The sequence below is a fragment of the Echinicola soli genome, assembly GCF_006575665.1.
GTDB lineage: Bacteria > Bacteroidota > Bacteroidia > Cytophagales > Cyclobacteriaceae > Echinicola > Echinicola soli.
On sequence record NZ_CP041253.1, the window covers coordinates 1,970,660 to 2,028,330 of the forward strand.

The 57,671-nt window shown below is 46.5% G+C and carries 37 protein-coding genes (2 of these 37 running past the window's edge); 33 read left to right on the top strand and 4 right to left on the bottom strand.

Features of this window, described 5'->3' with window-relative positions:
- The 12 genes from FKX85_RS08000 to FKX85_RS08050 all read left to right on the top strand — a co-directional run.
- Nucleotides 1-580 carry the 3' end of a right-handed parallel beta-helix repeat-containing protein gene (locus FKX85_RS08000; protein ID WP_141614235.1) on the top strand. It extends 1,301 nt beyond the left edge of the window, so the window shows 580 of its 1,881 coding nt (coding positions 1,302-1,881); the start codon falls outside the window, past its left edge; the stop codon is at nt 578-580.
- Nucleotides 581-872: 292 nt separating this feature from the next.
- Nucleotides 873-3,122: a glycoside hydrolase family 31 protein gene (locus tag FKX85_RS08005; protein WP_141614236.1), complete on the top strand. Its 2,250-nt coding sequence runs from the start codon at nt 873-875 to the stop codon at nt 3,120-3,122.
- A 369-nt stretch (nt 3,123-3,491) separates the two neighbouring features.
- Complete coding sequence (locus tag FKX85_RS08010) at nt 3,492-4,586, top strand: Gfo/Idh/MocA family protein (RefSeq protein WP_141614237.1); 1,095 nt, start codon at nt 3,492-3,494, stop codon at nt 4,584-4,586.
- A 324-nt stretch (nt 4,587-4,910) separates the two neighbouring features.
- A complete protein-coding gene (locus FKX85_RS08015; protein ID WP_141614238.1) occupies nt 4,911-5,663 on the top strand; it encodes a phytanoyl-CoA dioxygenase family protein in 753 nt (250 codons plus the stop codon).
- A gap of 123 nt (nt 5,664-5,786) precedes the next feature.
- Nucleotides 5,787-7,373 (top strand): sodium:solute symporter family transporter, encoded by a 1,587-nt coding sequence (locus FKX85_RS08020; RefSeq protein ID WP_141614239.1) that lies wholly within the window; start codon nt 5,787-5,789, stop codon nt 7,371-7,373.
- A 302-nt stretch (nt 7,374-7,675) separates the two neighbouring features.
- On the top strand, nt 7,676-7,804 hold the full coding sequence (locus tag FKX85_RS21755; RefSeq protein WP_262711627.1) for a hypothetical protein: 129 nt from the start codon (nt 7,676-7,678) through the stop codon (nt 7,802-7,804).
- Entirely contained in the window at nt 7,801-10,017 is a 2,217-nt protein-coding gene (locus FKX85_RS08025) for an alpha-L-rhamnosidase-related protein (protein WP_229239798.1), read from the top strand. The genes FKX85_RS21755 and FKX85_RS08025 overlap by 4 nt, the downstream gene beginning before the upstream one ends.
- A 148-nt stretch (nt 10,018-10,165) precedes the next feature.
- A complete protein-coding gene (locus FKX85_RS08030) occupies nt 10,166-13,018 on the top strand; it encodes a glycoside hydrolase family 2 TIM barrel-domain containing protein (protein WP_141614240.1) in 2,853 nt (950 codons plus the stop codon).
- Between the two features lie 169 nt (nt 13,019-13,187).
- Nucleotides 13,188-14,075: a hypothetical protein gene (locus tag FKX85_RS08035; RefSeq protein WP_141614241.1), complete on the top strand. Its 888-nt coding sequence runs from the start codon at nt 13,188-13,190 to the stop codon at nt 14,073-14,075.
- Between the two features lie 328 nt (nt 14,076-14,403).
- Nucleotides 14,404-15,804 (top strand): AAA family ATPase, encoded by a 1,401-nt coding sequence (locus FKX85_RS08040; protein ID WP_141614242.1) that lies wholly within the window; start codon nt 14,404-14,406, stop codon nt 15,802-15,804.
- Nucleotides 15,773-16,192, top strand: coding sequence for a DUF4276 family protein (locus tag FKX85_RS08045; RefSeq protein WP_141614243.1), 420 nt, complete (start codon nt 15,773-15,775; stop codon nt 16,190-16,192). Before FKX85_RS08040 ends, FKX85_RS08045 begins: the two co-directional genes overlap by 32 nt.
- A gap of 60 nt (nt 16,193-16,252) precedes the next feature.
- Nucleotides 16,253-16,471, top strand: a complete 219-nt coding sequence (locus tag FKX85_RS08050) for a hypothetical protein (RefSeq protein ID WP_141614244.1) — start codon at nt 16,253-16,255, stop codon at nt 16,469-16,471.
- A 346-nt stretch (nt 16,472-16,817) separates the two neighbouring features.
- On the opposite strand, the gene FKX85_RS08060 is transcribed toward FKX85_RS08050, so the two are convergent.
- Nucleotides 16,818-17,009, bottom strand: coding sequence for a hypothetical protein (locus FKX85_RS08060; RefSeq protein WP_141614245.1), 192 nt, complete (start codon nt 17,007-17,009; stop codon nt 16,818-16,820).
- Between the two features lie 315 nt (nt 17,010-17,324).
- Here FKX85_RS08060 and tnpA point away from each other — a divergent pair, with 315 nt between their 5' ends.
- From tnpA to FKX85_RS08165, 21 genes are all read left to right on the top strand, one after another.
- Complete coding sequence (gene tnpA / locus FKX85_RS08065) at nt 17,325-17,612, top strand: IS66 family insertion sequence element accessory protein TnpA (protein ID WP_141614246.1); 288 nt, start codon at nt 17,325-17,327, stop codon at nt 17,610-17,612.
- Nucleotides 17,612-17,953 carry an IS66 family insertion sequence element accessory protein TnpB gene (tnpB, locus tag FKX85_RS08070; RefSeq protein WP_141613661.1) on the top strand — a complete coding sequence of 114 codons (342 nt, stop codon included), beginning with the start codon at nt 17,612-17,614 and terminating at the stop codon, nt 17,951-17,953. Before tnpA ends, tnpB begins: the two co-directional genes overlap by 1 nt.
- Before the next feature lie 168 nt (nt 17,954-18,121).
- Nucleotides 18,122-19,672 carry an IS66 family transposase gene (gene tnpC / locus FKX85_RS08075; RefSeq protein WP_141614247.1) on the top strand — a complete coding sequence of 517 codons (1,551 nt, stop codon included), beginning with the start codon at nt 18,122-18,124 and terminating at the stop codon, nt 19,670-19,672.
- A gap of 777 nt (nt 19,673-20,449) precedes the next feature.
- Nucleotides 20,450-20,896 carry a MaoC family dehydratase gene (locus tag FKX85_RS08080; RefSeq protein ID WP_141614248.1) on the top strand — a complete coding sequence of 149 codons (447 nt, stop codon included), beginning with the start codon at nt 20,450-20,452 and terminating at the stop codon, nt 20,894-20,896.
- A gap of 154 nt (nt 20,897-21,050) precedes the next feature.
- A complete protein-coding gene (locus FKX85_RS08085; protein WP_141614249.1) occupies nt 21,051-22,214 on the top strand; it encodes an ABC transporter substrate-binding protein in 1,164 nt (387 codons plus the stop codon).
- Nucleotides 22,168-23,367, top strand: a complete 1,200-nt coding sequence (locus FKX85_RS08090; RefSeq protein WP_229239799.1) for a CaiB/BaiF CoA transferase family protein — start codon at nt 22,168-22,170, stop codon at nt 23,365-23,367. The genes FKX85_RS08085 and FKX85_RS08090 overlap by 47 nt, the downstream gene beginning before the upstream one ends.
- A gap of 296 nt (nt 23,368-23,663) precedes the next feature.
- On the top strand, nt 23,664-24,815 hold the full coding sequence (locus tag FKX85_RS08095; protein WP_141614250.1) for a CaiB/BaiF CoA transferase family protein: 1,152 nt from the start codon (nt 23,664-23,666) through the stop codon (nt 24,813-24,815).
- Between the two features lie 404 nt (nt 24,816-25,219).
- Nucleotides 25,220-26,071, top strand: coding sequence for an amidohydrolase family protein (locus FKX85_RS08100; protein ID WP_141614251.1), 852 nt, complete (start codon nt 25,220-25,222; stop codon nt 26,069-26,071).
- A gap of 778 nt (nt 26,072-26,849) precedes the next feature.
- Nucleotides 26,850-27,884 (top strand): L-rhamnose/proton symporter RhaT, encoded by a 1,035-nt coding sequence (locus tag FKX85_RS08105; protein WP_141614252.1) that lies wholly within the window; start codon nt 26,850-26,852, stop codon nt 27,882-27,884.
- Nucleotides 27,885-28,094: 210 nt separating this feature from the next.
- A complete protein-coding gene (locus FKX85_RS08110) occupies nt 28,095-29,117 on the top strand; it encodes a Gfo/Idh/MocA family protein (RefSeq protein ID WP_141614253.1) in 1,023 nt (340 codons plus the stop codon).
- Between the two features lie 870 nt (nt 29,118-29,987).
- Nucleotides 29,988-31,235 carry a ribulose-bisphosphate carboxylase large subunit family protein gene (locus FKX85_RS08115; RefSeq protein WP_141614254.1) on the top strand — a complete coding sequence of 416 codons (1,248 nt, stop codon included), beginning with the start codon at nt 29,988-29,990 and terminating at the stop codon, nt 31,233-31,235.
- Entirely contained in the window at nt 31,235-32,620 is a 1,386-nt protein-coding gene (locus FKX85_RS08120) for a four-carbon acid sugar kinase family protein (RefSeq protein ID WP_141614255.1), read from the top strand. The genes FKX85_RS08115 and FKX85_RS08120 overlap by 1 nt, the downstream gene beginning before the upstream one ends.
- Nucleotides 32,621-32,844: 224 nt before the next feature.
- Nucleotides 32,845-33,501, top strand: coding sequence for an aspartate/glutamate racemase family protein (locus FKX85_RS08125; protein WP_141614256.1), 657 nt, complete (start codon nt 32,845-32,847; stop codon nt 33,499-33,501).
- 223 nt (nt 33,502-33,724) lie between these two features.
- Nucleotides 33,725-35,035, top strand: a complete 1,311-nt coding sequence (locus FKX85_RS08130) for a bile acid:sodium symporter family protein (RefSeq protein WP_141614257.1) — start codon at nt 33,725-33,727, stop codon at nt 35,033-35,035.
- Between the two features lie 622 nt (nt 35,036-35,657).
- Nucleotides 35,658-36,665, top strand: coding sequence for a transporter substrate-binding domain-containing protein (locus FKX85_RS08135; RefSeq protein WP_229239800.1), 1,008 nt, complete (start codon nt 35,658-35,660; stop codon nt 36,663-36,665).
- Nucleotides 36,666-37,240: 575 nt separating this feature from the next.
- Nucleotides 37,241-38,392, top strand: coding sequence for a glycoside hydrolase family protein (locus FKX85_RS08140; RefSeq protein ID WP_229239801.1), 1,152 nt, complete (start codon nt 37,241-37,243; stop codon nt 38,390-38,392).
- A 91-nt stretch (nt 38,393-38,483) separates the two neighbouring features.
- The gene (locus FKX85_RS08145) at nt 38,484-41,717 is read left to right on the top strand and encodes a glycoside hydrolase family 2 TIM barrel-domain containing protein (protein ID WP_141614259.1); all 3,234 of its coding nucleotides are present in this window, start codon (nt 38,484-38,486) and stop codon (nt 41,715-41,717) included.
- 323 nt (nt 41,718-42,040) lie between these two features.
- Nucleotides 42,041-45,481 carry a glycosyl hydrolase gene (locus FKX85_RS08150; RefSeq protein WP_141614260.1) on the top strand — a complete coding sequence of 1,147 codons (3,441 nt, stop codon included), beginning with the start codon at nt 42,041-42,043 and terminating at the stop codon, nt 45,479-45,481.
- 239 nt (nt 45,482-45,720) lie between these two features.
- A complete protein-coding gene (locus tag FKX85_RS08155; RefSeq protein WP_141614261.1) occupies nt 45,721-47,142 on the top strand; it encodes a sialate O-acetylesterase in 1,422 nt (473 codons plus the stop codon).
- 421 nt (nt 47,143-47,563) lie between these two features.
- A complete protein-coding gene (locus FKX85_RS08160; protein ID WP_141614262.1) occupies nt 47,564-49,906 on the top strand; it encodes a DUF5703 domain-containing protein in 2,343 nt (780 codons plus the stop codon).
- A gap of 104 nt (nt 49,907-50,010) precedes the next feature.
- Nucleotides 50,011-52,050: an aceric acid hydrolase gene (locus FKX85_RS08165; protein WP_141614263.1), complete on the top strand. Its 2,040-nt coding sequence runs from the start codon at nt 50,011-50,013 to the stop codon at nt 52,048-52,050.
- A gap of 1,018 nt (nt 52,051-53,068) precedes the next feature.
- Here the strand turns inward: FKX85_RS08165 and FKX85_RS08170 are convergent.
- From FKX85_RS08170 to FKX85_RS08180, 3 genes are all read right to left on the bottom strand, one after another.
- Complete coding sequence (locus FKX85_RS08170; RefSeq protein ID WP_141614264.1) at nt 53,069-53,803, bottom strand: hypothetical protein; 735 nt, start codon at nt 53,801-53,803, stop codon at nt 53,069-53,071.
- A 312-nt stretch (nt 53,804-54,115) separates the two neighbouring features.
- Nucleotides 54,116-57,142 carry an SbcC/MukB-like Walker B domain-containing protein gene (locus FKX85_RS08175; RefSeq protein WP_141614265.1) on the bottom strand — a complete coding sequence of 1,009 codons (3,027 nt, stop codon included), beginning with the start codon at nt 57,140-57,142 and terminating at the stop codon, nt 54,116-54,118.
- Between the two features lie 6 nt (nt 57,143-57,148).
- A protein-coding gene (locus tag FKX85_RS08180) for a metallophosphoesterase family protein (RefSeq protein WP_141614266.1) crosses the window boundary here: on the bottom strand, nt 57,149-57,671 show its 3' end. The gene runs 698 nt beyond the window's last position; 523 of the gene's 1,221 nt are visible here — the last part of the coding sequence; its start codon lies beyond the right edge, outside the window; the stop codon is at nt 57,149-57,151.

Genomic DNA, 57,671 nt, shown 5'->3' on the forward strand with positions numbered 1-57,671 from the left:
AGGACCTGACTTTGAATCGCACTTGCCTTATGATCCTGAAGATCCGAGGGAACTGGTGCACCACCTGGACATCAACAATAACTACATCACCAATGTGACCAATGAAGATTGGGGATGTGTCGGTATTAGTGTCGGATCCGCTCATGATGTCAATATTGAACACAACGAGGTAAGTGATATCAATTACTCAGGTATCTGTGTAGGCTGGTTCTGGACCAAGACCATTACGGCAGCCAAAAACAACCGCATCCACGCCAATCGCATTCACAACTTCGCAAAGCAGATGTATGACGTGGGAGGGGTGTATACCCTTTCTGCCCAGCCGAATACCGAAATCAGTGAAAATGCCATCTACGACCTTCAGGACGCTCCCTATGCCCACATGCCACACCATCATCAATACATTTATTTTGATGAAGGCTCTTCCTATATCCGTGCGACCAACAACTGGACGGAGCGGGACAAATTCTTTTCCAACAGCCCCGGACCGGGAAATTTATGGGAAAATAATGGGCCTGATGTAGATATAGCCATAAAAGAAAAGGCAGGCTTGGAGGAGGAATATAAAAGTATCAAGTAGCTAGTATCAAGTAGTGAGATATGACTATTGAGACATGAGCATAACGTCCCCGAAAGTATCGGGGCGAACGCAGAGCAACGGAGTGAAGCAATCTTCTTCTCTTGAGATGAGACTGCCGATGTAAACTTCGGAGTATAGCCCCAGCGGGGCTTAAGCTTCGTAACCACGGGTGGAGACCGTGGAAAAGAGGTTCCTTCCGATTATTAAAATATAGCTCCTCCCCGCCGCGGCGGGGAGGTTAGGTGGGGTAAATTGGAGCAAAAAGCCATTTGGTAATTATGATAAACAACTAATGAAACAAACAAACTACCAACTTTTTGATTTTTTGGATTTCGATCCTGAGCGGTTGGACGTTACTACTGATCGGTTGTGGCGTGCAGGAAGACCATTGGCAATCGAACAATGTGGCAAGGGGATCATTGTACATTTACCTTTTTACTGCCAAAAACCAACGGTGGATATCCAGCTTGATCCGGAGGTGGAGCCTCAGTCTTTTGAGCTGCATATCCGGGCTTATGGAGAGCGGATTTTACGGGTGACAGCAGAAATGGGACAAAAGATGCATGAAGAATCTCCAATGCTGGAAATGGCCAGTGATGTGAAAGAAATCCCTTTGTCCGTCGAGAAAACAGCCGAAGAATGGATTATCAGGGACGACAGGCAAGTGGTACGGGCGACCATAGATTTGTCAGCACCGACAATCGATTGGTGGAGCGACCTGCTTCCTGTTCCCGAGCCGACGTTTCAGGCTACCTTTTTTCCGGACGGAAAGAAAGCAGTGAAGATCAGTAGCCATGACCAGTTTTTCCCGGGAAGAGTGGATGCCATGGGACTGGCCATGATTTCCGTCGAGGAAAAACCGGCAAAGGCCACACTTTCATTTACAGCGCAGCCAGATGAGAAGTTTGCGGGTACCGGTGAGCGTTTTACCAAAATGGACCTGTCCGGTCGGACTTTTCAGCTGAAAAACCAAGACGGTCAAGGCGTCAATAACAGAAGGACTTATAAAAACGTCCCTTTTTACCTTTCGAGTGAAATGTACGGGATGTTTCTCCATACCTCGGCACATGGCAAGATATCCTTGGCCGACCATAGTACACGATCGGTACAGGTGCTAGTGGAAGAACCGCTGGCTGATGTATTTTTGCTGGGTGGGGAAAATCCAAATGAAATACTTCAACATTATCGACGGTTGACAGGTTTTCCTGCCATGCCGCCGTTGTGGAGTTTTGGGGTTTGGATGAGCCGGATGACCTACTTTTCTGCCAATGAGGTAGTGGAAATATGCAATCGCCTGCGTGCCGAAAAATTTCCCTGTGATGTGATCCATCTGGATACTGGTTGGTTTGAGACAGACTGGTTGTGCGAATGGAAATTCAATGCCGAGCGTTTTCCGGATCCGAAAGGATTTGTGCAAAAGCTGAAGCAGCAGGGGTACCGTGTGAGCCTTTGGCAAATGCCGTATATCGCCGCCAATGCCATCCAGCACGATGAGGCAAAAGCCAATAACTATATCGGCCCATTAAAAGAAAGTAAAGTCCAGGGAGGGTCCAATTTCAGTGCTTTGGACTATGCGGGTACAATAGATTTTACCTATCCGCCGGCAGTGAATTGGTACAAAGGCCTGCTTAGGGAGCTTCTCGAAATGGGCGTGACCTGTATCAAAACGGATTTTGGAGAAGAAATTCATTTGGATGCCGAGTATAAAAATATGCCAGCTGAGCTATTGAACAACCTATACGCTTTACTGTATCAAAAGGCGGCCTTTGAAGTGACCGAAGAGGTGGCTGGTGACGGTGTGGTGTGGGCGCGTGCCGGATGGGCAGGATGTCAGCGATATCCTATTCACTGGGGCGGTGATGCAGCTGCCAGCTGGGACGGCATGGCCGGATCGCTAAAAGGAGGATTACACCTTGGTTTATCGGGGTTTGGCTTTTGGAGCCATGATGTGCCGGGCTTTCACGGGGTGCCCAATTTTATGAATTCGGTAATCCCCGATGATTTGTATGTACGGTGGACACAGTTTGGTGTATTTACCTCCCATATTCGCTATCACGGCACTTCCAAAAGAGAGCCCTATCATTATCCCTCTATTGCGGATACAGTCCGGAAGTGGTGGGAGTTGCGATATCTGCTGCTCCCGTATATCCTGGAGCAAAGCCGCCAGTCTATCCAATCAGGAATGCCTGTTTTGAGGGCCATGCTGCTCCATTTTCCTGAAGATCCCATGTGCTGGCATTTGGATGATCAGTATTTCTTTGGATCAGACTTCCTGGTAGCCCCAGTGATGAACAGTGAAAATGCCCGGAGTGTCTATCTTCCTGAGGGAAATTGGGTGGACTTTTTCTCCGGAAAGGCCCAAAAAGGCCCACAATGGATAAAATTGGATAATATCCCTATGGAGGAGATGCCTGTATGGGTGAGGCAAGGTGCTTCTATCCCTGTTTATCCTGAAGAAGTTGCCTGTACGGATGAAATGGATATGGACAAAGCAAAAAGTTTGGTGATCGACAGAAAATTTAAAGGAATTTGGAACAATTGAAGAATGAAACGCAGACAGATGACGCGGATAAAGTGAATTCACTCCGAAAACCAGGTTTTGAATTGTGTGAAATTATGACTTTCCACGGTACCGCCGCAGGGAAGTATCCATCGCTACCGCCATTGCGACGACCAAAGGGAGGAAGCAATCTCGTATTGTAGAAACAAGATTGCCGCGTCGTTCCTCCTCGCAATGACGATTTCTCTTACATCATTGCGATGATCCCTGTGGGAGAGGAAGCAATCCCATCTCGGGACTGCCACGTCGTCCCCGATATCCATGTGAGGCAGGCTGTTTCTCCTCTTCGAAGTGACGGTTTCTCACCTCGAACTGGCAATAACATTTTGAATCTAAATATCTATAAAATAAATGACAAAAGAAGGAAAGCTAAGGTTAGGGATTTTGGGCCTAGGGGAAGGGCGGAGCACCATATCTGCAGCCCTGAACAGCCAAAAAATCCAGTTGGTACAGATCTGTGACCGCAACGAGGAACTGTGCAAGCAGCGGGCCAAGGAATTTGATTTTCCGCATTTCACTACACGGTATGAAGACATGCTGGAAAATCCCGAAATCGATGCGGTTGGGATATATACCCCGGACAAGTTGCACGCCACCCATATCAAAATGGCCATGGAGCATGGCAAACATGTGGTTTGTACCAAGCCTTTGCTGGATGATCTTAAAGACGCCAAAGCATTGATTGAGCTGCAAGCGAAAACCGGTAAGCGTCTTTTTGTAGGGCAAAGCAGTCGGTTTTTTGAGCCCATGAAGCGGCAGCGGGCAGATTTTAAGAAGGGTCTTATCGGTGAATTGATCACCGTGGAGGCGTATTACCATGCGGATCATCGCTGGTTTTTGGAAAAGCCTTGGGCTTTGGAACCGGCTTTTAAGTGGCTATACGGCGGGTTGAGCCACCCGGTGGACTTTATTCGATGGTATTTGCCGGAGATCGAGGAAGTGATGGGCTATGGCATGCTCAGTACCAATGGCCAACATGGAGGATTGAAAAATCCAGATACGATGCACTTTATCTATAAGGCCAAGGACGGCCGAATCGCAAGGGTATCGGGAGCCTATACTGGGCCTGTGCAGCCAGCATTGAGGGACAGTGAAATGAGCTGTATCCTGCGAGGCACCGAGGGCAGCAGCCAGGGAGATTACATGGAATTGCGTTATGCGATCACAGACAATACGGGTGAGGAGCAGGTAGTGACCTGGGAGCACAAGTCCAAGCACTATTTCCGCTTTGAGGGGAAAAGCCACCATGCCGGGGAATACAATAATTACCTGGAGCACTTTGCCGACAGCATCAACTATGACTTTGTGGCCTATCCAGATCTGACAGAAGGCATTGGCACCATCGCTCTGCTAAAAACCATGGAGAAAAGCCTGAACACTGGCAAACCTGAAAAAGTGGCCGATGTCATTGCTGAATTTGGTCTGGGAAAATACCTGAAGAAATAGGTGAGATGTTATTCCGAGGAATAGCCTGTCCCGATACATCGGGAAGGAATCTCCTTTTGATATCGTTTCAGCTTAATAAAGATGCTTCCTTTCGTCAGCATGGCATAACACCTGTCATCTCGCCGCGGTGAGGGAATCTCATACGGATTTACGGAAAAAGATCCTTTCGCCTGTGGCGAATGACAAGCGGTTTGGATGGATGAAACCGCTTCAAATAGTGAAGAAGTAAGCGTGAATAATGTCAACAAGATTCAGAACGTGATGAAATGTCTTGAATCTCAATACTCACTACTAAAATTAACAACCATTTAACCAATTACAACCATGAGCAAAATTTTATCAGACGAACAATTAAACCAGTTTCAAGAGGAGGGGTTCTGTATTGTCAAAGATGTCATCCCCAAGGAATTATTAAAGCGACTACAGGAGGAGTGTCAGCGCTTTATGAAGGAAAAGGATGATGAAATGGACCGCAAGGGAGTGGAAGTAGACGAGATCAACCACAAGGGAAAGCGGTATTTTATCGCCCTTCGCTACAAAGATAGCGAAACCATGCAGGACCTGATCTTTGGTAAGCAGATGGAAGAGATTACCCGCAAAATCCTTGGAGATGACGTGTACCTCTTTTTAGAGCAGTTTGTCGTCAAAGCTGCGGATAAAGGCATGACTTTCAGCTGGCATCAAGATTCGGGTTACCTTGATTTTGAGCACAAGCCATATTTGTCAGTTTGGTGCCCTCTTGATGATGTCACAGAAGAGAATGGCACAGTTTACCTGCTGCCTTACAAGGATGCCGGTACCAAAAACAGAATTGACCATGAGCTACAAGAAGGAACCAATGATAAGGTGGGTTATTTTGGAGACAATCCAGGCGTGCCGGCCATCCTGAATGCAGGAGATGTAGCACTGTTTTCCAGCACCTGCTTCCACCGCAGCGGTTCCAATAAGACAGGGAAATCCAGAAGGGTGCTTTTGATCCAATACTCTGCAGAACCTATTATGAAAGGAGAAAAGCCGCTTTACTGGGCAGATCCCTTTGTTATCAATGGCGAGCGAAAAAAGGAAGTGCCGGCATAAAATACTAAAAGCGTCATTGCGAGGAAGAATGACGAAGCAATCTCATCTAAAGAAGACGAGATTGTTTCCTCTCTGCGGTCATCGCAATGACGTTTATTGAACAATTACGACCCAACAATACCCATGGAAATACATGAAATACTTCAACCGCTGGATTTTGCGGTGGTTGGTCTTTACTTGGTGACCCTGATAGGCATCGGCTATTGGGTGAGTTTTAAGAAAAAGCGAGATGCAAACGAAAACCTGTTTTTGGCCGGAAACTCTCTGGGATGGCCCAGCATCGGTTTTACCATGTGGGGCACTAACGTCGGCCCGTCCATGCTGATCGCCTCGGCGAGTATTGGCTATACCACAGGGGTGGTAGCGGGTAATTTTGCTTGGTATGCGTTTATCTTTATTTTCTTGCTGGCGGTGGTCTTTGCTCCACGGTATTTGGGGGCTCGGGTGCAGACCCTTCCGGAATTTATGGGCAAGCGCTTTGGCAATTCCACCCAGAATATCCTTGCTTGGTACACAATTGTAACGGTACTCATTAGCTGGTTATCCTTGACGCTGTTTGCAGGAGGGATTTTGATCCGTCAGATACTGGATTTGCCGCTTTGGCTTTCTGTGATTATCCTGATTCTTATTGCCGCTTTTTTTACGATTGCCGGAGGGCTCAAGGCCATTGCCTATACCAATGTGTTCCAGATGGTGCTGTTGATCGTTGTTTCATTAGTGCTGACCTTGACTGGATTGTACAAAGTAGGTGGTGTTGGAGAATTGATTGCGGCTACTCCTGGAGAATACTGGAACCTATTGTTGCCGGCGGATGATCCCAATTATCCGTGGATTGCCATTGCATTGGGATATCCAGTCATGGGGGTCTGGTTTTGGTGTACGGATCAGTCCATGGTACAGTCTGTCCTGGGCGCCAAAAACCTGAAGGCAGGTCAGCTGGGAGCCAATTTTACAGGCTGGCTAAAGATCTTGGATGTGGCTTTGTTTATCATCCCCGGGATCATTTGCTATGTCCTGTTTCCGGATCTTGACAATCCCGATGAAGCGTATATGACCATGGTGACCAAGCTATTTCCTGTAGGGATGACCGGGTTGGTCATGGCGGTGTTGATCGCAGCATTGGTGAGCACGATTGATTCTGCACTGAATGCGCTGAGCACTGTTTTTACCATGGATATTTATGTAAAAAAGTACAAGCCCGAAGCCAGCCAAAAGCAGATCGTGACGATCGGCAGGGTGGTGACCGTTTTGGGAGCTGTCATTGCTATTTTCCTGACCTTGGCCATTGACAGCATCAAAGGGCTCAATCTCTTTGATGTGTTCCAGTCCATCCTGGGATTCATTGCCCCGCCGATGTCGGTGGTATTTCTTTTTGGGGTGCTATGGAAGAAGACCACCACACGGGCAGCCAATACCGTTTTGCTCTTTGGAACCATCTTGAGTTTGGGGATTGGCGTCCTGTATCTCTGGGTGTTTCCTAATGCAGAGCATGCCTTTTGGCCGCATTTTCTGCTACTTTCATTTTATATTTTTGTGTTTTTGGCCGTATTGATTGTGGTGATCTCTTATGCCGAGCGAAACCGAAAAGATTTGCATGCAAGTACGTTGAATTACGGTGCGATCCCTAAGCTGCCCGGAACGGTAAAGTGGTTGTGGCTCGCCCTGATTGTCGTAATGGTGGTATTGTATGTGTTGTTTAACGGGAATTAGTATTAAGTTGCAAGATTTTAGACGTGAGATATGAGACTTGAGAGGAATGTACCGAGGGCTGTGCCCCGGTACGGGATATAGTCGAGCCTGTCTGCATCAGGTAGGCTTTTAGCTTGATATTAAGTACAAAGTACGAGGCACGAAGTAAGAAGACCGCGTTCCATCTATGTCTCAAGTTTAACATCTTATTTTATAGCTCATTACTCACCACTCATAACTCAAGACTGAACAAAGCAGGAATGTACAGGATAAAGGTCTGCCGATATCCATGCAGTTTTAAGAGAATTAACCTATAAGCCCAAATGGTCAGAGTAGATTCATGGGGGAGCATATCAGTGGACTTGTTGACCGTCGTCAGTGGGCAATTTCCAGCATATCCCTTGGATGAAGAGATCATCGGAAATATTGCGGATAATTTGAAAATAAAATGACCACTCAGAAGAAAAACAATAAACCTCAGATGGAAACCCGAAAATATACCATTCTCTTATTACTTTTTGTGATGTGCTTTGCTACTGTAAAGGCGCAGGAAAAAGCCCCTCAAGCCACTTGGATATGGTATCCAGGAGATTACGAGATTTGGCTGAGCAATAAAATGCAGGCCCGGAGAACTGAGCGGGGTGCTTTTTTGCCACCTTTGTGGCGGTATTACAGCCCTTATGCATTGGTGACCTTCAGAAAAGAATTTACGCTTCCTGCTGAAGATGAAATTTCCATCTTTACAGAAGGTCAGTTCAAACTTCAGATTGATGGAAAGCAGCAGCATGGATCTTCACAAAAAGTAACCATTCCTGCTGGCAAACATAGCATTGTCATTAAAGTATATAACCAAGAACGTGTGCCCGCAGTGTTTATTCAGGGTGACCATTTGGTGACAGATGAAAGCTGGAAGGTGACTTTTGAAGATAAGGAGTGGATTGATGAGACGGGAAAAGCTTCGGATCAGTCCGGGACCAACTGGGAAGCGGTAGGAACCTGGAATTTCAATACCCCCGATGATTTGCCCTCTGCGTTTAGGCTGGCCACCACACCACAATATGCCAAAGAAGTGACACCTGTAGGGGAGGGCGAATTGGTCGATTTTGGTAAAGAGACCTTTGGTTATATCCGATTCCATGGACTGAAGGGCGAAGGAAATGTCAATGTCTATTACGGGGAGTCGGAAGAAGAGGCCTTGGACAGTGCCTTTTGTGAAACCCTCGATTACCTGAGTTTTGATGGCCGTCAAGAAACTGAATATACGATCGAAAATTCCAAAGCCTTTCGCTATGTGCAGGTGCAGCATGATCCAGGAGTGAGCTACGATTCTGTTTCGATGCTTTATGAATACTTGCCTGTGGAATACCGTGGAGAATGGAACAGTTCGGATGAACTGTTGAATGAGATTTGGGATGTATCGGCTTATACCATGCATCTGAATACCCGCGAATTTTTTCTGGATGGCATCAAACGTGACCGTTGGATCTGGTCGGGGGATGCCTATCAGAGCTACCTGATGAATTACTACCTGTTCTTTGATAATGCTTCTGTTCGGAGAACACTGCTGGCATTGCGTGGCAAGGAGCCGGTTTCAAGTCATATGAACACCATTATGGACTATTCTTTTTACTGGTTTGTGGGGATATATGATTATTACCTGTATTCCGGTGATGAAGCATTTATCAAGAACTTTTACCCTCGAATGGTAAGTATGATGGACTTTTGCCTGGAACGAAGGAATGAAAACGGTATGATGGAAGGCCTGCCGGGAGATTGGATTTTCATCGACTGGGCTGATGGGCTGAGCAAGCAGGGAGAAGTGAGTTTTGAGCAGATGTTGCTGGCAAGAAGCCTGGAAGCCATGGCAGTAAGTGCGGAGATTGCCGGTGATCAGGAAGGGCATGAGAAATACCAAAAACTTGCAGATGAAATGAAAGCCAAGCTGTTTGAAGTGTTTTGGTCGGAAGACCGGCAGGCGATCATGCACCAGCGCGTCGATGGTAAAGTGCTCGATAATGTCACCCGCTATGCCAATATGTTCGGGATATTCTTTGATTACTTTTCCAATGACCAAAAGCAGTCCGTCAAACAGTCGGTTTTGCTGAACGACAATGTCCAAAAAATTACCACACCCTACATGCGGTTTTATGAGCTGGAAGCACTATGTGCCATGGGTGAGCAGGAATTTGTGCTGGATGAAATCAGGGATTACTGGGGGGGAATGCTGGATCTTGGGGCCACTTCTTTTTGGGAAAAATATGATCCGGGCGAATCCGGTGCCGAGCACTTGGCCATGTATGGAAGACCTTATGGTAAGAGCCTTTGCCATGCTTGGGGAGCCAGTCCTATTTACCTGTTTGGAAAATACTATTTGGGTGTAAAGCCCCTTTCGGCAGGCTATGAAACCTATGAAATCAGTCCTGTGCTGGGAGGTTTGGAATGGATGGAAGGGAAAGTGCCTACACCTGATGGTGATATTTCCGTGTATTGCTCCACCAAAGAGATCAAGGTCTCTGCTGATCATGGACAGGGCATCCTGAAGTTTAAAAGTAAGTCCAAACCGAAAACTGACCACGGTCAGATCAAGGCTTTGGGCAATGATGAATATGAATTGGTGATAGCCGCAGGGAAAGAATATATGGTGAAATATAAGGCGGTGAAGTAGTCCACGGATTTCGGGAACCGTCATTGTGAACATTGCGGTAGTGGAGTGAGGAGATTCCATCTTCGATAGATAAGATTGCTTCGTTCCGGAAAGCGATACGGGACAGGCTGTGGACAATAAGACATGAAATAAAAAGAATAAAAACATAATGATCAGATCAAGACGTATCAATAAGCTGTTTTTGGGACTGGTATCCATTTTTGCGATGTCAGGATTGAAAGCACAGGAAACGGAAACCCAATACCTGTCCGGCAAGGGCTATCAGGATACCAAAGAATGGGAATTTAAGATTTCCGGAGGAAGAAACAGTGGTGAGTGGAGCACGATCAGTGTGCCCTCTGTCTGGGAGCAAGAGGGTTTTGGGAAGTACCAGTATGGGATTAAATTTTACGGTAAGCCGTTTCCGGATGGGATTGCCGATGAAGTAGGCCAGTACAAATACACCTTTGACGTTCCCCGGGAATGGGAAAACAAGATCGTCAGAGTTGTTTTCGATGGCTCCATGACCGATACGGAAGTAAAGATCAACGGCCGGTCGGCAGGAGATAAACACCAAGGGGCATTTTATCGCTTCAAATACGATATTACAGACCTGCTGAAGTACGGAAAAGAGAATTTGCTGGAAGTTACAGTGAGCAAGGAATCCACAAATGCCAGTGTCAACCTGGCGGAGCGGAGGGCCGATTACTGGAATTTCGGCGGGATTTTCCGTCCGGTATTTTTGGAAGCTTTTCCGGCCAAATTCATTGATCGTACCGCGATAGACGCACAGGCAGATGGTGATTTCAGAGCAGAAGTCTTTTTGGGCAATGCCAGCTCAGAGGATATGAGAGTGGTGGCCCAAGTGACCGATGAGCAGGGAAAGGAAGTAGGGAAACCATTGGCGTCGAGTTTTACCGTAGGTGGCGATAAAGCCGTACTTAAAGGCCGTTTTGGAGATGTCAATCTCTGGACAGCTGAGACGCCAAACCTTTATCATATCCAATTTTCACTTTTTGATGGGGATGAGCTGGTGCACCAGACCGATGACCGTTTTGGTTTTCGCACCATTGAGTTGAAAGCCAGTGATGGCATTTATATCAATGGCCAGCGGGTGTTGATGAAGGGGGTGAACAAGCACAGCTTCTGGCCCGAATCAGGAAGGACATTGAACAAGGAACTCAATTATGCCGATGCCAGGCTGATCAAGGAAATGAACATGAATTCGGTGAGGCTTTCCCACTATCCATCCGATCCTGAGTTTTTGGATGCCTGTGATGAACTGGGTCTTTATGTGCTGCATGAGCTGGGCGGTTGGCATGGCCACTATGATGAGGCAATCGGGATGAAATTGGTAGAATCCTTGGTGACACGTGATGTAAACCATCCAAGTGTGATCTTCTGGGACAATGGCAACGAAGGTGGCTGGAATACTGCTCTGGATGATGAGTTTGCCAAATGGGATCCTCAAAACCGTCCTGTGCTGCATCCGCAGCAATTGCTCAGTGGTGTGGAGACGATGCACTATCGCTCCTATGGCGAGACGGAGGAATACTTCAGAGGTGACTATATCTTTATGCCGACGGAATTTTTACACGGTCTGTACGATGGCGGGCATGGTGCTGGCCTGTATGATTATTGGGAAATGATGCGCAAACATCCCCGAAGTGGTGGTGGTTTTCTATGGGTTTTTGCTGATGAGGGGATTGCCCGTACCGATCAGGATGGCCGTATCGATAATCAAGGCAACTTCGGAGCTGATGGCATTGTAGGGCCACACCATGAAAAAGAAGGTAGTTTCTTTACCATCAAGGAAGTCTGGTCACCAGTGATGGTGATGCACGAAGATCTATTGACGAGTGACTTTGATGGCGTTTTTGAAGTAGAAAACAGGTATGATTTCACCAATTTGAATGCCTGTACTTTCCAATGGTCCCTAGCGGAATTTTATGACCTGGAAGCAGGAAAAAGTGGACATAAGGTAACCAAATCTGGTGAAATGAAAGGCCCTGATGTGGCACCACATGAAGCGGGGAACTTGTCCATACCATTGCCGGCAAATTGGCAAGAGTCTGATGTGCTTTACCTAACCGCAAAGGATCCAGAAGGCAAGGAGCTTTGGACCTGGCATTTCACTTGGGATAAACCGCGTCAATATTTACAGGCCGGTTCAGGAGCAGTGGACCTGCAAGAGACTTCGTCAGGCTATGTGGTGACTTCGGGGAATTTGGAAATGGAGATTAGCAAAGAAAATGGACAAATAACCTCTGTTAAAGCTGCTGGTAAACGCATTTCTTTTGGGGGAGGACCACGATTTGTGGCTGCTAGAAGAGGTGACAGGACCCTGGATGGGACTATAAATCCGGACTTCGAAAAAGGAATGGACAGGATTTACAAAGAATTGGATTTGGAGCAAGAATTCAGGGGGATTACAGCAAAAAAAGAAGGGGGAAATGTGGTGGTTAAGGCACATTATTTTGGGCCGCTTCAGGAAGTGACCTGGTCAGTTCAGCCAGGCGGGTTGGTGCAGTTGGATTATGTTTATGAATACAATGGTGTCGTGGAATTGATGGGCGTGTCGTTTGATTATCCTGAGGACAAAGTAAAAGCGATCCGTTGGCTTGGAGAAGGGCCTTACCGTGTTTGGCAAAACCGTGTCCACGGTACCACACTGGATATCTGGGGGAACGATTATAACGACCCGATTCCCGGAGAATCTTTTGTCTACCCCGAGTTCAAAGGTTACTTTCATGATTGGCATTGGATGGCATTGCAGACTGAGGAAGGAGAGATCTTAATGGCCAATGACCAGCCGGATAATTACCTGGGCGTGTTTACTCCCAGGGATGGAAGGGATGCCCTTTTGTACACCCTGCCGCAGACGGGATTGGCCGTTTTCAATGTGATTCCCGGTGTCAGAAATAAGGTGAATGCCACCGACCTGGTAGGTCCTTCCTCCCAGCCACAATGGGTGAGCGGGCCGAAGGAAGGCAGGGTTTATTTTAAATTTAAGGCAAATTGATCGCAGCCCTTAATTGGGAGTCAGAGACTCCCAATTAAGGGTTCCGGGGCCTGTCCCGACTATCGGGATCAGAAACTTCGGAAAACCAGCGTCCCGCGCCTGTCTGCCCAAGCAGGTCAGAGACAGCGGGACAACCAACGATTTTCAAATCTTTCAATTTTCCAATGAAATGATAAAAAATACCAACGACGGAACGAACGTAACCCCTTATCTGAGGGTGGATATGAATTATGGGGGATGCAATGATTTGCCTGATTTTTCATCAGGGCCAAAAGGTGAAGATAGGGAGAAGCATGAGGCCATCAAGCAAGCGGGCTTTCAGGGGATTCAGGATGGAGACCCCACTCTCTGTAAGGAGCTGGGCTTGGAACTGACGGCCCATGCGAGAATGAATGCGGTGGGAGAGTTGGATGAGTTATTGCCCAAGTGGAAAGACGACGGGTATAACTGTGCCACGCTGCATGTAGGCTGGGGCATGGAAGATGACGATGAGGTGAACCGGCTGGTGGAATACGTGCTGAACAGCTCGGTAAAGTTTGATTTGCCCATTTATATCGAAACCCACCGAGCCACCATCACCCAGGATATGTGGAGGACAGTAGCGCTGACCAAACGCTTCCCGGAAGTGCGGTTCAATGGCGACTTTTCCCATTGGTATACCGGTCAGGAGATGGTCTATGGAGGGGTAGAGAATAAATGGGAATTTATCCAGCCGGTGTTTGACAGGGTGAGGTTCATGCATGGCAGGATCGGTAATCCAGGCAGCATCCAGGTGGATGCAGGGAATGGTGAAAACCAAAGCTATGTAGACCATTTCAAGGAAATGTGGACCAGGGCTTTTCAGGGCTTTTTGAATTCTGCGGAAACAGGGGATTATATCTGTTTTGCGGTAGAGTTGTTACAAGCTGATATTTTCTATGCCCGGACCTTCAAAAATGCCAATGGCCGGGAGCAAGAGGAGGGGGATCGCTGGCAACAGGCTTTGCTGTACAAGCGGTTGGCAGAAGAGTGCTGGAAAAAGGCAATGGAGAGAAGTAAGTATCAAGATGCTAGATGATAAACATTTAGAAACGGGAGGCTGTCTCACCCGCCTTGTCGGATCCCTTCCGGATCAGAATAACCTGCCCCGTATGACTATCGGGGACATACGATTCCAATTTATGAGACAATCTCTTTTGAGATCGAGGTGTTTGCAATTCGTGTTTTTTTCCATGTCCAGATTTCTGATTTTTCTTCCCTTTTTCCAAATACTTTTGTAGAAAAATTTGAAAGCTTAAATTTAGTATATTTACTAAATAGTTTGGGTTTGATCGGTTATACTTAGTTTATTATATAGAAAAACAAGAGACTTTAACTAAGTTCAGGGAAGGGCAAAAACACAATTTATGATTACATACATAAAGATAAATGGCTTCAAATCATTTCATAATTTTGAAATGGAATTCACCCCTTTTACAATTATAGCGGGAGCAAATGCATCAGGTAAAAGTAATCTTTTTGACGCACTTATGCTCTTGTCAAGATTGGCTGAGGTAGATTTGAGGACAGCTTTTTCTGAGCAAAGGGGGAATGCGATAGAGCTTTTTACCATGTATGATGAAGGTATTTATTCCAAAACAATGGATTTCACCGTAGAAATGCTCTTGAATAGAAAAGTAAAAGATAAATGGGGAGGAGAAGAGAATTTAAATAATACACGGTTAAGATATAATCTAAGTATTAGTAGAAAAGAGAATAGGCTAGGTTTTGAGGATTTGTTTATAACACATGAAAGTTTGGAGAAAATCAGGCCTTTGGAAGATAAATGGCAAAAGAAATTTGAAGATGCCAGTATTTTTTCTAGAACATTAAGAGCTGGTGGTTCAAGAGAACCTTTTATCAAAACGACAAAAGAAGGAGAAAAAGTTGCAATAAAGATCAGGCAGGATGGAAAACAAGGAGGGAAAGTCACGCCAGCGGATACCATTTCACAAACTGTTTTGGGAGGAATAGTAAATGTTGATTTCCCCCATGTTTACGGCGCAAAAGAAGAGATGTTATCTTGGAAATTTCTTCAATTGAATCCGAAGCATTTGAGTGAGCCAACGAATCAGGAACCTGGAATAAAGGATGAAATTACGTCAAGTGGAGCAAATTTAGCTTCAACTTTGTATCGGGTTTCTTTAGAAGATGGGGTGGCAATTAGAGAAATTTCAAGGAAACTGAATTCCTTTTTACCTAATTTCACCAGGGTAAATATTATTGATGATAAACCCAATAGGCAATATATCATTAAACTGAAAGGAGTAGATGGAAAGGAATATTCATCAAGAGTTTTGTCAGAAGGCACATTGAGACTGTTGGCACTATGTGTACTTGAGCAAGATCGAAGACATACCGGCTTATTGTGTTTTGAGGAACCTGAAAACGGAATTCATCCTTATCGTTTACAGACGATGCTTGATCTGCTTAAGGATTTGACCGCTGATTTTAAAGAAACCGAAATGCCCTTAAGGCAGGTTATTGTTAATACACATTCCCCTGTTTTGATAAACGAAATAATAAAATGGAATGATAGTGGATTAGTATCAGTTAATTTTTCTGAAATCAGGACAAATATTGTTAATACGGAATATGGTAAGAAGAAGCTAAATGCTACCCGAATACTTCCTGTGATTAAAGATATTTCAACTCAGGAGACTATTGGATTTTCTTCTGCTGATAGAAAGCTCACAATTGCTACCGTTAAAAAATACTTGGAAACAGTTGATTTTGATGAATCTACAAGTCTTGTTAACAAATTATGATACAATTTTTATAGGACTTTTTACTGAGGGGACTACAGATCTAAGATTCTTGAAAAATGTAGTAAAAAAAGCTTTCGTCGATATTGGCTTTATGGAATGTAGCAGTGAGATGGAATTTGATATTAAGGAGGTCAGAATCGATAAATCTGGGTTGGATTTCAATACTCAAGTTTTAAATGCTTCAAGATATGGTGTTGACAATTATGGAATATCGATATTGTGTGTACATTCAGACGCTGATTCACCAAATAAGATCTTGGCCAATCAAAAGGTATCAAGAGCTCTTGAAAATTTGAAGAATTCTCAAGAGGAGTGTTGTGAAATAATTACACCGATTATTCCTGTTCGAATGACCGAAGCGTGGATGATAGCTGATAAAGATTTGTAAAAATATCATTTAGGTACGGATAATGCAGATAGCTTGCTAGGACTACAACGGAGACCAGAAATGTATGCAGATCCTAAGGAAGCCATAAGAGGTGCTATTCGAATCGCATTTGAAGGGAAGCCCAGGAGGAGAAAAAATGAAATTGAGATTTCTGATTTGTATCAAATAATAGGAGCTGAAATAGAACTGGAAAGGTTAAGGAATTTACCATCTTATAAAGATTTCGAAAATGCAATTCGGCATAGTTTAGCTGAATTAGGTTATTTGGCGAAAAAATAGAACACAATCATTTACTGAGTTTGATCCTGTAACACTGTTAAAATCATTGATGGAGGAATACCATTTAAAAGCACAGGATCTGGTTGGAATTCTTGGTTTTTCCAAAGGCTCTGTTTCAAAAATCCTGAATTACCACAAAGGGCTTTCCAAAGAAACCATAAGGAAATTGTCCGCTTAAATAAACGCGATTTAAAATACCGTCATAGCGAGGAAGTATAGCCTGTCCCGAGCTATCGGGAACGTGGCAATCCCGTATTAAGAAAACGAGATTGCTTCACTCCGTTGCTCTGCATTCGCAATAACGGATTTATACTGATTTTATAATCTACACATTCCTATTGCTACATTAAAGAGAAATATGCTTACCAAAACCACCTGGAAATCTCTCATCTTCCAGAAATATTGCTTGGTCCTCAAAATGTGCTAAAAAGGAGGCAAGCGAAAAAGTTGAGGGCATGAATCCCTTTATTTTAAAAGGATTTCTTTTTTGTTTTTTTTGCCACAAAGATTCTAAGGCCCAAAGCTGTTTGTTTTCCATGAAATTTGGAATCCGCCTACAAAAAACTTCGTGTCTTGGCGACTTCGTGGCGACATACCAAATGAATATAAATCTTCTCCCGCCCCCAGAAATATTGCTTGATCCCTTTTATCCTGAAAATAGAACCAGAAGTTATTGGTGATATTCAGGAAGGGATCGATTGGTATGACCAAAAACAACCAGGTCTGGGGAACAAAATTTTTTAAAGAAGTAAATAGTTTTTTCAACAAGTTACAGAACAATCGTAACCTCCTTATAAAGTACATATTTCATTGACGGGTTTGATCGCATAGCTTTGTGGAAAAAGCAAAAGTGATGAACCTAGAAGAAGAAATGGCCGCCCTGGTCGAAGAGTTTAAAACGACCGGTCTAACGCAGAAGACCTTCAGTGCACAAAAGGGGATCGGTTATCCCAAGTTTAATTATTGGTACCGAAAGCTGGAGGGGGAACACTCCCGGGAACCCACTGGTTTTCTACCGGTCCGTACCCGGGGCAGCAGTCTTCCAGCAGAGACAGTGGAAGTGGTCTATCCGAACGGGGTAAAGCTGCGGGTGCCTGGCGGGGACCTATCGCTGTTGTCGAACCTGATCAAACTCTACTGATGTTTTCACTGGGCTCCCAGCACCAATATTTCCTGTACCGCAGCCCGGTGGACATGCGCAAAGGATTTAATGGGCTTTACGGGATGGTCATCAATGAACTGGACCGGGACCCGGTTTCCGGGGAGGTGTTCGTCTTTGTCAACCGCAACCGCAACCTGATCAAACTCCTGCACTGGGAGAAGGGCGGTTTCGTGGTCTATTATAAACGCCTGGAAAAAGGCACTTTCCTGCTCCCGGAGGAGCGGGACGACGGCGTGTTGGAATGGCCCGAACTGGTGCTGATGGTCGAGGGCATCCAGGTGGACGGCTACCGGCAGCGTCCCCGCTACACCCCCGGTTGATTTTTTTACTGACCGGTGTTCAGCTTTTTGGAGCCGTATGCGCTCCTATTCGCTCCATCAGGTGTTTTTTGAAGTGAAATGGCCGAAACCATCCCTTGAGGGCTTTTTCCACAGGGGATGTGGAAAAAAAGTTCATGGTTTTATAAGCGGGAGGCTTTATTTTCGGGCATGTCAAAGCCACTCGATCAGTTGACCAAAGCCGAACTGCTTGCCCTTTTGGAGCAAAGGGAGCAACAGGTGGCCGACCGTGAGCGGGTGATAGCCGAGAAGGAACGTATCCTGGCCGAGAAAGAAGCTTATGAGAAGCAGCTGTTGGCGATGATCGAGAAGTTCAAGCGCATGTCCTTTGCCCAGAAGCGGGAGCGCTTCGAGGGGAACAAAGACCAGATGGACCTGCCCTTTGAGCCTACCCAAGAGCAGGAGCGGCAACAGCAGGAGGAGTTCTCCCGCAAGGTGGAATACATCCGCAGGAAACGCCCCACCCATACGGGCAGACAACCCTTGCCCGACCATCTCCCTACAGAAGAGATCGAGATCCATCCGGAAGGCGATCTTACCGGCATGGAGTGTATCGGCAAAGAAGTGACCGAAGAGTTGGACTATATCCCTGCCCAATATATCCGCAGAAGGTATATCCGTTACAAATATGCACCAAAAGACAAGTACAGCAGTGCCGGGGTAAAGATCGGCCTGTTACCGGAAAGGGCCATCCCGAAGGGCATCCCGGGTTACGGACTGCTCACCGACATCCTTACAAGGAAATACCTGGAACATATGCCGCTGTACCGGCAGGCGCAGCGGTTCAAACGGGAAAAGATCCCCATAGCGCCCACCACACTTGAGGGATGGGTGAAACAGGGCCTGGAAAAACTCGAGCCCCTGTACGATTGCCTGGTGGCCGACACCAAGGCCATGGGCTATCTTATGGTGGACGAGAGTACCATACGGGTATTGGACGGCGACAAGAAGGGCGCCTGCCATACAGGCTACTATTGGGTGTACCATAATCCCCTGGAAAAAACCGTACTGTTCGATTACCGGCCTACCCGGGGAAAGGAAGCCCCCAGTGCCATCCTGGAAAATTTTAAGGGCTACCTGCAAAGTGACGGGTATGCCGTATATGAACACTACGCCGACAATAAGGAGGTCACCCACCTGGCCTGCTGGGCGCATGCCAGGCGGAAGTACTTTGAGGCCTTGGTGGAGAACAAAAAGCTGGCTTCCGAAGCCCTGGGCTTTATCGGCAAGCTCTACGATGTGGAAAGAAAGGCCAAGAAGCTGAACCTATCTGCCGAAGACCGTAAAAAGCTCCGTTTGGATGAGGCATTGCCGGTGATCAACAAAATGTCCGAATGGATCAAGAAGCAGCTGCCCAAGGCCCTGCCCAAAAGCGAGCTGAGAAAAGCCCTGTTCTACTCGGCAAACAGATGGGCCGAGCTGTCCAACTACCTGTATGACGGGGAACTGGAGATCGACAACAACCCCGTAGAGCGAGAAATCAGATCCATGGTGGTCGGCCGGAAGAACTACCTGTTTGCCGGTTCCCATAAAGCGGCCCAAAGGGCGGCCATGATCTATTCCTTCTTTGGGATATGCAAGCTACATGACGTGAATCCCCAGCAGTGGCTCGAACATGCGCTGAGAAATATCATGACCATCAACCATAAAAACATCCGGGACTTATACCCACAAAACTTCAACCACACAACACGGGGTTAATAGGGCGGTTACGAACAATCCATATTATCAAATCAGGTACGATAACGTTTGTTGTTTGCCGCTCAAAAAATTCCTCTAAATGATTCATTTTACAGTGGACAAACAAAACAAGCAAGTGATCATCAGGGCAGTTTATAATACCAAACAAAATCCTAAAATCTGGACTAAAAGGGAAAAGTAATAGCATAAATTCCTTTGATATTCCTCAATTTCTAGCATAAAAAAATTATTGCTATTAAGTGCATTATGAATGCTGGCTCACGAAGTCCTCATTTCAAATGAGGATTAGCGCAATTTTTCAATATTAAAATCTTCCAATTTCCCAACCCTTAAAACTTTAAAAAACTCCCAATATCCTAACTTTTGTAACCTTCCAACATTTTAACCCGGATTATACCTTAGGAATCGTAGTAGCCTGTCCTCCCGAAATCCTTCGGGACAGGCTGGCGGATATCGGAAAGAGCTGAACGTGCAAGAAAATCAGTTGGTTTGGAGGAGTGAGCGTAGCACCGCTACGGTGTACCCTGTCTGGCCGCCAGGTAAATCCGAAAACTAAAGCGTAGCGGCTGATTTTGAAGCAATTTCAGGTCGCAACACTTGTGCGCCGCGGCGTAGATAGGTTTCGGGTTTAACTTTTAAACCTGAACCCCATGATACTACAGGAAGGTATTTCTGTTGAGGAAAGTAACTTTATCATTGGATGAAGAATTTGCGGCAACGATCACGGACTGTGGTCTGTGGACTGACAATAATTGCCAATTAGACCAATGATTGACCATGTTTATAAAAAAGTATTACGAGGAGTTTGAACTTGAGGAGAGCAGGGAGACGCTTGGCCGGACCATCACCGAAACGGATATTGTGATGCATGCTGGGCAGACGGGAGATTTTTTTCCCCACCACATGGATGCAGAATGGTGCAAAACCCAGCCGTTTAAAGTGCGTATTGCCCATGGAACCCTGATCTTTTCTGTGGCTGTGGGGATGACAGCACAGGTAATCAACGAAGTGGCCATGACCTATGGCTATGAAAGGCTCCGCTTTACCAAACCTGTTTTTATTGGTGATACGATCCGTGTGAAGGTTTCGATAAAAGATAAAAAAGATCACAAAAGACCGCAATTTGGCCTTGTCACGGAGCTGGTGGAGGTGTTTAACCAGAAGGATGAATTGGTAATGCTTTGTGAGCACATACTGCTCACTGAAAAGAAGGAGGTAGGCTGATCCCGTTTAGGTAGTATTATACAGAGGATTGCTAAAAGCCAAAGATGCAGAGAGTTTTTAGCCTAAGGAATTGCGCTTTTGACACGAGGCTTTCTGCTTTCATCTCAATCGAAACCAATTCAACAGGCCGACAAAAAATAAAAATAACACAACCATGGCAAAGAAAATATTAAAAGGAATGACCTGGGGGCATTCAAGGGGGATTTCTCCCTTGCAGGCGTTTGCCCAGCGGTTTAATCAGCTGTATCCTGATACTGAAATACAATGGCGGCAGCGGACATTACAGGAGTTTGCTGATTATCCCATTGAGAAATTGACGGAGAGTTATGACCTGTTGATCATTGACCATCCCTGGGTGGGCTGTGCGGCAGCGACCAATTGTGTGCTTCCGTTGGACGAGTATTTACCGGCGGATTTTTTGGCCAATCAGGCAGAAAACCATGTTGGTCGGTCACACCAGAGTTATCATTACGGAGGACACCAATGGGCGTTGGCGATCGATGCGGCTACACCGGTGCCGAGCTATAGGAAAGACTTGCTGGAAGAACAAAATGCGACAGTACCAAAGAGTTGGAATGAGGTAATGGCTTTGGCGAAGAAGGGGAAAGTGGCGGCTCCGGCCATTCCAATAGACCTGCTGATGAACTTTTACATGTTTTGCCAGGCACATGGTCAGGAGCCTTTTCTCAGTAGCGAAGAGGTGATAGACAAAGACACAGGGCTGAAAGCATTGGAAACCATGAAGGCATTTTATAGTCTGTTGGACAGAAAATTGTTTGATGCCAATCCTATCAGGGTGGCGGAATACATGTCCATGGGGGATGATTATTGGTACTGCCCTTTTGCCTATGGCTATTCCAATTATGCCAGGGATGGCTATAGTAAGCATTTGTTGACCTATGGCAATTTAGTGGATTTTGCCCCCGGTAATAGATTAAGGAGCACCATCGGAGGAACAGGACTGGCTGTTTCGGCCTTTAGTGAACACCAAGAGGAAGCATTGCTGTTTGCGCAAATGATCATGTCCGAAAAATACCAATCCACAGAGTATGTCCTCAATGGCGGCCAACCAGGCCATCGCAAAGCATGGCTCAGTGAACAGGCCAATGGCATCTCGCATAATTACTTCAAAAACACCTTGGAATCCCTGGATGCTTCCTATATGCGTCCACGGTATAATGGTTACCTGCATTTTCAGGACCATGCAGGAGATCCTATCAGGGAATATATGATGGGGGCAGGAAGCCCAGAGACAGTCCTTGACCGCATCAATGAAATTTATCAAGTCTCCCAGCGACCTGTTGCCCATGAGTCCTGAAAACAAAAAAGGCCTCAAACGCTTGCCCCTGGAAGGAGTGATGGTACTAGAGTTTTGTCAGTACCTCTCAGGGCCTTCGGCGGGATTACGATTAGCAGACTTAGGTGCGCGGGTTATTAAGGTGGAAAATCCCGGTAAGGGAGATCTTTGCCGGATCTTACCCATCAAAAACCAATGGGTCGGGGAGGATTCCCTGCTATTTCATACCATTAACAGAAATAAAGAAAGCTATACGGCCAACTTGAAATCAGAAACTGAACAGGCCGGTGTAAAGCAGCTCATCCAAAAAGCGGATGTGCTGATGCACAATTTTCGCCCGGGGGTGATGGAGAAACTGGGGCTGGGATACCAACAGGTAAAAGCCATCAATCCTGCCATAGTATTTGCTGAAATCAGTGGGTATGGAGAAGCAGGTCCCTGGGCAAAAAAGCCAGGGCAAGACCTGTTGCTACAGGCCATGAGTGGTTTGATGTACACCAGCGGCGACCAATCGCATGGCCCTGCGCCATTTGGATTGGCGATCGGTGACATGTTATGTGGTGCGCAGGCGGTGCAAGGGATTTTGGCAGGTTTGGTGCATCGGAAGAGGACAGGTAAAGGCAGCCGAATTACATTGAGTTTGCTGGAGTCCTTATTGGATATGCAGTTTGAGGTGCTGACGACCTACTTTGCCAGTGGAAAGCGACCGCTTCGGTCAGCGGTGAACAATGCGCACCCTCTATTGGGTGCACCTTACGGGGTTTATCCCACCAAGGACAGTCACTTGGCCATTGCGATGATCCCCATTTGGCCACTTCGGGAGGCATTGGATTGTGCCGGTCTGGAGGAGTTTGATCAGTCGAAGGTGTTTTCGCATCGCGACGAGATCAAGCAGGTATTGGCTGATTATCTCAAGACCGAAACGACCGATCATTGGTTGACAAAACTCAGAGAAAGTGGCCTTTGGGCCATGGATGTAAAGGATTGGAAAGCACTCAAGAAAACGGAAGGCTATCAACATGCGCGGCTGGAACAGGAACTTAAATTGGCCGATGGGCAGCGCATCCGCACCACCCGTTGTCCGATCCAGATCGATGGGGAGGTGCTTTTCAGTGAAAGACCTGCTCCGGGATTGGGAGAACATACAGCATCGATTAAAGAGGAATTTAAGTGATCTTATAGCACGCAGATGACACTGATGAAGCAGATAACGCAGCATCCATTTTGGTGGCCATACTGCCGATCGTCGACCAATAACTCAATAACCAGTAACGATTAATCAGTAACCAATAACTTACCATGCAATTACAACAAAGAATCCACGCTCCCCTAACCCCTAAAGGGGCAACCTGTCCACGCAGGAATAAGGGTCAGAAAGGAGTATGTAGCTACCACCGAACAGTGGACTGCGGACAGTAGACTGTCGACCGATAACCCAATAACCAGTAACGATTAACCAATAACTCACCCATGCAATTACTAGAAGGAATAACAGTCATCGATTTTTCCCAGTTTTTGTCAGGGCCATCGGCGAGCCTGCGGCTGGCGGACCTGGGAGCCAGAGTGATCAAAGTAGAGAAACCCGGGACAGGAGACATTTGCCGGCAACTGTATGTGTCTGAAGTGAAAATTGCGGAGGAGTCCACCATTTTCCATACCATCAACAGAAACAAGGAGAGTTTCACCGCGGATCTGAAAGATCCTGAAGATCAAAAAGTCATTTGGAAGCTGATCCAAAAGGCCGATGTGGTGATGCATAATTTCCGTCCCGGCGTGATGAAGCGATTGGGGTTTGATCATTCATCGGTAAAAGCGCGGTTTCCCCAGGTGATCTATGCTGAAATCAGCGGCTACGGCCAGGATGGGCCGTGGGAAGGGTTGCCTGGCCAGGACTTGTTGTTGCAGGCATTGACAGGCCTACCTTATCTCAATGGGGAACAGGACAAGGCGCCGGTGCCAATGGGGATTTCTGTGGTGGATATTCTGGCAGGTACCCAATTGGCACAAGGAATTCTGGCCGCCCTTTACCGCAAAGAGGAAACTGGGCAGGGAGCCTTGGTGCAGGTAAGCATGCTGGAATCGGCTATGGATTTCCAGTTTGAGGTATTTACCACATTCCTGAATGACGGCGAGGAGCTTCCCCAGCGAAGTAAGGCCAATCATGGTCATTGCTATGTGGCCGCACCATATGGAGTTTATGCTACCGCAGACAGTTATTTGGCTTTGGCCATGGGGAATATATTGACATTGGGGGAGTTATTGGGCTGTGAAGAACTTGCCGTCTTTGCCGATCCCAAAAGCTGGTTTGATCAGCGGGATGAAATCAAGGCTTTGCTGGCTGAACATTTGACCAATCAAGATACGCAGCACTGGCTGGATATTTTAGAACCTGCGGATATTTGGTGTGCGAAAGTGCTGGACATGGAAGCGATGATGGAAGAAGATGGATATCAAGTCCTAGAGATGGAGATGGAGGTGAAAACCACCAAGGGTGATCGAATCAAAACCACCCGTTGTCCTATCCGGGTCAATGGTCAGGGACTGAAATCCGAAAGAGGAGCCCCTTTTCTGGGAGAGCATAATGACGCTATTGTTCGTGAATTTGGCTTGGATGCCCGGTGATGAAGTATGAAGGGGGAAGTACGAAGATAGAAGTACGAGGTACAAAGTAGGAAGATAGAGTAAAGAGCCAAGAGTAAAAAAGTAAGACAAAAGATATCAAGTGTAAGAGGGGAGTATTATGAAAGAGCAAAATACTAAGAGGGATGATAGCAGAAATAGACACGGCTTGCACTAACCCCCTAGGGGTGAAATCCCTCGTTACCCGTCGTGGCGTATCAGAGACAGCGGGACAACAGAGGAAGGATGACGAAGCAATTCCTAGTCCTTTCCCGTCACTGCGAGGAAGTATAGCCTGTCCCGAGCTATGGGGAACGCGGCAGTCCCGTCTTAAGAATACGAGATTGCTTCCTCCCTCCGGTTGTTGCAATGACGCGTTTATGTAATATTTTGATTAAAGAAAAGCAATGAACATTATAGATACACATATTCACATTTGGGATTTTGAGAAGGCAGCATATAGCTGGCTGGAAAATGACACTTCTATCCTGAATCAAAATTACCAATTGGAAGACCTTGAGGTGGAGCGGAAAGCAGCAGGTGTGACCACCGGTATACTGGTCCAGGCAGCCAATAATTTTGAGGATACCAACTGGATGCTGGAAGTGGCTGCTGCCAATGACTGGATCAAGGGAGTGGTGGGTTGGTTGCCTTTGATGGATCCTGCGGCGACAGCAAAGGCTTTGGAAGACCATTATCTTAACAACCCCTATTTCAGTGGTGTGCGTCACCTTATCCATGACGAGTCAGATCCAAAGTGGTTGTTGCAGCCAGCAGTGCTGGAAAGTTTACAGCTTTTGGCCGATCATAACCTTACTTATGATTTGGTGGGCGTACTGCCGGAACACATTGATACTGCACTAAAGGTGGCCGAAAAAATTTCCGATCTGAAAATGGTCTTTGATCACCTGAATCAACCACCGATCAAGGAGGGGCTACATTTTGGCGAGTGGGGCAATAAAATGCGCGAGGCTGCAGAGCATCCACAATTCCATGTCAAAATCTCAGGGATGGGCACTACTTCGGGAAAGCCTTTCGAATGGGGACGGTATGATATTCTGCCTTATGTCGAATTTGTACTGGACACTTTTGGGATGCAGCGTTGCTTTTGTGGAGGAGACTGGCCCGTGTCCCTACTGGCAGGAAGCTATGAATATTCCTGGAAACGCTATCGGGAAGTGTTGGATACCCTTTTGTATGAAAAGGAGCAGTCCAAGGTGTTGTACGGGAATGGGCTGGAATTTTATGGGATCAAATGAGGGTAGAGAGTATCAAGTAGTGAGCTATGAGTATTGAGACATGAGAATAACGTCCCCGAAAGTTTCGGGGCAGGTTATTTCGAACGCAGAGCAAGGGAGTGAAGTAATCTCCTTCTCTTTAGACGAGACTGCCTCATCGTTCCTCCCTGCTTGGCTTCAGACAAGCCTGCTTGGCTTCAGACAAGTCTGTTTGGCACCAGACAAGCCTGCTTGGTCACAGCTCTCGCTATAGCAAAAGTCCGGAGGAGTTTGAAAGGAATTGGTCAACACTTTCATCTAATGAAAGATCAATTATTACTATGGTTTGACAATGAAATCTAATAATTAATCCGGTCAACTATAATCAGGGAAGTACAATTTGTTCCTCCCCGCCGCGGTGGGGAGGTTAGGTGGGATAGTGCAGATATTAAAAATATAAGGTTGAGTCGGGAGACTCAGTCTTTGTGCTCCCGCGTCAGAGCCGGCGGGACAACGCTAAGACGTGGTTGTACCGGGGAGTAGAGAATAGCTATATGCTAAACTTGAGATTTAGCAGGGTATGATTATATAATCCCAGCGGAGTGTAAGATCCATCGCCACGGGTTTTAACCCCTGGAAAAGAAGGTTTGTCCCAGCGTTTATGGAAATTATTATAGTAAATTATTTAAAATCAGTTAATTATATACGGTAAAGAAGAGTGTAGAGACGAAAGATAGGAGCTGATGGCTGCCCCAACGCGTGATCTTAGGAATCTTTTAATTTTTCAATCTTCAAATCTTTAAATTTAAAATAACCTAAAATGAGTGTAATTGGTGGAGTAATGTTTCATGCTGTGGGGGCTTCCTTTGCGGCACTTTGTTATACGCCGCAAAAAAAAGTGACCAATTGGTCCTGGCAGACGTATTGGTTGGCACAGGCATTTTTCTGCTGGTTTCTACTGCCGATAGTGGGAGCTTGGTTGACGATTCCTGAGCTGATGAAAGTATTGGAAGAGGCTCCGACAGATGCAATGTGGAAGGCCTTTGGTTTAGGAATGGCTTATGGTGTAGGAGGTACCGCATTTGGCATTGCCATTCGTTATATTGGTTTTTCGCTTACCTATGCCATTTCGATTGGGATTTCTTGTGTCGTAGGTACTTTACTGCCTCCTTTGGTGAAGGGAGAATTGTCGGCGGTACTACAGCAGGAAGGTGCCAGCTGGATTGTGATCGGAATGGTCTTAGGAGTGCTTGGGATAGCGCTGTGTGGACTGGCAGGACGGTACAAGGAATTGGACTTGGCCAAGCTCGACAAGAGCGCTGAATCCAATTTTTCAGTTTCGAAAGGATTGCCCCTTTGTATTTTGGCGGGAGTGCTTTCTGCCTTGTATGGGTTTTCCATTGACCAGGGTCAGCCCATCGCAGATGTTGCCGTGAAATACGGTGCAGGAGGCTTTCAGAGCAATGTGATCTATATTTTTTCCAATACGGGAGCATTTATCGTGACCCTCGCTTATTGCCTGTCGCTTCACCGGAAGCAGAGGACGTTCGGGGAATTCACCGAGAGGGCCAAATCTCCTTTGACCAAAAATTACCTGTTTGCCATCATGACGGGGCTAATGTGGTATTCGCAGTTTTTCTTTTATGGATTGGGGCATGTCCAGATGGGAGATTATAAGTTTACCAGTTGGGCGGTACACATGATTATGCTGGTGATGTTCAGCACCGTGGCAGGGCTAGTGATGAAAGAATGGATTCATGCCAAAGGCAAAACGATTTGGGCCTTGGTGTTGGCCTTGGCGGTATTGCTGGTTGCTGTCTTGGCACTGACAGTGGGGAATGCCATCGGAGGGTAGTGTGTTTCTCGCGGAGGCCCAGAGAATTTACATTTTCGGAAAAGTAATTTTTTTCACATTTTAATGTACATTCGAAAGTAAACAATGATTAATATAAACGTCATTGCGAACAAAATGAAAACGGAGTGAAGCAATCTCCTATTTAAAAGCGAGACTGCCGCGTCTTTCCGCAGGTCGTTCTCGCAGTGACGTTTAGGAAGAAAAAGTAATATGAAAATACAAGTAATCGGTGCAGGAGGAATTGTGAAGGATGCGCATCTGCCGGCGTATCGGTTAGCTGGTTTTGACGTGGCAGGAATTTTTGATCTCAATAAGCAAAAGGCCGAGGCGTTGGCCGGAGAGTTTGCCATTCCCGCAGTCTACGCTTCTGTTGAGGAGCTGGTACGACAAGCGGCTGAGGATACCGTATTTGACGTTGCCGTGCCGGGAAATGCTGTATTGGGCATATTGGAAAAATTACCTGATGGAGCAGTGGTCTTGATCCAAAAACCGATGGGGGAAAACCTGGAAGCTGCCAAAGCCATTTTGGCGCTTTGCCGCAGAAAAAAGTTAAAAGCTGGAATTAACTTCCAGATGCGCTATGCACCGTATATCCAAAAGGCAAGGGAGATCATCACTTCCGGACAAATTGGTGAACTCTGTGATATAGAGATCAAAATCAATGTTTATACGCCATGGCATCTCTGGGATTTTTTGTTTTCTGCCAAAAGAGTGGAAATCCTATACCACAGTATCCATTACGTGGATTTGATCCGCTCATTCTATGGCAATCCCAAAAAAGTGTACGCCAAAACCATCAAGCATCCAAAGATGGCCAAATTGGCTTCTGTCAAAAGTAATGTCATCATGGATTATGGTGATAGGAAAGGAGCCAATATCCTGACCAATCATGCCCATGAATTTGGACTAAAACACCAACAATCCTATGTGAAATTTGAGGGAACCAAAGGAGCTGTTTTAATAGAAATGGGCCTGCTGAAAAATTACCCAAAAGGAACAGCGGATAAATTTGAATATGTGGTGTTGGAAGAGGGGAAGGAGCCGCAGTGGAAAGAAGTACCTATCGAGGGGACATGGTTTCCGCATGCATTTATTGGTTCCATGGCCGAAATGGAAAAAACATTGGAAAATCCTGGTTACCTGCCCGACAACAGCGTAGAAGACTGTATCCACACCATGGCCTGCGTGGAGGCGGCCCATCTGTCCAGCGAAGAAGGAGGGGTGGAGCTTTAAAAATGAGGATTAGTTAGGTTTTGGCTAGGGCAAACGCATTTAAAAATGGGGCATAAGCCCAAAAATATTCCGCTAACGCAGGCTGAAAGCCCAGCTCAGTTCTTCCATCTAGCCAAACAATATGCACGGGAATACCTTTACCTGGTAGCAGCGTCCCGCTTTTCAGGCAAACCAAATAATATTCCGATAATTTTACAACATTTTTCCCGATACTAACTTAGTATGACGTTTAACTAACCGGGATTGCTTCACTCCGCTACCACTGCGTTCGCAATGACGGTTTATTTACGTCATTGCGAGGAGCCTGCGACGTGGCAATCCCGTCTTAAGAATACAAGATTGTTTCCTCCCTCCGGTTGTCGCAATAGCCTGCCCCGATACTATCGGGGACGGAATGACATCGAATTCATAGTCAACTTAGGTTTAACCAGGAAGATTTTTAGCTGGCCTTACAGGCCGCAGATAGTCCCTTTATTACCTACATTAGCCCAATGTGTTTCATTGGGCTGGATTAAAAAAAATGTTGTATAAATCACAATTTCTAATTCGTTGTTATCCCGACTTGAGGAGGGATCTCAATTTTAAATAAGAGATTTCTTCCCGATGGAAGTCGGGACAGGCTCTACCGTCGAAATGACGGTCGTGTTCTGATATAGCCTCAAAATAGTCCCCAACCGAATGCCAATTTTCAAATCTTTCACTTTTTTGAATTACCCAATCAAACAAGCAGGTAAGTTCAGGATGCTGATATAAAGTGTCTTAGTTACATTTGTATCAATAGGGTTTTATTAGGTTTTAAGTAGGATGGGGGATTTCTCCCGTCTTACTTTTTTTATCATCGGCCTATTTACCTTTTCCCTCCTTCATTTTATGGAAAGAATTTCAGCAACATACTTTATCGAAACACCTTATGAGGTGGAAGCGGCGGCTCAGGTATTGGCTGGGGAGCAATCATCTGGGACTTTTGTAGCGGTGCCCGGTGAAACAGCCGAACTGAAGCAACGCTTTGCCGCCAGAGTGGAATCCATTGAAAAGTTAGAAACTGTCAGCCATCCTGCGATACCGGGTGCAGTATCAGCCAGTGGACAATACCACAGGGCAATCATCACGGTATCTTGGTCGATAGAAAATTTCGGCTACAATTTGCCCACGATGGTGTCTACGTTACAGGGCAATCTCTATGAAATCACCCAGTTTACTGGCTTGAAGCTGATGGATCTGGAAGTACCGGCATCCTTTGCCCGGCAGTTTGCCGGCCCCGCTTTTGGTATCCAAGGCTGCAGGGGATTGACAGGGGTGGCTGAGGGAAGACCTTTGATCGGAACCATTATCAAACCAAGTATCGGTATGAGCCCAGAAGAAACCGCTACTTTGGTGAAAACGCTGGCGGAGGCGGGGATCGACTTTATCAAGGATGATGAGCTGATGGGATCTGCTGCCAATTCCCCCTTTGACAAACGGGTGGATGCGATCATGCAGGTGATCAATGCCCATGCAGATAGGACCGGCAAAAAGGTCATGTATGCTTTTAATATTTCCGATGAAATAGGAGCCATGCACAAGCATTACGATAAAGTGGTGGGAAGTGGCGGCACTTGTGCCATGATGAGCATCAATAGCGTTGGTATGGCAGGGGTAAAGGAGATTTGCGACCGTAGGGAGCTGGCCATCCATGCCCATCGCAACGGCTGGGGCATGCTCAACAGGCATCCGCTGCTGGGCATTGACTTTCGGGCTTATCAAAAGCTGTGGAGACTGGCCGGAGTGGATCAATTGCATGTAAATGGTATTCAAAATAAATTTTGGGAGTCGGATGATTCTGTGGTGAGCTCCATCGAAGCATGCCTCGCTCCGATCTTAGGAGGTTATCAGGTGATGCCGGTAGTTTCTTCGGGACAATGGGGCGGCCAGGCACCGGAAACCTATCGGAGAACACAGACTACCGATTTGCTGTACATGGCCGGTGGAGGGATCATGGCACATCCTGCTGGCCCTGCCGGTGGTGTAAAAGCGCTGCAGCAAGCATGGCAGGCAGCTGTGAAGGGGATTTCGGTGGAAGAAGCCGCGAAAATGTATAAAGAGTTTGGCCTTTCGGTTCAAAAATTTGGGAAAAAATAATGGATACAGGTAGCCTTCCTTTGTTACTGGCCTATTATGGAGATGACTTTACAGGTTCTTCTGATGCCTTGGATTTCTTAAGCAGGGCAGGTGTGAAGACGGTGTTGTTTATCGCGCCACCTACGCCTGAGCAGTTGTCCAGGTATAAGGGGATTCAGGCGATTGGCGTGGCTGGAATGACCCGTGCTATGGGGCCTGAAGAGATGGAGAAGGAGCTTATAGAAGCATTTTCGGCATTGAAGATGACAGGTGCCCAACAGGTGCACTATAAAGTTTGCTCCACCTTTGATTCCTCTCCTAAAATTGGCAGTATAGGCAAGGCTTTGGAAGTGGGACTGGATGTTTTTCAAACCCCGTACGCTTCCCTTTTGGTGGCAGCTCCAGCATTAGGACGATATTGTGCTTTTGGAAACCTATTTGCCCGGATGGGCATCGGAAGCCAAGGCAAGATCCATCGCCTCGACAGGCATCCATCCATGAGCAAGCACCCGACCACGCCAGCGGATGAGAGCGACTTGCGTCTTCATTTGGCCAAGCAGACGCATCTGAAAGTGGGCTTGGTGGATATACTGGAGGTGGAAAATGGTGGAAGTGTTATGGAAAGAGCATTAAATCGCGAGGTGAAGAATGGGGCTAAAATAGTGCTTTTCGATGCCATGTATTCGAGGCAAATGGCCGGCATCGGACGAATGATTGATGGCGCGGGAAAGGATAAAGCACATTTTTCCGTAGGCTCTTCTGGGATTGAAATGGCCTTGGGGGCCTTTTGGAAAGAGGAAGGTGTCCTCCAGCAGGATGAAACCTGGGAAAATCCCGGAGAGGCAGCGCCTATGCTGGTGCTTTCAGGTAGCTGTTCTCCCGTCACGGAAGGACAGATTGCCCATGCACTTGCCCATGGCTTTGAAGAAATATCTTTACAACCTGAAAAGATTGCCAATCAGCCAGATGCTTTTTTAAGTTATTCTGGGGAAGTAGTCAAAATATTGGAACAGGGAAAAAGTGTTATTGTCCATACGGCCTGTGGAAGCAGTGATCCGAGAATGGAGAAAACCCGAATAATATTAATGGATCAGGGTGTTGCTCCGGAGGATGTCAGTGCCAAGACCGCAGATTTCTTCGGAAAGGCATTGGGAGAGATTGCCGGAAAGGCTGCCAGGGGTTTTCCTTTCAAGAGGCTCTTGATAGCCGGTGGAGATACCTCCAGCAAAGTAGCAAGAGCCCTTGGTATAGAAGCGGTAGAGATGATTGCTCCATTGGTGCCTGGTGCTCCATTGTGTAAAGCCCATGCTCCTGGATCGCCAATTGACGGCATGGAGGTCAACTTTAAGGGCGGTCAGGTGGGAGCCGACGATTACTTTGTGAAGGTGATGAGTGGAACTGGATGAAGTACCAGATAGGAGGTAAAAGTACGAAGGGAACGCAGTACCTGTCCAGACATTCGGAATGACACAGATGAGGCGGATAGTCCAGAGGGCAGGTGATCGGTATCAGAATTCACATTAAATAAAGGGAGATGAGGAGAGTGCATGCCAATCTTTTGCCATCAGTATATCTTTGGAGCGGCATAGTTTTCCAATCTTCCAATTTTCAAATATTACAATTGAAAACTATGAAAACATTAGGATTGATCCATACTTCGGCCACGCTGGTGCCGATTTTCCAACAGCTATGTGATGAGCATTTGCCGGATGTGAAAGTATTCAATATTGTAGACGACAGCCTGATCAAAGATGTGATCAACAAAGGAAAGCTGACGCCGCATACGGCCAGAAGAGTGGTGGATTATGTAGGCTCAGCCGAAGCTGCGGGAGCAGATCAGATTATGGTTACATGTTCGTCGATCGGTGCTGCTGTAGAAGCTGCTGCTGAACTAACGGAGGTGCCGGTTCTTCGGGTAGACCAACCCATGGCCGATCTGGCGATCAGAACCGGGGTGAAAATCGGAGTGGTGGCCACCTTGCCTACTACCCTGGAGCCTACTTCTGATTTGGTAAGAAGAAGAGCCAAAGTGCTTGGAAAGGATATCATCCTGACTTCCAAGCTCTGTGATGGGGCTTTTGAGGCCTTGATGGGTGGTGAGCCAGAAAAGCACGATGAGATGGTGGCCAAAGCACTTAAGGAGCTTGCTTCTGAAGTGGATGTGATCCTCCTGGCGCAAGCATCCATGGCTAGGGTCGTAAAAGAGCTGGATGATGCTGATAAAAAGGTGCCTATCGTGGCCAGTCCACCCGAGGCGGTAAAGTACCTGGCAAGCCTGAGGAAGTAAGGGGCTTGCCAAAGTCTGATGACCGATGTTTTTAACGTCATAGCGAACGCAGCGAAGCAACCTCGTTTTCTTAATACGGGATTGCGACGTCGAAGGCACCCTGCCGATGGCTGTAGACAGGCCTGTTTACAGCCAGGCAGGCTCGTATGACGACTTAATAGCAATCCACCTTGCTACGTTCCCAACTTCAAACATAATAACATTTAACCCAATAACCCTTCCCATGCTCAGGATTCGAAAGTTTCTGTTAATGTGTTCACCGGTCGTTTTGCTGGTTTTTATCATTGCTTTGGCATTGGGCTATGCTGATGTATGGAAAATAGCAGCGGTGATGTTCAGCGTATTATTCTCACTTGGGTTGGGGGCTTCTGAAAAGTTTAAGGGCTACCAATATACCGCCTGGATCGTGACGGCGGTGGTAGCGGGAATGATCTATCCAGATGCTTTTTTGCATTGGGGAGAGGTCGATCTTAGGAACAAATGGTTGATTTTGATCGTGGTACAGGCAGTGATGTTTGGGATGGGGATCCAGATGAGTCTGCGTGATTTTTCCAATTTGGCCAGCACCGGCAAGGGAGTGTTGGTGGGCTTATTGAGTCAGTTCAGCATTATGCCCTTAGTGGGTTTTATGCTGACAAGGATGTTTGATTTTGATCCTGAGATTGCCGCAGGGATCATTCTGATGGGAGCCTGCAGCAGCGGGTTAGCTTCTAATGTGATGGTGTATTTGGCCAGGGCAAACTTGGTGCTTTCCGTCACGGTGACGGCCATGGCTACCATGCTGGCACCGTTAATGACCCCTTTTTGGATGAAGACGCTGGCAGGAGCCCTTATCGAAATCGAATTTTTTGGTATGATGATCAATATCATTAAGATCGTACTGGTACCTATCGGGGCCGCCCTGCTGCATGATTATTTAAAAATGGCCGGAAAAAAAGTAAAGAGCAGCATTTACATGGTAGCAGGAGCATTTGCAGTTTATCTGTTGGCATTACCACTTGGGCTTTGGCAGGCGTTTGTTGATATGACAACGGCCGAAACCTTACAATCTATTGAGATTTTAAGCTTTTTTATGGGAGCAGTGGTGTTTGGTGTTGTTTATCATCTTTGTACGCACCAGATCAAAAGGCTGGACAGGCTGATGCCTTATGTGTCCATGTTCGGTATTGTGTATTTTACTACTGTAACCACTGCTGCCGGTCGGGACAATTTACTGCAAGTAGGGACACTACTGTTTGTGGCTTCGGTGATTCATAATGGTCTGGGCTACTTTTTTGGTTATTGGCTGAGCCGGTTGTTGGGATTGGATGTTCCTTCTGCCCGTGCCATGGCACTGGAAGTAGGGCTTCAAAATGGCGGAATGGCATCTGGGCTGGCAGGTTCTATGGGGAAACTGGCTACGGTTGGCCTGGCTCCGGCGGTATTTAGTCCCTGGATGAATATCTCTGGGTCTATTCTGGCCAATTACTGGAGAAAGAAGTCCCTGAAGAGAGATGCTGAACTAGATGAAAAACTGAATTCTCAAAACAACTGATCTATCATATTTGGTTAAATATGGTTTACTGTGGGTAACTATTTTTGTTTGCTAAATTCCTATATGATTTTCACCTCATCACCTTTGTTCCTTTTTTGCTTCAGGTCAAAAAAGGAACAAAAAAATCGTTGCGGTGAGCTATTTGCCTAAAATCAAAGCCTCCGCTCGCACAGGCAGACTCCTCCATTTAAGCAACCGGCCACTTTTTCCGATGATTTTAATTAATGAACGAATTTAGGACTGAATTGAATAAAGTAAAAAGATAAATGAATGATTCCATTGTCAATAAAGAGGAATATTGGGAATTCTTGTAACATAATATCCAGCATATTTAGCGGTTGCAATTGTTAAGATAGAAGCCTATCGAAATAGGACGGTGCCTTGATGGGACTTAAAAGAGATAACTGTTGAATAGGTTGTTTATTTCGTTATTTTTTACGTTTTTTTGGCAAGTGATTTTTTATATTCTTAGGGCTTCCAGCTTTCAAAGGCTGCATTACGACGATGTTCAGGGAGGTTTCCTTTCAGTCAATAATAAAATTTAAAACTAAAACGTAGTCAAATGATCCGTCTAATACTGTTTTTTTACTTATTATCATTTTGTGGAAATAGTTACGCTCAGATGAAGAGGGATTCTGTCATCCAAGTGGGGTTTACGGGCTCCCAGCCCTTTGTCATTCCGAATACTGAGGCAGATGGTATTTCGGTGGATTTATGGAGGGATATAGCATTTCAGGGGGGATTGAATTATGAATTGACGCACTTTAAAAATGTAACTTCTGGCCTTGATGCAGTCAAGAATCAAACGATCGATGTCTTGGTAGGTCCAATAACCATAAACTCTGACCGTGCCGCAAACGTGACATTTTCACAACCGTTTTTTGAAACAGAAATGGCCATTTTGGCTCCAAAGATCGAACAGGGGTTTTGGGATTATGTCAAGCCGATCTTCAGTACCACTTTTCTGTTTGGTGTGCTGGGACTGATTTTTGCCCTTTCCATTGTAGGGGTGTTGTTGTGGGTGGTGGAGCGAAATACCCTTTCTCCAGAAGGGAAACACAGCACTATTCGCGGAATTGGTAACGGCATCTGGCTGGCGATCGTGACCATGACCACAGTGGGGTATGGTGACCTGGCGCCCAAGACACTTTCCGGTAGGGTCATTGTCGGTGTATGGATGATTATTTCCTTGATCACCGCAACCTCTTTTGTCGCAGGTATCGCTACTACCATTTCCCAAATAAAAGGCGAGGACGAGACCATTACTTCTTTGCTTCATTTAGAAGGAAGAAAAGTGGTTGTTCCCGATAATGAAAAGATCATTGATAACATCACCACCGTGGGGGGAAGGCCGGAGCCGGTAGCTGACATTAATGAGGGTTTTGAAATGCTGTCCAGTGGTGAGGTGGATGCGTTGGTGTATGACGTGATTGCGCTGGAATACACCTACAGGGGGCATGATGAAGACCGATTCGTGTTGAGCAAAAAGAATATCCTGCCGCAGAATTATGGTTTTGCCTTTTATGAAGCATCGAGTCTAAAACGGTTGGTCGATATTGAAATCCTGAAGCAAAAAGAGTCCGGTGAAATCCAAAAGGTGATCAATAGGTGGGTGAGTAGTGGAGAATAGCCAATAGTTTTCAAAGGGAGCCAGATGGGGCAATACCTTTAACCGTCATACGACGACCAAAGGGAGGAAGAAATCTCGTGTCATGGAAACAAGATTGCCGCGCCGTACCTCCTTCCAATTGCGTTATAACCGTTTTTCATCAAATGGCATAAATCAAGATTAATAGCTCACAGCAGCGGGTTTCCTCCTTAGGCGATGAGGTGAAAATCACGATAGAATTTAGCAAACAAAGAAAAATAGTTGCCCACTGTAAATCATATAAAACCATGTTGATGATATGCTAAGAGAAAAGATGATTTTGATGGACTCCGATAAATCAATTTTTAAAACCTAAATCTGTTTCATCCTTAACTTAAGAGGATTGAAGGGGTTCGTCGTGTTGGGGAAATCCCCAATGGACAATTTTACCATTACCTCCTAACTCTCCAATGTACCTAATGCGGGTTAAAGCGTTTTAACCCCTCAACCTTCAAACCTTCCCCTCACCATGATAGCACAGGAAGGTAAAAACTGGGTGTTTTGTAATTTTATTGGGTAAAATGAGAAATCTGCTTTGGGCAATTTCAATAAACGCAATGATGAAACAACCGATAACCTACCTGTGTGCTTTGGCCCTTTTGATGGGGCTGGGCTTTAGCTGCTCCTCAAATCAAGAGAAAACCACTGTTTCTGGGACAGGGCCAGCACTACATGTAATCACCGACTCGGTGATGCAGCAAGTGTATGAAGAGATCAAGACACCCCATAAATACGGGCTGGTAAAAATCCCGCCGAGCAATGACCTGAAAATGGATTGTCCCAGCATTTTCCGGGAAGGGGATAAATGGTACATGACCTACTTGATCTATGGAGGCAGGGGCTATGAAACCTGGTTGGCAGAAAGTGATGACCTGCTGCATTGGGAAGACAAGGGTAAGATCATGTCTTTTTCGGATACTACTGATTGGGATATGAACCAAAAAGCCGGCTATATCGCCCTACAGGATATGGAATGGGGAGGAAGTTATCAATGGGACACTTATGAGGACAAGCACTGGATGAGTTATTTCGGAGGAAATACACGTGGCTATGAAGCCGGTGTACTTTCCATAGGAATGGCCTTTACCGGTCAAGCCCCAACTACAGCCCATGAATGGCAGCGGTTGGAAAAACCTGTGCTGACGCCCCATGACGAAGATGCTCGCTGGTGGGACAACAGTACCATGTACAAAAACTCCATCATCCGTGATGAGCATGAGTTTACCGGACATCCCTTTATCATGTATTATAACGCCCGCGGAGATAGCATCAATCCTGGCCGGGGGGCAGAAAGAATTGCCATGGCTGTGTCAGACGACATGGTCAATTGGGAGCGTTACGGTGATGCTCCCCTGATCAACCATCACAAGGGCATTTCCGGTGATGCCTATATCCAACAGATGGGAGATCTATACGTAATGTTTTACTTTGGTGCTTTTTGGCCGGACAGGGAAAATACTACGGCATTTAACCGTTTTGCCGTTTCCAGTAATTTAGTGGATTGGGTAGACTGGGAAGGTGAAGATTTGATCAGCCCTTCAGAGCCTTATGACGACCTCTTTGCCCATAAATCTTTCGTGGTCAAGCACAATGGGGTGGTTTACCATTATTACTGTGCAGTCAACAAAGATGAGCAACGCGGCATTGCCGTGGCCACTTCCAAAGATCTTGGAACGAGTGAACTGGATTTTCTTCCTTTAGAGAAGTAACCGATGGCCAGTGTTCAGTGATCGGGTTGGGAAATGTGCGTTTACACACCTTCCAACCTTCCAATATTTAAACCTTATGACCAATCACCCCATGCGTAACGTTTTTTACATCGCCTTTGTCATCTTCATAAACGGACATTCGCTTTTCGCCCAGACGGTGACGGGCGAGCCTGCGGCTGTTCCCCGACCACCTGAAAAATTCCAGCTGGAGCCTTGGGAGGACCCGCTGATCACCAGCCTTAACCGGGAGCCGGCAAGGACTACCGCTTATTCCTTTGAAAGTGTCCAGGGAGCTTTAGAAGGCGATCGGGACAATAGCCGTATGATGATGCTGAACGGAGAGTGGGATTTTCATTTTTCCAAAAATATGAAAGAAGCTCCAAAAGACTTTTTCCAATCCAGGGTATCGGGCTGGGACAAAATCGAGGTGCCTTCCAATTGGGAACTAAAAGGTTATGACAAGCCCATTTACAAAAGCGCAGTGTACCCCTTTCGCCCCATTAACCCACCCCATGTTCCTGAAGACTATAACGGTGTAGGTTCCTACCAACGGACTTTTGAAGTGCCGGAGAATTGGGAAGAGATGAATATCACGCTGCACTTTGGGGCGGTAAGCTCCGCTTTTCGCGTATGGCTGAACGGTGAATTTGTGGGCTATGGCGAAGACAGTTTTTTGCCCTCTGAATTTAACATCAGCCCCTATTTAGAGGCCGGGAAAAATGTACTTTCTGTACAGGTCATCCGTTGGAGTGATGGCTCCTATCTGGAAGATCAGGACCATTGGCGGCTTAGTGGTATCCAGCGCGAGGTCTTTCTGATGGCCGAACCCAAGCTGAGGATTTATGATTTCCACTGGCAAGCGAAGCTGGATAAAACATATAAAAATGCCACTTTTAGTCTGAGACCTGAAATCAGTAACCTTACAGGGGAGCGGGTGCCAGGGAGCAAGCTAAAAGCCCAGCTTTACGATGCCTCTGGTAAAGCCGTTTTCAGTGCCCCGTTGGAAAAAGAAATTGAAGGCATCTTGAATGAGAGCTATCCGAGACTGGATAATGTGAAGTTCGGATTGCTGGAAGCCAAGGTCAAAAATCCCCGTTTATGGAGTGATGAGCATCCTTACCTGTACACTTTGGTGCTGCAAGTGGAGGACAAATCAGGAACGGTCCTGGAAGCGAAAAGCTGTAAGGTGGGCTTTAGGTCGATTGAATTTGATAAAGAGAACAGCAAGCTGCTCATCAATGGCAAAATAACCTATCTCTATGGCGTAAACCGTCATGATCACCACCCCGTCCGGGGAAAAGCCCTGACACGGGAGGACATCGAGGAAGATGTGAAAACGATCAAGCAATTTAATTTCAATACCATCCGCACCAGTCACTACCCCAATGATCCGTATTTCTACGAACTCTGTGATGAATACGGCATTTTGGTGATGGATGAAGCCAATCACGAGACCCATGGAATCGGTGGAAAGCTGAGCAATGACATTCAGTGGACACATGCCTATATGGAGCGTGTTACCCGGATGGTAGAGCGGGACAAAAACCATCCTTCAGTGATTTTTTGGAGTTTGGGCAATGAAGCAGGACGGGGTCCCAATCATGCGGCGATGGCCGAATGGGTACATGATTTTGACATCACCAGGCCGGTGCATTATGAGCCGGCGCAAGGGAATCACCGGGCAGCAGGATACATTCCTCCAAACCATCCCGATTACCCTAAAGACCATTCCCATCGCATACAGGTGCCGACTGACCAGCCGTATGTGGACATGGTCAGCCGATTTTATCCGGGAATTTTCACCCCGGGGTTGCTGGTTAACCAACAGGCCGATAAACGCCCGATCGTATTTATCGAGTATTCCCACTCCATGGGCAACAGCACCGGAAATATGAAAGAGTTATGGGATGAGTTTCGTTCCCTGCCACAAGTAATCGGAGGCTGTATCTGGGATTTTAAAGATCAGGGCCTGCTCAAAACGACCGAAGATGGTGAGGAATATTATGCTTATGGAGGCGACTTCGGGGAAGAACGCCATGATGGTAATTTTTGTATCAATGGCATTGTAGCTTCCGATGGGCGGCCCAAGGCAGCAATTTATGAATGCAAATGGGTGTATCAACCTGCTGAGATGACATGGGTGGATTCATCGGCGATGACCGTGAAAATCCACAATCGTCATGCTGATAAATCCCTGGGCGATTATCAGCTGACCTTGACTTTACTGGAAGATGGCCATGAAATCAAAAGCAGCAATTTGCCCAGGCTTCATTTAGATGCCAGTCGGGATACGGTCTTAGCACTTGGAAACTACCTTAATGGCTTGGAACCAGATAAAGAATACCTGGTCAACCTGACATTTAGTTTGTCTGAAAATAAACTTTGGGCCAATCAAGGACATGTCATTGCCCAACAGCAACTCCAGCTTCAAAAGCGGCCTGAACCAGAAGTTGAAATTGGCCAGGGGCTGCTGACATGGGAGGAACAACCCGAGGCATTTGTGGTAAACGGAGAAGGCTTCAAGGCTAGTTTTGGAAAGGACGATGGTGCCTTGAACAGCTTTCAGGTACTGGGTAAAGAGCAGGTATTCAGTCCGATGGTGTTATCCTTTACCCGTCCGCTCACTGACAATGACCGTAAAGGGTGGAAGCCGCAGGAGAAATTGAAGGTTTGGTATGAAACCAGACCGGAGCTGGTCAGCGTAACCCCGTCGCAAAGTACGGATGATAATGTTCAGGTAGCGAGCAGCTACTCACTGCTCGGTGGGAAAGTCAAAGTGGATGTAATTTATACAGTCATGCCAGGTGGGATCATCAAGGTGGATTATACCCTGATTCCGCTGTATGATTTGCCCAATATCCCCAAAGTAGGGATGAGCATGGGAATCAGGAGCGAATACGATCAGATTACCTGGTACGGAAAGGGCCCTTTGGAAAATTATATTGACCGGAACCATGGTTTTATGGCGGGGATATACAGCCAGCCCATCGACCAATTTATGGAGCCATATGTAATGCCCCAGGAAAACGGCAACCGGACGGATGTCCGCTGGATGGAGTTTACCGATGAAGCGGGTAAAAGTGGTTTGAAAATTACCGCTGACAGTTTATTGAGCATGAGTGCCTGGCCTTACACCGAAGAGAATATCAATGAAGCAAAACACACATACGAACTTGAGGATGCGGGATTTATTACTGTAAATATCGATCTGGTCCAGATGGGAGTGGGCGGAAATGACAGTTGGTCAGATGTGGCCCAGCCACTGGAGCAATACCAGGTTCCGGCAAAGCCTTATCGGTACAGCTATTATATCAGTACCAAGTAATGAGTAGTGAGACATGAGTATTGAGATGTGTTCCTCCCTGCCGCGGCGGGGGAGGTTAGGTGAGGAAGTGCAGATAGCAAAAATATAAGGTTGAGTCGGGAGACTCAGTTCTCAAGATGGAGCAAAGAATCAAAAAAAAGCAAAGAGCACAAATACTGATGTTGTGCTGGGTCTCCGCCCCAGCACTGAGAAACATAGAGTCTCCGACTCAATCAGCGTTTAATTTGCTTCAATAGCTCTGTTCGATTCCTGTTCCGGCCCACCGGGATGCGTCACCAGCGTTCAATTTTGTCTAGTATCTAAAGTCTAACATCTTAAATCCAATGTCTAAAATAACAACCCAAAATATTCTTTTCATTTTACTGCTTGGTTTTTTGATAAAGGGCTGCGGCTCTCCAGAGGAAGAAACGTCCAAGGCTTTTGAGCCAAGCTATGAAAGCTCGCAGCCGTGGGTATACTGGTACTGGATGTATTCTACCTATTCTAAAGCAGGCATCACGGCGGATTTGGAAGCCATGAAGGAAGCCGGCATTGGCGGGGCTTTTCTGATGTCCATCAAGGGACCTGCTGAGCCACCCTTGACCGATAAGCCCACTTTGCAGGGCTCTGAAGAGTGGTGGGAAATGGTGAGACATGCCATGGAAGAAGCCGATCGGTTAGGGCTGCGGTTGGCGATGCATGCCTGCGATGGTTTTGCAGTGGCCGGTGGCCCCTGGATCACCCCGGAAAAGTCCATGCAAAAAGTGGTGTGGACAGATACCTTGGTGCAGGGAGGAGAAAAGGTTGATTTGCAGCTAAAGCAGCCTGAAAGTTATGAGGATTATTATCAGGAGTTGGCGGTATTTGCTGTTCCTGCCAAGGAGGAATTTGAACAAACTTCCGAGGCATTGCGTCCAGCGGTAACCAATAGCTTGGGAGAAAAAGGGCTGGATTTTTTGCTGGATGATGCAGATGACGAACGTTTTGGGACCAATGATGAAGTGTGGATTCAGTATGCTTTCGACGAACCTTTCACATGCCGATCCATTCGGATCAAAACCAGTGGAAACAGTTATCAGGCACATCGCCTAAAAATAGCTGTCAGCGATGATGGGGAGCATTTTAGGGAAGTAACTAGGCTACATCCACCTCGACATGGCTGGCAGGATTGGGACTATGATTATACGCATAGTATTCCCGCGACGACGGCAAAATATTTTCGTTTTATTTACGATAAATCAGGCACGGAACCTGGGTCAGAGGACCTGGATGCTGCCAAATGGAAGCCTTCGCTAAAAGTCAAGACCATCGCTCTTTTGTCAAGTCCTGCCATCAACCAATACGAGGGCAAGTCAGCCGCTGTCTGGCGGGTGAGCGGGCGCAGTACGGCTGATGTATTGCCAAATAAAGCTTGTATTCCCATGGACCAACTCGTGGACATCTCAGCTCAGATGGACACGGATGGGAGGTTGACTTGGGAGGCTCCAGGTGGTCAGTGGAAGATTATGCGCTTTGGCTATACTTCTACTGGTCATACCAATTATACCGGAGGTGGAGCAAAAGGCCTGGAAGTGGACAAATTCAACGCAGAAGCAGTACGGTTTCAGTTTGATCAGTGGTTTGGAGAGGCTTTGCGGACTGCCGGCCCGGAATTAGCAGAGAAAGTGCTCAAAATATTTCATATTGACAGCTGGGAGGCAGGAAGTCAAAACTGGTCACCAGTATTCAGGGAGGAGTTCAAAAAGCGCCGGGGCTACGATATCGTAAACTATTTGCCCGTCATGGCGGGAGTGCCTTTGGAAAGTGCCGAAACCTCCGAAAGGATCCTTTACGACATACGCAGAACGATTTCTGAACTGATCATGGATAATTTCTTTGGGACTTTACAGGAAGAAGCAGCCAAGAATGGGGTGAAGTTCAGTTCGGAAAACGTGGCTCCCACGATGGTAAGTGATGGAATGGAGCATTTTAAATATATCGATTATCCTTCCGGCGAATTTTGGTTGAACAGTCCCACGCATGACAAACCCAATGATATGCGGGATGCGATTTCCGGAGGCCATATTTACGGAAAGCAGATTATCCAGGCAGAAGCATTTACCCAGCTTAGGATGGATTGGGACGAGTACCCCGGTATGCTGAAGACATTGGGCGACCGGAATTACGCGCTTGGAATTAATCGTTTTTTCTATCACGTCTTTGTTCACAATCCATGGCTGGATCGTAAGCCGGGAATGACACTGGATGTGATCGGGCTTTATTTTCAGCGGGACCAGACATGGTGGAAGCCTGGTAAAGCTATGGTGGATTACCACCAGCGTGTCCAGTATCAACTGCAAAAAGGCCATCCGGTGATTGATTTGGCTGTATTTACGGGTGAGGATATGCCCAGCAGGTCGGTATTGCCCGAGCGTTTGGTGCCGTTCTTACCAGGCTTGGCAGGAAGGGAAAAAATGGCCACAGAAAAGTCCCGTTGGGCCAATGAAGGGCAGCCTACCCGGGCCATTCCGAAGGGAGTGAAGCATTCTGCTAATATGGCTGACGCAGCAGATTGGACGGATCCGCTGAGGGGGTACCATTATGATTCCTTTAACAAGGATGCTTTGTTGAGACTTGCAAAGGTGGCAGATGGAAAAGTGGTTTTCAGTGATGGCACCAGTTATGCTTTTTTGATTTTCCCAGGCCAGCGCAAGATGAATCCCAATGTCCGATTGATGTCTGTGGAGGTAGCGGAAAAATTATTGCAACTGGTGAAGGAAGGGGCAACTGTTTTGGTGGATGAAAAGCCCGTGGGTACCTTTGGCTATCAAGAGGAAGACCAGCGATTGGCTGCAGTGGTGGAAGAACTCTGGAGCGGAGAAAAAGATGTCCCAAGTAAAAGCGATAGTCCCAAAACCTGGCAAGTTGGAAAGGGAAAGGTTGTACAATTGCCTTATGAACAAGCGACATTGGAAACCTTGGGATTGGCACCAGACGTGGTGGCTGTTGACCAAGGGGGCAAACTTAATGTAGGTTTTGCCTTTGCCCATCGAAGAAGTCAGGAAGAAGATATTTACTTCCTGTCAAACCAACAGGAAAAAGCGCGAAAATTGGATGTTTCTTTTCGCATAATTGGTAAGAAACCGGTATTTTATGACCCTGTTTTGGACAGGGAGTATCCCGTGTCGGGTTGGGAAATGGAAGCAGGAAGAACGGATATGACGGTCAAGCTTCCCGCGAACGGGTCGCTATTTGTGGTTTTTCGGGAAGACACGTCTGAAAAAGCGGTGAATGAAGGGAGCAATTGGCCAGAATACAAAACGCAAAAGACATTGGACACGCCTTGGAAAGTAGCTTTTGATCCTGCTTATCGCGGTCCAAAAGCAGTGCAGGAGATGGCTGCACTGGAAGATTGGAGACGGCATCCAAATGACAGTATAAAACATTATTCCGGTACGGCAGTCTACAGAACGACCTTCGATTGGGAGGGGAAACGTGATGGTGCGTTTTGGCTTCATCTGGGCAAAGTGGCCAACATCGCTTCGGTCAACGTAAACGGAAAAGACTGTGGCGTAGCTTGGACATTTCCTTACCAAGTGGATATTTCCGATGCCTTAAGAAAGGGGCAAAATGAATTGGAAATTGAAGTGACCAATACTTGGGCAAACCGTATCATTGGCGACCTGAAGCTTCCAAAAGAACAGCGGTTTACCAATACCATAGCCGACCTGGAAAGAATGGAAGGAAGAGAGTTGTTGGAAGCCGGTCTGCTAGGTCCAGTGAGAATTTTGGAGATGAAATATTAACATCAGGGAACACTCGAATAAAGAGGCTGTCTCATAAGTGATCCGTCATACTAACGCAGTGAAGCAATCTCCCTATACATGCAATTAAAGTACATGGAGACCACTATCGGGGACGTTAGAACTGAATTATGAGATAGCCCCTAAAAAACGAAAATCAATTGTTACTAAAACCTTCCAATCCGCTCCGACGGAGAAACCTTAAACATTAAAACATTACAATCTTTTAACCCAAAACACCCATGAAAAATATTTTAGCCTTATTAGGACTTTGCTTGATCGCAAACGTTTCAATAGCGGAAGTGACGCTCCCATCCATTTTTACCGATAATATGGTGCTTCAGCAGCAAATGGATGCGCCCATTTGGGGCTGGGCAGATCCCGGTGCTACGGTGGAGATCACCACTTCCTGGGATGAAAAAAAATACACGCTAACGGCCAATAGTGATGGGGAATGGAAAACCAAACTATCCACACCTGAAGCTGGAGGCCCCTTTACGATCAGCATCAGCGACGGGCAGTCCATTACCCTGGACAATGTCCTTATCGGAGAAGTATGGCTCTGTTCTGGCCAGTCCAATATGGAAATGCCGTTGAAAGGATTTCCCGGCCAGCCCATTATTGGGGGAAATGAAGCGATTGTCAACAGCAAAAACCCACAGATCAGGTTGATCACCGTTCCGAGGAAGGCCACTGTACAGCCCCAGGAGAATTTTGAAGGAGCCTGGGAGGAAGCCGATCCATCCACTGTGTCTGACTTTAGTGCTACGGCCTGGTTTTTTGGAACCCAAATTCAGCAGGCGCTGGATGTGCCTGTTGGACTGGTACATGTTTCCTGGGGAGGTTCGAATATCGAAGCGTGGATGAGTGAGCAGATGCTGGAGGATTTTAAGGATGAAATCAAAATACCGCAAAGTGAGGATGAAATTGATGTACCAAATCGAACTGCCACAGCCTTATTCAATGGCATGATCACTCCGGTGGCCGGTTATGGCATCAAAGGAACCATCTGGTACCAGGGCGAATCCAATAATGGGCGGCCTGATCAGTACGAGGAGCTGATGGTGACGATGGTAAACGAGTGGCGAAAACTTTGGGATGTGGGGGAGTTCCCCTTTTATTATGCGCAGATAGCTCCTTTTGATTATGGCATGTTCAGCCCCAATGAAGTAATCGAGAAGAACAATTCTGCTTACCTCAGGGATGCACAGCGGAAAGCCATGCACAGGATTCCCAATAGCGGGATGGCGGTCTTGATGGATATCGGTCAAAAGGACAATATCCACCCTGCGGATAAGAAGACAGGTGGGCACCGGTTGGCTTATTGGGCACTTGCACAGGCTTATGATCTGAAAGGCTTTGAGTATGCCGGTCCCGAATTCAAGGCCATGGAGATAAAAGGAAGTACTGTGATCGTATCCTTAGATCATGTCCCCAATGGGATTACGTCTTACGGAAAGGAAGTGACCAGTTTTGAGTTGGCTGGAGAAGATAAAAAGTTTTATCCGGCCACGGCAGTTTTACGAAGAAAGTCAGTGATGTTGTCCTCTCCGCATGTGGACAAGCCGGTGGCGGTGCGATATGCATTTAAAGATTTTGTGGTAGGCGAAATCTTTAGCAACGGAGGAATCCCGATGAGTTCGTTCAGAACGGATGAATGGTAGATGTCCGTCACAGGTGCTCATTTCAAATGAGCACCTGTGACGTCATCGATATTCATATGTCTAATATCCATAAATGGTCCAAGTTACCAGACTTCGACTATTCCTTAGACGAGGACATGTTTTTAGCCTTTTACTAAATCAATGCCCTGATTTCCTTTACTAACCAAATCCCTATTTAAGTTTTATGGTATTTTCCTTAAATAAGAAGTGTCCTTGTTTAAGGTTTTTGCTTGTTTTTTTGCATAAGAAGTTGTCTCATAAGTCCTCATTGCGAACGCAGTGGAGCAATCTCCATAATACATGCAGTCAAAGTACATTGAGATCACTATTGGGGACGGTTTGTCCCATGTCTGATATCACAGCATACCACAGGAAGGTGTCGCCATTTGATTTTTCTATTTTGAGGCATTATTGGAGGAAAATGAAAGTACCTTTTTTATTTACAGTCTGTCTTTTATGGTTCGGGATCACTGAATGTTTTGCTCAGGATATCACCGGTTATAATCCGGTGTGGACTTCCATGAGTGAAAATGCCAGTGAGTCCATGCCTTTGGGAGGTGGGGACGTTGGCATGAATGTATGGGTGGAAGATGGAGACCTGTTCTTTTACTTTTCCCGCAGCGGGACCTTTGATGAGCACAATACTTTGCTGAAGCTGGGAAGAATCAGGGTGAAATTGAGTCCTAACCCATTCAGGGATGGCGGTTCTTTTCGCCAGGAACTTGATCTGGAAAAGGGAAGCATTTCCATTGATGGAGGGACAGGTGAAGATGCAGTCAATATCAGTCTCTGGGTGGATGTATGCCGGCCGGTAATCCATGTAGAGGTACAGGGTGAGCGGCCTTTCCGGATGGAGACGGCCTATGAAAGCTGGCGATATAAAAACCGTCCGGTAAAAGGTGCTGCCAATAATGCCAATTCCTACAAATGGGCTCCCCAGGGAGACATCATCACTTACCGGGACAGCATCACCTTTGAAGAAGGCGGCGTGCTGTTTTATCATCAGAACCGGGAAAAGACGGTCTTTGATGTGGCGGTAGTCCAGCAAAAAATGGAGCCGGTCAAAGAAAAAATGAGCAACCCGATTGGAAGTTTGACCTTTGGCGGTATGTTGAAGAGTGAGGACCTGAGTCCAGCAGGTAATGGGGAAGGAATATATCAGGACACTGATTTCAGGTCCTGGAAGCTTGAAAGCATTCAGGCAAAGCAGAAGCAATCGTTTGAGATTCTTTTACATACTGACCAGACGCCGCAACAGGAGAAATGGCAGGATGGATTGGCCCGTTTGATAAACGATCAACCCAGGTCCTCCAAAAAAGCAAAAGCCAATACAGAAGCTTGGTGGCAAAGTTACTGGAACAGGAGCTATGTGGTCACAGATCCCGGGCGTAGGTCAGCCAACGACACGGTTTGGCAAATTGGCCGCAACTACCAGCTTTTTCGCTATATGCTGGGCTGCAATGCATACGGCAGCTACCCGACAAAATTTAACGGTGGCCTGTTTACCGTAGACCCGGTATACACGAAAGAGGATATGCCTTTTACACCCGACCACCGCAACTGGGGCGGAGGCACGATGACCGCCCAAAACCAGCGACTGGTGTATTTTCCCATGGTTCGAACGGGAGATTTTGAAATGATGCAGCCACAGTTTGACTTTTACCTGCGGGCCTTGAAAAATGCGGAACTTCGGAGCAAGGTCTATTGGGGACATAGAGGGGCCAGCTTCACTGAGCAGCTGGAGAATTTTGGCTTGCCCAATCCTGCGGAATATAATTGGGAGCGGCCCGAAGGCTACGATCCTGGTATGCAGGCTAATGCCTGGTTGGAGTACCAATGGGATACGGTGCTGGAATTTTGCCTGATGATGATGGAGCAGGAGCGTTATACCGGAAAAGACATTTCCAACTATATTCCGTTTATTGAAAGCTGCCTACGTTTTTTTGATGAGCATTATCAGTATCTGGCCAGACGACGAGGGGCGAAGACTTTCGATCAAAATGGCGATCTGGTGCTGTACCCAGGTACTGCTAACGAAACCTACAAGATGGCCTATAACGCCAATTCGACCATAGCTGGCTTGCAGACCATACTGACGCGGCTATTGGAGTTACCTTACCTTGATAGTGTCCAGAAAGTGCATTGGCAAGAGATGTTGGAGCGTATTCCTCCATTGAATTTTAGGGAGATAGATGGCCATCAGGTATTGGCTCCCGCCAAGCTGTGGGAACGGGTCAATAATACAGAGGTGCCGCAGCTTTATCCGGTTTATCCCTGGGGAATTTATGGGATCGGAAAGCCGGATTTACAAACGGCCATCAATACCTGGAAGTATGACCCTGATGCGATCAAATTCAGGAGTCATATAGGCTGGAAGCAAGACAATATCTTCGCTGCCCGGATGGGGCTTACCGATGAAGCGGCAAAATTCACCCTACGGAAAATGGGTGATTCAGAAAGACGTTTCCCCGCTTTTTGGGGGCCAGGCTTTGACTGGGTGCCGGATCACAACTGGGGAGGATCAGGGATGATCGGAATGCAGGAAATGCTGTTACAGACGGATGATAAGAAAATTTACCTTTTCCCGGCATGGCCAAAGGACTGGGATGTCCGATTTAAGCTGCACGCCCCATACCAGACCACAGTAGAGGGAATAGTGGAAAATGGTGAACTAAAAGAGTTGACTGTACTTCCTGCTGAAAGAAAGGCGGATGTGGTCAATATGTTGGGATGGAGCCTGGAGGAGAAGATGGATTGGAATTGAAAAATTTGAAGATTAAAGAATTGGCTTAGGAAACCCATTAAGAGTTTTATACCTAATATTTACCCTCAACACTCAATACTAAATACTCAAATACTAAAAATACAATGAACCTAAAATATGTAATCACGGGAATAGGATTGGGGCTATGTACCGGTAGTGCAGCAATGGCCCAAGAGAATGCCCTGGTGGATAATTCTCAAAGTCCATATGCCAAACTAAACAGTGTAGACCTACAGGATGTGACCTGGACAGATGGCTTCTGGGGAGAGAAATTTAAAATGAGCAGGGAAAATACCCTGCCGTTTATGTGGGAGCTGTATCATGATGCAGATAAAAATCACGCCGTGAGGAATTTTGAGATAGCTGCCGGAGAGATGAAGGGCAAACACGACGGACCTTCTTTTCATGACGGGGATTTTTATAAAGTCTTTGAAGGAATGGCGGTGCTGTATGCAGAGACGCAGGATCCTAAGATCGATGCCCAGATGGATGAAGCCATTGCCCTGATCGCAAAGGCCCAGCGGGAAGATGGGTATTTGCACACTCCTGTGCTTATTGAGGAGCGTTGGGGGACACTAGGTGACGAGTATCTTCAGAAGCAGCTGGGATTCGAAAAATACAATATGGGCCACTTGATGACCGCTGCTTGTGTACATTACAGGGCCACGGGCAAAGATAATTTCCTCAACGTAGCCAAAGGTGTGGCTGATTTTCTTTACAACTTTTATCAAAAAGCTTCTCCTGAACTGGCAAGAAATGCCATCTGCCCCAGTCACTATATGGGGGTGGTGGAGATGTACCGGACCACTGATGACGAGCGCTATTTGGAGCTCGCTCAAAACCTGATAGACATTCGTGGCAAAACCAGCGACGGAACAGACGATAACCAGGACCGTGTGCCTTTCCGGGAGCAAACAGAAGCAATGGGGCATGCCGTGCGCGCCAATTATCTCTATGCGGGAGTAGCTGATCTGTATGCGGAAACAGGCGAAGAAAAGCTGCTGGAAAACCTGAAATCTATATGGGATGACGTGGTCTATCGTAAGATGTACGTGACCGGCGGCTGTGGTGCTCTGTATGATGGGGTTTCCCCAAATGGTACTTCCTATAATCCAACGGAAGTGCAGAAAATCCACCAAGCCTATGGAAAACCGTATGAGTTGCCCAATGCTGCCGCGCATAACGAAACCTGCGCCAATATCGGCAATGTGCTCTGGAACTGGCGAATGCTGCAGTTGACCGGGGAGGCGAAATACATGGATGTGATCGAACTGAACCTGTACAACAGCATCCTTTCTGGCATTAGCCTGCAAGGAACGGAGTTTTTCTACACCAATCCGCTGAGTGCCAAAAAGGACTTGCCTTATCACCTGAGATGGCCCAATACCAGGGAAGGGTATATCGCCCTGTCCAATTGCTGTCCTCCTAATGTAACCCGGACTTTGGCGGAAGTGGCTAACTACGCTTATAGTGTTTCCGAAGAAGGCGTATATGTAAACCTATATGGGAGCAATCAGCTAAAAACTTCTTTAGCGGATGGAAAAGAATTGGAGATTGCTCAGGTTACCTCCTATCCGTGGGACGAGCAGGTGACATTGGATGTCAAAAAAGCACCAGCCGGGGAATTTTCTTTTTTCCTGAGAATCCCAGGGTGGTGCAATGAGGCCAGCTTGGAAGTGAACGGTGAAAAGCAACGTATAACGCTGGAGTCCGGCCGGTATGCAGAGATCAAGAGAAAATGGAAAAAAAACGATCAAGTGAAATTGACCTTGGAGATGCCGGTGAAATACCTCGAAGCCAATCCGTTGGTGGAAGAAGCCCGTGGACAGGTGGCTGTAAAAAGAGGACCCATCGTGTATTGTGTGGAATCAATGGATTTGCCGGAGGGAAAAACAGTGGATGATGTAATCCTTTCTTTGGACGAAAACCTGTCTCCTGAAAAATTCACCATTGGTAATACGGAACTGACCAGCCTTACCGGGCAGGTGTATTATCAGTCAGAAGATCACTGGCAGAACAAGTTGTATCGGGAAGTTTCGGCCACACCTTACGAAAAGGGAAGTATCCGTCTGGTGCCTTATTACAGCTGGGCCAATCGAGGAGACGGTGAAATGATGGTTTGGCTGCCTTATGAGAGAAAATAGCTGGGTTCTATATGATTTACTGTGTGCAACTAATTTTCGTTGCTTGCTAAATTTCAGCGTAATTTTCACCTTCTGCTCTTTGTTCCTTTTTTGCTTCAGGTCAAAAAAGGAACAAAAACCTGTCCGCCTGTGGAGGAAAACCTGCTGCGGTGAGCTATTTGACTTAAATCAAAGCCAGCGGCACGCGCAGACAAACTCCTCCTAATAAGCTATCAGCAATATTACTGTGCTGATTTCTGTCAAGTCTATCTGGCTGATAGACAGGCAAGCCTGCGCTATTTTCATTGCACTTCTTTGATTTCTTAACGCCAAATACCTCAAGGCAGAACAGGGAATTCTCTCCTTACAAGGATTGTGAAACAGTTGGAAGAAAATACTGCCTTGCTTATTTACCCATTATAATCCATATAGAATCGATAAAAGAATAAGCACAATAAAGTATCAAGAGGCAAGAAGCAAATCTTAAAAACCTGAGTTTAAAAACCGTCACTGCGAAGCGTGAGAAGGGGGATTTGAGGGAAGGAGCTGCCACGCCCTTTCTGACTCACACCCCATCCTAAAAAGGGCCTGTTTGGTACCAGACAAGCCTGTTTGGCACCAGACAAGCCTGCCTTTGGCTGTCGACAAGTTCGCACTGAAAACGAGATTGCTTCACTCCGTTGCTCTGCGTTCGCAATGACGGAATGACATCGAATTTACAGTCGGAACTCAGGTTAAGAATTACTGTCGTCCGACTAAATTTCACATATGCTGAAAAAGTAGGTTTAAACGAAAAGAGAAAAGATTTTTTCGATTTCCTAAAACTACCCCATCCTCTGAAGGGGGGATCAGAAAGTCCCTTTTAGGGGGGGAGGGGTGGATTTTAACGATTTTCCTTTCAAAGCAAAATCTTTACCCGGACGCCAATGGTTAAGAACAAGAAAAGGCTTTCCGTGTATTTACTCGGAAAGCCTTTTCTTTTCTCAGCGCTCAATTGATACTCGTTACAAACGAGGGTCATTTACGAGCGGTTACTTTTTTATTTGAATTCACCATTTTTCAGTCTAAGGGATTCTTCAAGATGGGCTTCGATCATATCGTAAACTGCTTCATTGCCATCTTCACCATTTGGGCCGACGATGATCATGCCGTCACCATCACCATCTTGGACAAGTCCTGGATCAATGCCCATCAGGAGTTTATCCATGTAAAGTTCAAGAACCAGTTCTTGGGTGGCATTTACTTCCGTTCCTGGATTAAACTTGATGTCAATATTGTCTTCGATGTCCAGGTACATCATGGATGGGATGCCTTTCCAGTCCGCCTTGATCAGGACAGATTTTCCGTACATAGGGTTCGTTTCCGGAAGATTGTCTGCTTTGGTAAGGTCAAAGCTCAAGTTCGTGTAGAATCCATTTGGCGCCAGGAAGCTTCCCATTCTGGAAAGCAAAATATGCTCATCTTTCACCAAAGGAACTACAAATTTTGGTCCCTTATTTGGTGTCATAATTTTAATGGGCTTGGTTTTGCCATCGGCAATTCTAAGATGCATTTTGACATCTTTTACGCTGATATTCACATCGGTGACGGTGACGTTTCTGAATACCAGGCTTCCATCATCCCCTTCTGTGGGGATATTGGTGCTTACTTTTGCAGAAAGGGTTACTTCACTTTCTTGAATTTCTTGGGATTCTTCGGTTTGGTTACAGGAAGCAAGCAGGGCAGAAGTGGAAAATGCCAGCAGCAGGTTTCTAAAAGTTGTTGTTCGATTCATCTTTGTAAAGTTTTGGTTAGTAATGAAATAGTGCTTGTTTGTATTGCCGATATTACTTTAATAATCGCTCAATAGAAGATCGTTTGTGTCCAATTGTAAATTATCTGTATTTTTTCTTGGCGGAGGTTTGGCAGATATGAGGGTGCTTATAAATAAAAGTGAATTTTAGAGGCAGGCTTATACTAGAAGCTGTTCCGGATGCTTGTCCGGAATGAAGAATTCAAGAGGTTTGTCCACCGCGGTGGTTTCCTCAATGCGATTGTCAACTTGAGTCCTTCGGCTAGCTTGGGGTTACAAATCCAGGCCAGCAAGTCAAAAAGAATAGGTTACTTGGCTGCCCTTTTCGGGATCAAGCTCGACTTGTGCGTACACGCCGATTTCCTGCTGCAATTCCTCAACGTGAGAAATTATACCAACGATCCTCTTTTCATGCCTTAGGGATTTGAGGGTTTCGAATACCGTTCTTAGTGCGTTTTTGTCCAGTGCCCCAAATCCTTCATCCAGGAAGAAAAAACTCTGGTCTGCGCGGTTCAGGGATTTTACTTTTTCGGCCAAGGCCAATGCCAGGCACAGTGAAGCTTGGAAGGTCTGGCCTCCGGACAGGGTTTTGAGCAGTCTTTTTTTGCCTCCGTTGAGGTGGTCTTTTACCCAAAAGGTATTGCTTTCATCCACTTCCAAGGTTAAGCTGTTTTTGGAAAGCTGCATGAAGCGGATATTGGCAGTTTGTACCAGCTCTTTGAGGTAAATGTTGGAAACGTATTTTACAAACCCGCTCCCTTGGAAGAGACCGTAAAGCTCTTTTAAGTTGTTTTCGCGGTTTTCTACCTGTTGATACTCTTTTTTTAAGTGTGCTTTTTCTTCCAGTTTGGTGTAGATTTCTTCAATGTCCTTTTGGAGAAGTGCGACACGCTTCTGGGTGCCTTCCAGGGTTGATTTTGCCGTTTGATATTCTTCCTGGGTGGCTATATACAGGGTTTGGTCAAATCCGGCGACAGCTTCATCTGCCTGTAATTCCTGTGTTTTGGCCTGCAAGATGTCACGCTGCTTGTCAAAGGCCTTGATTTCCTCTTCCAGTTTAGAAGGATTCAGCTGTTTGGCCAGTAGATCCTTGACGGCGGCTGCATTGGCAAAACTATGCTGTGATAAGGCCAGGGAAAGGGAATCATCAATTTTTTCTATCTTGGCCTTTACTTCTCCCAATCGGTCTTGATAGGTTTTTAAATTCGCCAAGTTGGTGGCTTGTTGTTGCCGGGTTTCGTTAAGGGCGTCCTGCGCCCTTGGTAAGTTTATTTCCAAGTCATCCAGGTACCGTTTTACCTTGGCAATGTCCTCGTCGATCTTGGTCGCATTTGCCTCCCTATATTTTTCCAACAAGTCTGGAAAATTCACTTCCCCAAGCTTGGTTTCGATTTTGGTCTGAAGGGTTTTTACCTGCTGGTCGGCTTCTTGGTATTTTGTCAGGTACTGTTCTGATTTGGCCAAAAATGCCTTTTGTTCTGCCAGTAATGATTTGAGCTGTTGCTGGAGCATTTTCTCCTTTTGAAGAGCTGTTTTGGCCGCTTTTAATTGCTGGTCAATGGCTATTATGCCGCTTTTTGCATCATTTTCTTTTAGCAAAGACTGGATGCGTTGCTGTACCTGATCGGCTTCCTGTTGTTTTTCAAGGTGGCTTTTCTGGGTGTTTTCCAACGTAATGTGCAGCTTTTCATAGCTAGCCTGCGCGGCGCGCAAAGCTTCCAGCCGATGGCCGAATTGCCGGATGGATTCATCCGTTTTTTCCAGCTTTTGTTCATCAAAATCATGCTCCAACGGCGAAGGATGCTCCAAGGCACCACAAAGTGGACATGCTTCCCCGGGCTTTAATTGGTGGGCATATTCAAATAGCCCCTGTTGTTGCAGGAGGTGTTCTCGTTCTTTTTGTACCTGCTGTAGTTTTTCTGTGGTTTTTTGGATGGCAGTGGTGAAATTGGCCTCTTGAAGACCGGCTTCTTGAAGGAGTTGGCTTTTGGCGGATTGTGCAGACTTGTCCTCTTCAGAAAGTCCTTTTAGCTGGCCGGAAAGGAGAGTGGATCTATCTTCCAATTGCCGGAGTTCCAGATAAGCCGCTTCCAGTTTACTGACCTGATCCATCTCGGGAACATCCAGTTGCTCCATCGCTTTTTCAGCTTGGTCTATTTGGAGTGCCAACGTGTCTTTTTGCTCTTGCTGGGTGCTGTTTTGCTGGGCAAGTTGCTGGAAGTCTTGCTGTAGGGCGGCTTTTTCCGCGGAGAGCTTGTTGAGTTCCTTGATTTGCAGCAGGTCGCGGATGCGCGCTTCTTTTTCACCTTTATTGCTGTAGTCCTGGTAGAGCTTTTGATAGCGGATGTTTTTTTCTTCGATTTCCTGCTCGAAGCGCCTCTTGAAACGCTCACAGTCGGTCACACTTATACGGTATTTTTCCAAGTCAATTTCCAGTTCTTGAAACTGATCGAGCAGAGGTTTTACATAGGTCAGCGCCTTTTGATATTGCTGGAGCAGGATCCGCTTTTGCTGGAATGACGGAAGCCGGTGATCGGATTCTTCCAGTTGTTTTTTGAGCTGGATAAGTTGTTCCGCCTTTTCCTTTACCGCCAGGATGCTGTTGAGCTGTTGTTCTTTTTGGGTGAGCAGTTGGGCCTCTTTCTTCTTTTGGGCAGTAAGCTGGTGTAATTGGGATTCGGATTCTTGGAGAGCGTCTTTGGTAAATACTGCCAGTCCTTCCAGCTGGGTTTCGAGTTTGATTTTCTTTTCCTTTTCTATCGAGAGCAGCTGCTTGGTTTTTCCGGCAAGGTCAAAGCGTTCCAGCCCAAAGAGTTCTTTCATCATTTCTGCACGGTCTTTGGGTTTTTGCTCGATAAACTCCCTGAATTTTCCTTGGGGAATAATGACCGTCTGGCGGAAATGGTCCATTTTCATACCTACTAGCGCTTCCCCTTTTGCCTCCAGCGGTAGCCAGCCCTCACTGGTCTTTTTATAAAATGTGTGGGTGGCCGGCTTTACATCATCAAAGTTCTTGGAATTTCTCTTGGCAATATAGGACGCCTTGTAGGTACATGTGTTGTTTTTACCTGCTTGGAATTCAAAGTGGATGGCGATGCCAGGGCTCTGGAGGTTGACCATGCTGTTTTTTTCGCCTTTGCTGGCCAGCCTTTCGGTAGTACCATAGAGTGCCAGCAAGATGGCTTCCAAAATGGAGGATTTACCACTGCCCACTGACCCGAAAATACCAAAAAGGCCGGCACCAGTAAGCTGGGTGAAGTCAATGGTCTGTTTTTCTTTATAAGAATATAATCCTTCAATTTCCAGTTTTACAGGAATCATATTTATTCAGTTTTGACTGATGATTTCGTTAAAAAGTGCTTTAATTTCTTCGTTGGGCTCCACCCCTTTGGTGTTTTGGTAGAAGCGGGAGAAGAGTATTCCCATGTCCTTGCCCAAGTCTTCGGCCTGTAAACCAGCGCTGTCCACGCCAAGTTCTCCGGTAAGCCGTGGAATAAGGTTTACAATGCCGTCATGGGCTTTCATGATGGTTTTGCGCGTTTCGGCATCGATGGACGTTTCCGTTTCATAAATGAGCTCCACAAAGCAATAAGGGTTTTCTTCCAGCCATGAAAGTGTATCGGCCAAATTGGAAAATGCTTTTTGATAAAGCGGACGCCCTTCCTTCAGGGCAATAGGATGGTATTGGACAGGCTTGCTGGGTTCAGCAGTTACCAAAACGACCTTTTTTTCTTGACCGGCTTCGCTGAAGCTATAGGCAAGGGGTGAGCTGCTGTATACTATAGGGCAAGGGTGTTTGTCCACGGAGTGGTAGCGGTGGAGGTGGCCCAGGGCAGCGTACTGGATGCTG

Bases quoted from the DNA above. Each gene is read 5' to 3' on its own strand.
- FKX85_RS08005 (WP_141614236.1), top strand. From the start codon at position 873: ATGAAACAAACAAACTACCAACTTTTTGATTTTTTGGATTTCGATCCT.
- FKX85_RS08010 (WP_141614237.1), top strand. From the start codon at position 3,492: ATGACAAAAGAAGGAAAGCTAAGGTTAGGGATTTTGGGCCTAGGGGAA.
- FKX85_RS08015 (WP_141614238.1), top strand. From the start codon at position 4,911: ATGAGCAAAATTTTATCAGACGAACAATTAAACCAGTTTCAAGAGGAG.
- FKX85_RS08020 (WP_141614239.1), top strand. From the start codon at position 5,787: ATGGAAATACATGAAATACTTCAACCGCTGGATTTTGCGGTGGTTGGT.
- FKX85_RS21755 (WP_262711627.1), top strand. From the start codon at position 7,676: ATGGTCAGAGTAGATTCATGGGGGAGCATATCAGTGGACTTGTTGACC.
- FKX85_RS08025 (WP_229239798.1), top strand. From the start codon at position 7,801: ATGACCACTCAGAAGAAAAACAATAAACCTCAGATGGAAACCCGAAAA.
- FKX85_RS08030 (WP_141614240.1), top strand. From the start codon at position 10,166: ATGATCAGATCAAGACGTATCAATAAGCTGTTTTTGGGACTGGTATCC.
- FKX85_RS08035 (WP_141614241.1), top strand. From the start codon at position 13,188: ATGATAAAAAATACCAACGACGGAACGAACGTAACCCCTTATCTGAGG.
- FKX85_RS08040 (WP_141614242.1), top strand. From the start codon at position 14,404: ATGATTACATACATAAAGATAAATGGCTTCAAATCATTTCATAATTTT.
- FKX85_RS08045 (WP_141614243.1), top strand. From the start codon at position 15,773: ATGAATCTACAAGTCTTGTTAACAAATTATGATACAATTTTTATAGGA.
- FKX85_RS08050 (WP_141614244.1), top strand. From the start codon at position 16,253: ATGTATGCAGATCCTAAGGAAGCCATAAGAGGTGCTATTCGAATCGCA.
- FKX85_RS08060 (WP_141614245.1), bottom strand. From the start codon at position 17,009: ATGGAAAACAAACAGCTTTGGGCCTTAGAATCTTTGTGGCAAAAAAAA.
- tnpA (WP_141614246.1), top strand. From the start codon at position 17,325: ATGAACCTAGAAGAAGAAATGGCCGCCCTGGTCGAAGAGTTTAAAACG.
- tnpB (WP_141613661.1), top strand. From the start codon at position 17,612: ATGTTTTCACTGGGCTCCCAGCACCAATATTTCCTGTACCGCAGCCCG.
- tnpC (WP_141614247.1), top strand. From the start codon at position 18,122: ATGTCAAAGCCACTCGATCAGTTGACCAAAGCCGAACTGCTTGCCCTT.
- FKX85_RS08080 (WP_141614248.1), top strand. From the start codon at position 20,450: ATGTTTATAAAAAAGTATTACGAGGAGTTTGAACTTGAGGAGAGCAGG.
- FKX85_RS08085 (WP_141614249.1), top strand. From the start codon at position 21,051: ATGGCAAAGAAAATATTAAAAGGAATGACCTGGGGGCATTCAAGGGGG.
- FKX85_RS08090 (WP_229239799.1), top strand. From the start codon at position 22,168: ATGAAATTTATCAAGTCTCCCAGCGACCTGTTGCCCATGAGTCCTGAA.
- FKX85_RS08095 (WP_141614250.1), top strand. From the start codon at position 23,664: ATGCAATTACTAGAAGGAATAACAGTCATCGATTTTTCCCAGTTTTTG.
- FKX85_RS08100 (WP_141614251.1), top strand. From the start codon at position 25,220: ATGAACATTATAGATACACATATTCACATTTGGGATTTTGAGAAGGCA.
- FKX85_RS08105 (WP_141614252.1), top strand. From the start codon at position 26,850: ATGAGTGTAATTGGTGGAGTAATGTTTCATGCTGTGGGGGCTTCCTTT.
- FKX85_RS08110 (WP_141614253.1), top strand. From the start codon at position 28,095: ATGAAAATACAAGTAATCGGTGCAGGAGGAATTGTGAAGGATGCGCAT.
- FKX85_RS08115 (WP_141614254.1), top strand. From the start codon at position 29,988: ATGGAAAGAATTTCAGCAACATACTTTATCGAAACACCTTATGAGGTG.
- FKX85_RS08120 (WP_141614255.1), top strand. From the start codon at position 31,235: ATGGATACAGGTAGCCTTCCTTTGTTACTGGCCTATTATGGAGATGAC.
- FKX85_RS08125 (WP_141614256.1), top strand. From the start codon at position 32,845: ATGAAAACATTAGGATTGATCCATACTTCGGCCACGCTGGTGCCGATT.
- FKX85_RS08130 (WP_141614257.1), top strand. From the start codon at position 33,725: ATGCTCAGGATTCGAAAGTTTCTGTTAATGTGTTCACCGGTCGTTTTG.
- FKX85_RS08135 (WP_229239800.1), top strand. From the start codon at position 35,658: ATGAAGAGGGATTCTGTCATCCAAGTGGGGTTTACGGGCTCCCAGCCC.
- FKX85_RS08140 (WP_229239801.1), top strand. From the start codon at position 37,241: ATGATGAAACAACCGATAACCTACCTGTGTGCTTTGGCCCTTTTGATG.
- FKX85_RS08145 (WP_141614259.1), top strand. From the start codon at position 38,484: ATGCGTAACGTTTTTTACATCGCCTTTGTCATCTTCATAAACGGACAT.
- FKX85_RS08150 (WP_141614260.1), top strand. From the start codon at position 42,041: ATGTCTAAAATAACAACCCAAAATATTCTTTTCATTTTACTGCTTGGT.
- FKX85_RS08155 (WP_141614261.1), top strand. From the start codon at position 45,721: ATGAAAAATATTTTAGCCTTATTAGGACTTTGCTTGATCGCAAACGTT.
- FKX85_RS08160 (WP_141614262.1), top strand. From the start codon at position 47,564: ATGAAAGTACCTTTTTTATTTACAGTCTGTCTTTTATGGTTCGGGATC.
- FKX85_RS08165 (WP_141614263.1), top strand. From the start codon at position 50,011: ATGAACCTAAAATATGTAATCACGGGAATAGGATTGGGGCTATGTACC.
- FKX85_RS08170 (WP_141614264.1), bottom strand. From the start codon at position 53,803: ATGAATCGAACAACAACTTTTAGAAACCTGCTGCTGGCATTTTCCACT.
- FKX85_RS08175 (WP_141614265.1), bottom strand. From the start codon at position 57,142: ATGATTCCTGTAAAACTGGAAATTGAAGGATTATATTCTTATAAAGAA.